At 62.5% G+C, this 48,039-nt stretch carries 44 protein-coding genes; 20 read left to right on the forward strand and 24 right to left on the reverse strand.

Annotation, left to right across the window (positions count from 1 at the left end):
• From CP49_RS02295 to CP49_RS02310, 4 genes are all read left to right on the forward strand, one after another.
• The coding region (locus CP49_RS02295) for an ABC transporter substrate-binding protein (protein ID WP_245310448.1) at positions 1–946 on the forward strand (946 nt) is incomplete at its 5' end.
• A gap of 162 nt (positions 947–1,108) precedes the next feature.
• On the forward strand, positions 1,109–2,335 hold the full coding sequence (locus CP49_RS02300; RefSeq protein WP_057848679.1) for an ABC transporter substrate-binding protein: 1,227 nt from the start codon (positions 1,109–1,111) through the stop codon (positions 2,333–2,335).
• A 123-nt stretch (positions 2,336–2,458) separates the two neighbouring features.
• Positions 2,459–3,748 carry a glycerate kinase type-2 family protein gene (locus CP49_RS02305; RefSeq protein WP_057848680.1) on the forward strand — a complete coding sequence of 430 codons (1,290 nt, stop codon included), beginning with the start codon at positions 2,459–2,461 and terminating at the stop codon, positions 3,746–3,748.
• Positions 3,749–3,927: 179 nt separating this feature from the next.
• A complete protein-coding gene (locus tag CP49_RS02310; RefSeq protein WP_057848681.1) occupies positions 3,928–6,075 on the forward strand; it encodes a sensor domain-containing protein in 2,148 nt (715 codons plus the stop codon).
• A gap of 98 nt (positions 6,076–6,173) precedes the next feature.
• Here the strand turns inward: CP49_RS02310 and CP49_RS02315 are convergent, their stop codons facing one another.
• Positions 6,174–6,704 (reverse strand): MarR family winged helix-turn-helix transcriptional regulator, encoded by a 531-nt coding sequence (locus tag CP49_RS02315; protein ID WP_057848682.1) that lies wholly within the window; start codon positions 6,702–6,704, stop codon positions 6,174–6,176.
• Positions 6,705–6,881: 177 nt separating this feature from the next.
• On the opposite strand from CP49_RS02315, the gene CP49_RS02320 reads away from it, so the two are divergent.
• Genes CP49_RS02320 through CP49_RS02330 form a run of 3 tightly spaced genes read left to right on the forward strand, consistent with a single transcriptional unit; the run spans position 6,882 to position 10,424 of the window.
• The gene (locus CP49_RS02320; RefSeq protein ID WP_057848683.1) at positions 6,882–7,922 is read left to right on the forward strand and encodes a branched-chain amino acid ABC transporter permease; all 1,041 of its coding nucleotides are present in this window, start codon (positions 6,882–6,884) and stop codon (positions 7,920–7,922) included.
• A 4-nt stretch (positions 7,923–7,926) separates the two neighbouring features.
• Positions 7,927–9,696 (forward strand): branched-chain amino acid ABC transporter ATP-binding protein/permease, encoded by a 1,770-nt coding sequence (locus CP49_RS02325; RefSeq protein ID WP_057848684.1) that lies wholly within the window; start codon positions 7,927–7,929, stop codon positions 9,694–9,696.
• Entirely contained in the window at positions 9,693–10,424 is a 732-nt protein-coding gene (locus CP49_RS02330) for an ABC transporter ATP-binding protein (protein WP_057848685.1), read from the forward strand. The genes CP49_RS02325 and CP49_RS02330 overlap by 4 nt, the downstream gene beginning before the upstream one ends.
• 235 nt (positions 10,425–10,659) lie before the next feature.
• Here CP49_RS02330 and CP49_RS02335 read toward each other — a convergent pair whose 3' ends face one another.
• The 9 genes from CP49_RS02335 to CP49_RS02375 form a co-directional block, all read right to left on the reverse strand.
• Positions 10,660–11,811 (reverse strand): ABC transporter substrate-binding protein, encoded by a 1,152-nt coding sequence (locus CP49_RS02335; protein ID WP_057848686.1) that lies wholly within the window; start codon positions 11,809–11,811, stop codon positions 10,660–10,662.
• 167 nt (positions 11,812–11,978) lie between these two features.
• On the reverse strand, positions 11,979–12,398 hold the full coding sequence (locus tag CP49_RS02340; RefSeq protein ID WP_057848687.1) for an acyl-CoA thioesterase: 420 nt from the start codon (positions 12,396–12,398) through the stop codon (positions 11,979–11,981).
• 9 nt (positions 12,399–12,407) lie between these two features.
• Positions 12,408–13,169, reverse strand: coding sequence for an SDR family NAD(P)-dependent oxidoreductase (locus CP49_RS02345; RefSeq protein ID WP_057848688.1), 762 nt, complete (start codon positions 13,167–13,169; stop codon positions 12,408–12,410).
• A gap of 35 nt (positions 13,170–13,204) precedes the next feature.
• Entirely contained in the window at positions 13,205–15,091 is a 1,887-nt protein-coding gene (locus CP49_RS02350) for a feruloyl-CoA synthase (RefSeq protein ID WP_057848689.1), read from the reverse strand.
• 1 nt (position 15,092) lies between these two features.
• Positions 15,093–15,893 carry a crotonase/enoyl-CoA hydratase family protein gene (locus CP49_RS02355; RefSeq protein ID WP_057848690.1) on the reverse strand — a complete coding sequence of 267 codons (801 nt, stop codon included), beginning with the start codon at positions 15,891–15,893 and terminating at the stop codon, positions 15,093–15,095.
• 264 nt (positions 15,894–16,157) lie between these two features.
• The gene (locus CP49_RS02360; protein WP_057848691.1) at positions 16,158–16,619 is read right to left on the reverse strand and encodes a DUF3237 domain-containing protein; all 462 of its coding nucleotides are present in this window, start codon (positions 16,617–16,619) and stop codon (positions 16,158–16,160) included.
• Between the two features lie 110 nt (positions 16,620–16,729).
• Positions 16,730–18,046, reverse strand: a complete 1,317-nt coding sequence (locus CP49_RS02365) for a TRAP transporter large permease (RefSeq protein ID WP_057848692.1) — start codon at positions 18,044–18,046, stop codon at positions 16,730–16,732.
• Between the two features lie 6 nt (positions 18,047–18,052).
• Positions 18,053–18,562, reverse strand: a complete 510-nt coding sequence (locus CP49_RS02370; RefSeq protein WP_057848693.1) for a TRAP transporter small permease — start codon at positions 18,560–18,562, stop codon at positions 18,053–18,055.
• 78 nt (positions 18,563–18,640) lie between these two features.
• Complete coding sequence (locus tag CP49_RS02375; RefSeq protein WP_057848694.1) at positions 18,641–19,657, reverse strand: TRAP transporter substrate-binding protein; 1,017 nt, start codon at positions 19,655–19,657, stop codon at positions 18,641–18,643.
• Between the two features lie 236 nt (positions 19,658–19,893).
• On the opposite strand from CP49_RS02375, the gene pobA reads away from it, so the two are divergent.
• Both pobA and CP49_RS02385 read left to right on the forward strand, forming a co-directional pair.
• A complete protein-coding gene (gene pobA, locus CP49_RS02380) occupies positions 19,894–21,063 on the forward strand; it encodes a 4-hydroxybenzoate 3-monooxygenase (protein ID WP_057848695.1) in 1,170 nt (389 codons plus the stop codon).
• Positions 21,064–21,306: 243 nt separating this feature from the next.
• Positions 21,307–21,747 (forward strand): PaaI family thioesterase, encoded by a 441-nt coding sequence (locus tag CP49_RS02385; protein WP_057848696.1) that lies wholly within the window; start codon positions 21,307–21,309, stop codon positions 21,745–21,747.
• Positions 21,748–21,818: 71 nt separating this feature from the next.
• Here the strand turns inward: CP49_RS02385 and CP49_RS02390 are convergent, their stop codons facing one another.
• Positions 21,819–22,712 carry a LysR family transcriptional regulator gene (locus CP49_RS02390; protein ID WP_057848697.1) on the reverse strand — a complete coding sequence of 298 codons (894 nt, stop codon included), beginning with the start codon at positions 22,710–22,712 and terminating at the stop codon, positions 21,819–21,821.
• Positions 22,713–22,843: 131 nt separating this feature from the next.
• Between CP49_RS02390 and CP49_RS02395 the strand changes: the two genes are divergently transcribed.
• Positions 22,844–23,476: a pyridoxamine 5'-phosphate oxidase family protein gene (locus CP49_RS02395; RefSeq protein WP_057848698.1), complete on the forward strand. Its 633-nt coding sequence runs from the start codon at positions 22,844–22,846 to the stop codon at positions 23,474–23,476.
• On the opposite strand, the gene CP49_RS02400 is transcribed toward CP49_RS02395, so the two are convergent.
• Both CP49_RS02400 and CP49_RS02405 read right to left on the reverse strand, forming a co-directional pair.
• Entirely contained in the window at positions 23,477–24,205 is a 729-nt protein-coding gene (locus CP49_RS02400) for a glutathione S-transferase family protein (RefSeq protein ID WP_057848699.1), read from the reverse strand.
• A 62-nt stretch (positions 24,206–24,267) separates the two neighbouring features.
• The gene (locus CP49_RS02405; protein WP_057848700.1) at positions 24,268–24,516 is read right to left on the reverse strand and encodes a hypothetical protein; all 249 of its coding nucleotides are present in this window, start codon (positions 24,514–24,516) and stop codon (positions 24,268–24,270) included.
• 111 nt (positions 24,517–24,627) lie between these two features.
• Between CP49_RS02405 and CP49_RS02410 the strand changes: the two genes are divergently transcribed.
• Positions 24,628–25,326 carry a helix-turn-helix transcriptional regulator gene (locus CP49_RS02410; protein WP_057848701.1) on the forward strand — a complete coding sequence of 233 codons (699 nt, stop codon included), beginning with the start codon at positions 24,628–24,630 and terminating at the stop codon, positions 25,324–25,326.
• Positions 25,327–25,385: 59 nt separating this feature from the next.
• Entirely contained in the window at positions 25,386–25,733 is a 348-nt protein-coding gene (locus tag CP49_RS02415) for a YkgJ family cysteine cluster protein (protein ID WP_057848702.1), read from the forward strand.
• 96 nt (positions 25,734–25,829) lie between these two features.
• Here CP49_RS02415 and CP49_RS02420 read toward each other — a convergent pair whose 3' ends face one another.
• Positions 25,830–26,234, reverse strand: coding sequence for a hypothetical protein (locus CP49_RS02420; protein ID WP_057848703.1), 405 nt, complete (start codon positions 26,232–26,234; stop codon positions 25,830–25,832).
• 194 nt (positions 26,235–26,428) lie between these two features.
• A complete protein-coding gene (locus CP49_RS02425) occupies positions 26,429–26,782 on the reverse strand; it encodes a DUF3307 domain-containing protein (RefSeq protein WP_082645833.1) in 354 nt (117 codons plus the stop codon).
• 419 nt (positions 26,783–27,201) lie between these two features.
• Here CP49_RS02425 and CP49_RS02430 point away from each other — a divergent pair, with 419 nt between their 5' ends.
• Positions 27,202–28,608 (forward strand): TAXI family TRAP transporter solute-binding subunit, encoded by a 1,407-nt coding sequence (locus CP49_RS02430; RefSeq protein ID WP_057848705.1) that lies wholly within the window; start codon positions 27,202–27,204, stop codon positions 28,606–28,608.
• 120 nt (positions 28,609–28,728) lie between these two features.
• On the opposite strand, the gene CP49_RS02435 is transcribed toward CP49_RS02430, so the two are convergent.
• Together CP49_RS02435 and CP49_RS02440 are read right to left on the reverse strand one after the other, a co-directional pair.
• Positions 28,729–29,616 (reverse strand): DUF6537 domain-containing protein, encoded by an 888-nt coding sequence (locus CP49_RS02435; protein ID WP_057848706.1) that lies wholly within the window; start codon positions 29,614–29,616, stop codon positions 28,729–28,731.
• A 19-nt stretch (positions 29,617–29,635) separates the two neighbouring features.
• Positions 29,636–30,301, reverse strand: coding sequence for a Crp/Fnr family transcriptional regulator (locus CP49_RS02440; protein WP_057848707.1), 666 nt, complete (start codon positions 30,299–30,301; stop codon positions 29,636–29,638).
• 292 nt (positions 30,302–30,593) lie between these two features.
• Between CP49_RS02440 and CP49_RS02445 the strand changes: the two genes are divergently transcribed.
• The 6 genes from CP49_RS02445 (at position 30,594) to CP49_RS44250 (ending at position 38,075) form a co-directional block, all read left to right on the forward strand.
• A complete protein-coding gene (locus tag CP49_RS02445) occupies positions 30,594–31,379 on the forward strand; it encodes an enoyl-CoA hydratase/isomerase family protein (protein ID WP_057848721.1) in 786 nt (261 codons plus the stop codon).
• Between the two features lie 316 nt (positions 31,380–31,695).
• Entirely contained in the window at positions 31,696–33,336 is a 1,641-nt protein-coding gene (locus CP49_RS02450) for an ankyrin repeat domain-containing protein (RefSeq protein WP_057848708.1), read from the forward strand.
• A gap of 206 nt (positions 33,337–33,542) precedes the next feature.
• The gene (locus CP49_RS02455; protein ID WP_057848709.1) at positions 33,543–34,196 is read left to right on the forward strand and encodes a response regulator transcription factor; all 654 of its coding nucleotides are present in this window, start codon (positions 33,543–33,545) and stop codon (positions 34,194–34,196) included.
• A 171-nt stretch (positions 34,197–34,367) separates the two neighbouring features.
• Complete coding sequence (locus CP49_RS02460; protein WP_245310449.1) at positions 34,368–34,652, forward strand: circadian clock KaiB family protein; 285 nt, start codon at positions 34,368–34,370, stop codon at positions 34,650–34,652.
• Positions 34,649–36,118 carry a circadian clock protein KaiC gene (kaiC, locus tag CP49_RS02465; RefSeq protein ID WP_057848711.1) on the forward strand — a complete coding sequence of 490 codons (1,470 nt, stop codon included), beginning with the start codon at positions 34,649–34,651 and terminating at the stop codon, positions 36,116–36,118. The genes CP49_RS02460 and kaiC overlap by 4 nt, the downstream gene beginning before the upstream one ends.
• Entirely contained in the window at positions 36,102–38,075 is a 1,974-nt protein-coding gene (locus CP49_RS44250; protein ID WP_197423000.1) for a response regulator, read from the forward strand. Before kaiC ends, CP49_RS44250 begins: the two co-directional genes overlap by 17 nt.
• Before the next feature lies 1 nt (position 38,076).
• Here the strand turns inward: CP49_RS44250 and CP49_RS02475 are convergent, their stop codons facing one another.
• The 7 genes from CP49_RS02475 to CP49_RS02505 all read right to left on the reverse strand — a co-directional run bounded on the left by CP49_RS02475 (position 38,077) and on the right by CP49_RS02505 (position 46,520).
• A complete protein-coding gene (locus CP49_RS02475; protein WP_057848713.1) occupies positions 38,077–38,787 on the reverse strand; it encodes a nitroreductase in 711 nt (236 codons plus the stop codon).
• 2 nt (positions 38,788–38,789) lie between these two features.
• On the reverse strand, positions 38,790–40,034 hold the full coding sequence (locus CP49_RS02480) for an acyl-CoA dehydrogenase (protein WP_057848714.1): 1,245 nt from the start codon (positions 40,032–40,034) through the stop codon (positions 38,790–38,792).
• A gap of 151 nt (positions 40,035–40,185) precedes the next feature.
• Positions 40,186–41,433, reverse strand: a complete 1,248-nt coding sequence (locus tag CP49_RS02485; RefSeq protein WP_057848722.1) for an acyl-CoA dehydrogenase — start codon at positions 41,431–41,433, stop codon at positions 40,186–40,188.
• Between the two features lie 111 nt (positions 41,434–41,544).
• The gene (locus CP49_RS02490; RefSeq protein WP_057848715.1) at positions 41,545–42,672 is read right to left on the reverse strand and encodes an acyl-CoA dehydrogenase family protein; all 1,128 of its coding nucleotides are present in this window, start codon (positions 42,670–42,672) and stop codon (positions 41,545–41,547) included.
• A gap of 173 nt (positions 42,673–42,845) precedes the next feature.
• Positions 42,846–44,696 (reverse strand): AMP-binding protein, encoded by a 1,851-nt coding sequence (locus tag CP49_RS02495; RefSeq protein ID WP_245310450.1) that lies wholly within the window; start codon positions 44,694–44,696, stop codon positions 42,846–42,848.
• Between the two features lie 325 nt (positions 44,697–45,021).
• On the reverse strand, positions 45,022–45,780 hold the full coding sequence (locus tag CP49_RS02500; protein WP_057848716.1) for an SDR family NAD(P)-dependent oxidoreductase: 759 nt from the start codon (positions 45,778–45,780) through the stop codon (positions 45,022–45,024).
• A 74-nt stretch (positions 45,781–45,854) separates the two neighbouring features.
• Positions 45,855–46,520 carry a TetR family transcriptional regulator gene (locus CP49_RS02505; RefSeq protein WP_057848724.1) on the reverse strand — a complete coding sequence of 222 codons (666 nt, stop codon included), beginning with the start codon at positions 46,518–46,520 and terminating at the stop codon, positions 45,855–45,857.
• Positions 46,521–46,668: 148 nt separating this feature from the next.
• On the opposite strand from CP49_RS02505, the gene CP49_RS02510 reads away from it, so the two are divergent.
• Positions 46,669–47,841 (forward strand): acetyl-CoA C-acetyltransferase, encoded by a 1,173-nt coding sequence (locus CP49_RS02510; RefSeq protein ID WP_057848717.1) that lies wholly within the window; start codon positions 46,669–46,671, stop codon positions 47,839–47,841.
• Positions 47,842–48,039: the final 198 nt, after the last annotated feature.

Below are 48,039 nucleotides of genomic sequence, written 5' to 3' on the forward strand. Positions count from 1 at the left end.
CGAACAAGCGCGCAAGCTGGTGGAGAGCGATGAAGTCCTGCTCATCTTCAATCCGCTCGGTACACCACCGAACACGGCGATCCAGAAATACCTCAACACCAAGAAGGTGCCGCAACTGTTCGTTGCGACCGGCGCCACCAAGTGGAACGACCCGAAGGACTTCCCCTGGACCATGGGCTGGCAGCCCAACTACCAGAGCGAGTCGGCGATCTATGCGAAGTACATTCTGAAGAACAAACCCGATGCCAAGATCGCGGTGCTCTATCAGAACGACGACTACGGCAAGGACTATCTCAAGGGTTTCAAGGACGGCCTGGGCGACAAGGCAGCCTCGATGATTATCGTCGAGGAAAGCTACGAAGTATCGCAGCCGACCATCGATTCGAACATCGTCAAGCTGAAGTCGCTGAATGCCGACGTGTTCTTCAACGTCTCCACGCCGAAGTTCGCCGCGCAGGCGATCAAGAAGATGAACGAGATCGGCTGGAAGCCAATGCACTTCCTCAACGGTGTCTCCTCCTCGATCGGCAGCGTTATCAAGCCAGCAGGCTTCGAGAATTCGCAAGACATCATCTCCTCAAACTATCTCAAGGATCCGACGGATGCGGAGTGGAAGAACGACGCAGGCATGAAGGCATGGAACGAGTTCCTGGACAAATATTACCCGGAAGCCAATCGTACGGACATCTTCGTGATGTATGCCTATACGGTTGCACAGGGCCTCGAGCATGTGTTGAAAGCCAGTGGCGACAATCTCACGCGCGCCAATGTCATGAAGCAGGCCGCGAGCATCAAGGACCTCCAACTCGGCGGCTTGCTGCCGGGCATCAAGGTCAACACGTCAGCCACTGACTTTGCTCCGATCTCGCAGGTGCAACTGATGCGATTGAAAGGTGAGACCTGGGAACGCTTCGGCGAAATTCTCTCGGATGACGTCGGCGGCTAGCGCCGCTCGCGAGCTCTGCTGAAGATGCAGCCCCTGCGGCTTTTACCGCAGGGGCTTTTTGTTTGTGAGGCTTCCGGCAAGATGCTAATCACGCCGCTGTCAAAAGAGCCTCGTTAAGAGGCCTGGCAGTTACATTAAGAAATGAAAACGGGAGAGACAGAAATGTCCGCAATAAAAAAACTGGCTATTCTTTCAGCCGCGTTTGGACTACTCGCCGCGACGTCAGGCGGCGCGCTTGCACAGAAGAAATACGATCCGGGTGCGAGCGACACGGAAATCAAGATCGGCAACATCATGCCCTACAGCGGACCGGCTTCCGCCTATGGCGTGATTGCCAAGACCGAGGAAGCCTATTTCAAGAAGATCAACGCCGAGGGCGGCATCAACGGCCGCAAGATCAACTTCATCAGCTATGACGACGCCTACAGCCCGCCGAAGACGGTGGAGCAGGCCCGCAAGCTGGTCGAGAGCGACGAAGCGCTGATCGTCTTCAATCCGCTGGGCACCCCGCCGAACACGGCGATCCAGAAATACCTCAACAGCAAGAAGGTGCCGCAACTGTTCGTCGCTACCGGCGCCACCAAGTGGAACGATCCCAAAAGCTTCCCGTGGACGATGGGCTGGCAGCCCAACTACCAGAGCGAGACGCAGATCTACGCCAAGTACATCCTGAAGAACAAGCCGGATGCCAAGATCGGGATTCTCTATCAGAACGACGATTACGGTAAGGACTACCTGAAGGGCTTCAAGGACGGGCTCGGCGCCAAGGCGGCGTCGATGATCGTGCTGGAGGAAAGCTACGAAGTCTCCGAACCGACCATCGACTCCCACATCGTCAAGCTGAAGGCGTCAGGCGCCGACGTGTTCATCAACATCACCACGCCGAAGTTCGCGGCGCAGGCGATCAAGAAGAATGCCGAGATCGGCTGGAAGCCGCTGCACTTTCTCAACAACGTTTCGGCCTCGATCGGCAGCGTGATGAAACCGGCCGGCTTCGAGAATGCGCAGGACATCATCTCGTCCAATTACCTTAAGGATACGTCTGATCCGGAGTGGAAGAACGACCCCGGCATGAAAGCTTTCGACGAATTTCTGGCCAAATACTACCCCGAGGCCAACAGGATCGATAGCTTTGTGATGTACGGGTACACAGTCGCGCAGGGCCTCGTGCATGTGCTCAAAGCCAGCGGCGACAATCTCACCCGCGAGAACGTCATGAAGCAGGCGGCCAGCATCAAAGGTCTCGAGATCGGCAGCTTGCTGCCGGGTATCAGGGTCAACACCAGCGCTACCGACTTTGCCCCCATTTCGGCGGTCCAACTTCAGAAGTTCAAAGGCGAGACCTGGGAACGCTTCGGCGAAGTGATCGATGCCGAAGTCGGCGGCTAATCGAAAAATCCTATCGACCGATTGGTAGCCATTAACGCCCCCGCGGTCTGCCCCGCGGGGTTTTCTTTTGCCGCGATTGGATGGATAAACTGACTTCCCGTCCCTCTTCGTCCCCGAGCAGACATGACCGACCGACGTTCCCTCTTGCGTACGATCTTTGACGCGGCCGTTGCGGCCGCGCATCCCGACGTCGTGCTCTCGGCGCATCTGCGCCCGGCGCCAAAGGGTCGGGTGATCTGCCTCGCCGCCGGCAAGGGAGCCGCGGCCATGGCTGCTGCTGCCGAACGGCACTACCTCGATACGCTGGGCCTCGATCCGTCGCGCCTGACCGGCATCGCCACCACGCGCCACGGCCACGGCGTGCCGACGCGGCGGATCAGGGTCGTCGAGGCCGGCCATCCGGTGCCCGACGAAGCCGGGTTGAAAGCCGCAGACGAAACCCTGCGTCTCGCCGCTGAGGCAACCGCGGACGATCTGTTGCTGGTGCTGTTGTCCGGCGGCGGCTCCGCGAACTGGATCGCGCCGGCCGACGGCGTTTCGTTCGCGCAGAAGCAGCAGGTGAACCGCGCGCTACTCCGTTCGGGCGCACCGATCGGCGAGATGAATATCGTCCGCAAGCATCTGTCGCGGATCAAGGGCGGCCGGCTGGCCCGCGCCGGACAGCGCGCCGCCGAAATCGTGACGCTGGCGATCTCCGACGTGCCGCATGACGATCCGTCCGCGATTGCATCGGGACCGACGGTGCCGGATCCAAGTACACTGGCGGACGCCCGCGCGCTGGTGGCGAAATATAATCTCAGGGTTGACGATGCCGTCAGGCGCGCGCTCGAGGATCCCAGGAACGAGAGCTGCAAGCCCGGCGATGGCGCGTTTGCCCGCGCGCAATTCGAGATGATCGCGAAACCGAAGGCGTCGCTCGACGCGGCAATCAAGGTCGCAAAGGACGCGGGATACGAGGTCATCGGCCTAGGCGCGGATCTCCAAGGCGAGGCGCGCGATGTCGCGGCTGACCATGCGCGGCTGGCGCTGCAGGCGCGCAGCGAGGGCAAGCGCACCGCCATCCTGTCGGGCGGCGAACTCACGGTGACCGTGCGCGGCAATGGCCGTGGCGGCCCCAACCAGGAATATGCGCTGGCGCTGGCGGACCTTCTGAAGGACACAACCGGTATCGTGGCGCTGGCCGCAGACACCGACGGCGCCGACGGCGGCGCCGGTAGCGCAACCGATCCGGCCGGCGCCGTGATCGACCAGATGACATTTGCGAAGATGAAGTCGCTCGGCCTCGACCCTGCGGCCTATCTCGCCAACAACGATGCGACCGCATTCTTTTCAGCCACCGGTGATCTCCTGCTGACGGGCCCGACGCTCACCAACGTCAATGACGTCAGGGTGATCTTGGTCGACCCCGCCTAGGTTTCGGGGCAGTCGCCGGCATCCTGTACGTGCGATCACGGCGTTAACGCTTTGTTGAGCAAGCTGCGAGGAACCGGCGCGCATTGCCCGGTCTCGAAGATGCAATTCACCAGCTTGGCCTTCTAATGCCCGTTCTCCTGGAGGAGGAGCGCCGCCGATAGCGGCTGGGGAAACGCTGTATGACGGATCACGGCCAGATAACCGCCCCACGGTCGGCGCATTTGAGTGCGCGGCTCGAAGAGGCGGTCAACCATTTGTCGCTCGGCATCGTCGTCTTCGACGAGAAGCGCGAAGTCGTTTTCTGCAACGGTCGTTACAGGGAAATGTACGGGCTCTCGCCTGAACAGGTGAAGCCGGAGACACCGACCCTTGAGCTGATCCGGCATCGGCTGAAGCTTGGCCTGAAGTTGCAGGCCGAGCCTGATGATTACATCCGCGAGCGCATAGGCCGCGACATCGCACTCGACACCACGGTGCAGGAGTTCACCGACGGCCGGATCATCGCCTACACCGTCTACCCGATGCCCGACGGCGGCGGGATGGCAACCCACGAGGACATCACCGAGCGTGAAGAGCTCAATGCCCGGCTGAAGAAGCAATACGAACTCGGCAAGGAGCAGAAAGAGGCCCTGCGCGTCAGGAATTTCCAGTTCGATACCGCGATCAACAACATGTCGCAGGGGCTTTGCTTCTTCGATTCCGACCATCGCCTGATCGTGTGCAACGATCGCTTTGTCGAGATGTACGATATCGCACCCGAGCGCGTCAGCCCCGGCATGTCGCTGGTCGAGATCGTCGACCTGCGCTTCGAAGCCGGCAGTTTCCCCGCCATGACGCGGGACGAATATCTGCGCTGGCGCACCAACGTCGCGGTTTCCAACGAAGCCAAAGACAGCATCGTCGAACTGAAGAACGGGCGCACCTTCAAGATCCGGCACCGGCCGATGCCCGGCGGCGGCTGGGTCGCCACGCATGAGGACATCACCGAGCAGCGCCAGTCCGAAGTCAAGATCGAGTACATGGCGCACCACGATGCGCTGACTGATCTGGCCAATCGGGTGCTGCTGAACGACCGGCTCCAGCACGCGCTCGGCCGGGTTCAGCACGGCGAAATGGTGGCCGTCCATCATCTCGACCTCGATCAGTTCAAGGCCGTGAACGATACGTTCGGCCATCCCTGCGGCGACAAGCTGCTCAGGATCGTCGCTGAACGGTTGCGCTCCCTCGTCGGCGAGGCCGATACGATCGCGCGGATGGGAGGCGATGAATTCGTGATCGTGCAGGCCATGATCGCGGACCCCGCCGACGCCACTTCGCTGGCACAGCGCGTCATCGATGCGCTGAGCGAGCCCTATGACATCGATGGCCAACAGGCCGTGATCGGTGTCAGCATCGGTATTTCGGTCGGCCCCGGTGACGGATCGAACCCCGACAAGCTGCTGCGCAACGCCGATCTCGCGCTCTACCGCGCCAAGAGCGACGGCCGCGGCACGTTCCGCTTCTTCGAACCCGCCATGGACCTGCAGATGCAGACCCGTCGCATCATGGAGCAGGAGCTGCGCAGGGCGCTGCCGAGAGGCGAGTTCGAGCTGCACTACCAGCCGGTCGTCAACCTCGCGAGCAAGGAAATCAGCGGCTTTGAAGCCTTGATACGCTGGAATCATCCGACCAAGGGGATGATCTCGCCGGCCACCTTCATTCCGCTGGCCGAAGAGATTGGCTTCATCGTTCCGCTGGGCGAGTGGGTCATCCGGCAGGCCTGCGCCACCGCGGCGCAATGGCCCGGCGACCTTCACGTCGCCGTCAATATTTCAGCGATGCAGTTTCGCAGCCCCGGCCTGATGCAGGTGATCATCAGCGCGCTCGCGGCTTCCGGCCTCGCGCCGACGCGGCTGGAGATCGAAATCACCGAAACCGTTCTGCTGCACAACAAGGAAGCGACGCTCGCGCTGCTGCATCAGTTGCGCGCGCTCGGGATCCGGATCGCCATGGACGATTTCGGCACCGGATATTCGTCGTTGACCTATCTGCAGAGCTTTCCGTTCGACAAGATCAAGATCGACCGTTCGTTCGTCAAGAACATTACCGAGAATTCGAGCTCGCTCAACATCGTGCGGGCGGTTGCCGCGCTCGCCAACGGCATGGGCATGACGGCTACCGCCGAGGGCGTGGAAACCGCGGAGCAGCTCCACAGCATCGCTTCCGAAGGATGCACCGAGATGCAGGGCTTCCTGTTCAGCCGGCCGCTTCCCGCCGCCGAGATCGAGCGGCAATTTTTGTCGGGACGCGGGTCGCGCGAGGTTAAGGGCCGTATCGTCGCGGCGTGATTGCTCACTATCACCGTCATTCCGGGGCGCGAAGCGAACCCGGAATCTCGAGATTCCGGGTCTGGTCCTTCGGACCATCCCGGAATGACAGGCGCATCTCAAAACTCCGCCGCGATCTTCGACAGCATTGCGAGCAGTGCCACGCGGTTGGCGGGGCCCAGCAATTCGTTGAGGCGCGCCTCGTGCTTGGTGGCAACGAGCTTCTTGGCGCGCGCCAGCACCGCCCTTCCCTTGTCGGTCAGAACCAGAATGTGCGAGCGGCGGTCGTTGGTCGAGCGCATCCGGGCGCAGAGGCCGCGGCTCTCCAGCGCATCCAGCATCGATACGAAATTCGGCCTGAGGATGCCGAGCGTGTTGGCGATTTCGGTCTGGTTGCGCCCGGGATTGCGGTCGAGCAGCAGCAGCACGGAGAATTGCGCCGGCGTCAGTTGCAGCGGCGCGACGCAGCGCAGGAAATCCTCGAACACCTTGAGCTGTGCACGCTTGAGCGAATAGCCGAGCAGGTCAGCCAGCTCGCCCAGTTGCAGCCCGGCATTATCAGCGGCGCCGTCCACAGCGCCGCCCGCAATTTCCTTGCCGTTGCTGCGCGACGGCTTGACGGCATCGGTAGCTGCCTTGGAAACTGTCATGGCGTGAGACTCGCACCCGAAAAAAGGCTAGGCCGGTGGCCGGGGCCTTGATGTTATATTTGATAATTGTTATTGAATATATCAAATATCGGCAACTTTCAACTGCCGAGAGATATGGGACGGCCGGCCGACCGCGCGAGGTCAGGACCGGCGACGCTTTTAGGGGGAGCGCCAGTCTTGAACACGACGATCATGCTGTTCCTGCTGCAGGACGGCATCACCAATGGCGCGATCTATGCGCTGCTCGGGCTTGCGCTGGTGCTGGTGTTTGCCGTCACCCGCGTCATCCTGATCCCGCAGGGCGAATTCGTCACGTTCGGCGCGCTGAGCTACGCCATGCTGGCAACCGGTCAGGTGCCGGGCACCGCAAAGCTGGCGCTCGCCATGGGGATCGTCGCCTTCGGCCTCGACCTGTTTGATATCAGGCGGTCGCTACGGCCAACGCGGATTTTACGTGCCTTTGCCTTCAACATCGTCCTGCCCGCAATCATCCTCGCTCTGACCTACGGCCTTGCCGGCCCCAAGACGCCAATTGCGGTCAACATCGCGCTGTCGCTCCTGATCGTCGCCGCAATCGGGCTGTTCCTCTACCGCATCGCGTTCCAGCCGCTCGCCCATACTTCGGTGCTGGTGCTGCTGATCGCGTCCGTCGGCTGCCATCTCGCTTTGCAGGGCCTGGGCCTGGTGTTCTTCGGCGCCGAAGGCCTGCGCGGCCCGGCGCTGTCCAGCGCGGCGCTCACGATCGGGCCCTTGCGCTTCACGGGCCAGAGCCTTGCGGTCTACGGGCTGACCATCGCCTTCATCGTCGCGCTGTGGCTGTTCTTCGGCTTCACGCTGATGGGCAAGGCGCTGCGCGCCACTGCCGTCAACCGGCTCGGCGCCCGCCTCGTCGGCATCCGCACCACGCTGTCGGGACAGATCGCCTTCCTTCTGGCGTCCCTGATCGGCGCGATTTCCGGCATCCTGATCGTTCCGATCACTACGCTCTATTACGACACCGGCTTCCTGATCGGCCTGAAAGGCTTTATTGCCGCGATCATCGGCGGGCTCGTCAGCTATCCGCTGACTGCGGTGGCTGCCTTGATCGTCGGCAGCGTCGAGGCGTTCTCCTCGTTCTACGCCAGCAATTACAAGGAGGTCATCGTCTTTACGCTGATCCTTCCCGTGCTGGTGCTGCGCTCGCTCGCAGCGCCCGCGGTCGAGGAAGAGAAGGACTGACGCGATGAATCAGCGAACCCCTCTCATCATCTTCGCAGCTATCATGGCAGCGATCCCGTTCATTCCGGGCGTGCCGCCGTTCTGGATCGTGCTGCTCAACAATATCGGCCTCGCAGCCCTGGTAGCGATGGGGCTCGTGCTCCTGACCGGCGTCGGCGGCCTCACTTCATTCGGCCAGGCCGCCTTTTGCGGCTTCGGTGCCTACACCACGGCAGTGCTGACCACGGCCTATGGCGTTTCGCCATGGGTAACGCTGCCGCTCTCGCTTCTGGTCAGCGGCATCGCCGCGGTCCTGCTCGGCATCGTTACGGTGCGATTGTCCGGGCATTATCTGCCGCTCGGCACCATCGCCTGGGGCATCGCCTTGTTCTATCTGTTCAGCAAGCTGGAATTCCTCGGCCGCAATGACGGCATCTCAGGTATTCCGCCGCTCTCGATCGGCGGCTTTCGGATGCTCGATCCCGGCACGATCTATTTCGCGATCTGGATCGCGGTGCTGGTTTCGGCATTGCTGACCATGAACCTTCTGGACTCCCGCACCGGCCGCGCGATCCGCGCGCTGCGGCGCGGGCATATCGCCGGCGAAGCGTTCGGCGTGCAGACGCCGCGCGCCAAGCTGCTGGTGTTCGTTTATGCGGCTGTTCTCGCGGGCCTCTCCGGCTGGCTCTATGCGCATTTCCAGCGCGCGGCCAACCCGACCCCGTTCGGCGCACATGCCGGCATCGAGTATCTCTTCATCGCCGTGGTCGGCGGCGCTGGCTACGTCTGGGGCGCGGTGCTCGGCGCAGGGATCGTCGTGATCCTCAAGGAGATCCTGCAGAGCTACCTGCCCTATATTTTTGGCGGCCAGAGCCAGCTCGAGACCATCGTGTTCGGCATCCTGCTGGTCGTTTTGCTGCAACTGGCGCCGACCGGCGTCTGGCCCTGGCTGATGGCGCGATTGCCGATCAAGCTGGCCCGCAAGACACCCGACACCTCGCTTCCCCTTGCCGCGCGCGTGCGCGCGCCGGCTTCGTCCGCCGCGCTGCTGCAGATCGAGAAAGCGCGCAAGCAGTTCGGCGGCGTGATCGCCGTCAACGACGTCTCCTTCGACGTCCGCTCCCGCGAGATCGTCGCCCTGATCGGGCCCAACGGCGCCGGCAAGAGCACGACCTTCAACCTGATCACGGGCGTGCTGACGACGACCGGCGGCACCATCTCGGTGCTCGGCAACAAGGTCGACAACGCTCCGCCGCAGGAAGTCGTCAAGCTCGGCGTCAGCAGAACCTTCCAGCACGTCAAGCTGGTGCCTGACATGACCGTGCTGGAGAACGTCGCGATCGGCGCGCATCTGCGAGGCTCTTCGGGCGCGATATCAAGCATGTTTCGGCTCGACCGGGCCGATGAGGCGAAATTGCTGGCGGAAGCCGCGCGCCAGATCGAGCGCGTCGGCCTTGGCGACCAGATCGACCAGTTGGCGGGCAGCCTGTCGCTCGGTCAGCAGCGTATCGTCGAGATTGCGCGGGCGCTGTGCGTCGATCCGTTGCTGCTGCTGCTCGACGAACCGGCCGCCGGACTGCGCCATATGGAAAAACAGCGGCTCGCTGCGCTACTCCGTCAATTGCGCGACGGCGGCATGTCGGTGCTGCTGGTCGAGCACGACATGGGTTTTGTGATGGATCTCGCCGACCGCATCGTGGTGCTCGATTTCGGCACCAAGATCGCCGAGGGCACGCCGGCTGAAATCAAGACCAACCCCGACGTGATCAAGGCCTATCTCGGAGCTGCCGCATGAGCGCGCTGTTATCGGTCTCCGACGCCCACGTCTCCTACGGCAAGGTCGAAGCCGTGCGCTCGGTTTCGCTTCAAGTTGCCGACAACGAGATCGTCACCATCATCGGCGCCAACGGCGCCGGCAAGTCCACGCTGTTGAACGCCATCATGGGCGTCCTGCCGCTCAAGGGCGCCACTGCGTTTGCCGGCATCGACATGGCGCCGCTCGACATCGAGGATCGCGTTGCGGCGGGCCTCAGTCTCGTGCCCGAGCATCGCGAACTGTTCGGCACCATGAATGTCGAGGACAATCTGCAACTCGGCGCCTTCCGGATTCCGAAGGCCACGGCAGCAACATCGTTCGAGCGCGTCTACACGCTGTTTCCGCGGCTGAAGGAGCGGCGCAAGCAACTGGCCGGCACGCTCTCCGGCGGCGAGCAGCAGATGCTGGCGATGGGCCGCGCCCTGATGGGCGCGCCAAAACTGTTGATGCTGGACGAACCGAGCCTCGGCCTCGCCCCGATCATCGTTGCCGACATCTTCCGCACCATCGGCGAACTGCGCGCCGCCGGCGTCTCGGTGCTGCTGGTCGAGCAGAACGCGCAGGCCGCCCTGCAAATCGCCGACCGCGCCTATGTGATGGAGCTCGGCGAGTTCATCTTGAGCGGATCGGCAAAGGATATCGCGAGCAACCAGCGCGTCGCCGCGAGCTATCTCGGCTTTCAGCACGAAGGCGCGAGCGGGATTTAGGGAGACGTCGCTTTTACTAACGAGATCTTAAGGCTGTTAGGAAGCTGCTTCTGACTTCCGCACAAATTAGGGCGGGCAAAGGCGCTCATCGCGCTTTGCCCACCCTGTCAGACCTCATCCTGAGGAGCGGCGTCTTCGCCGCGTCTCGAAGGATGAATGGCACCGGCGGGGCCTCATGGTTCGAGACGGCGCTTTCGCGCCTCCTCACCATGAGGGTTTGATAGTTGCCCCAGCCTTACTTCGCCGGGACGTACTTTCCGTCCTTCACGGTCAGGATGATGCGTGAGCGGTCGTCGAGGCCGTAGCGATCCTTTTCGGTGAAGTTGTAGACGCCCTGGCTGGCCGCGATTTCCTTCTCGGACATCAGCGCCAGGCGGATCGCCTCGCGGAATTCCGGCGTTCCCGGCTTCGCCTTCTTCAACGCCACAGGCACCACGCGCTTGAGCACTTCGAAGGCGTCGTAGGAATGGCCGGCGAACTGGCTGCGGCTGTTGGCGCCATACTTGGCCTCATAGGCGGTGTTGAGCGCGAGGCCCGGCTTCTTGGTCAGCGCGCTGTCGGGCTGGGTTTCCGGTGACATCACCGGACCGGACGCCATGATCACGCCCTCGGCCGCTGCACCTGCGATGCGGATGAAGTCCATGCTGGCGGCGCCGTGGGTCTGGTAGATCAGGCCCTTGTAGCCGCGCTCGCGCAGCGCGCTCTGCGGCAACGCTGCGGCGGTGCCGGAGGCACCGACCAGAATGGCGTCGGGATTGGCGGCGACCAGTTTTAGCACTTGGCCCGCGACCGACGTATCGGGACGAGCGTAGCGCTCTTCGGTCACCATGGTCAGGCCCATCGGAACGGCCTGGGTCTTGAAGTCGTTGACCCAGAGATCACCGTAGGAATCGGAGTAGCCGATATAGCCGACGGTCTTGATGCCGTGCGCCTTCATGTGCTCGTACAGCACCTTGCCCATGATCGGGATCGGCTGCGGCATGGCGACTGACCATTTCATGCGCGCTTCGTTGATCGGGAGCGGCGCGAGGCCGAAATGCGGAATCCCCGCCTCGTTCGCGACGGTGGAGACGGCAACCGTCGGCGGCGTCGTCGAGGAGCCCATGATGATGTCGGCCTTGGATTCCGTTACGAACCGTCGCGCATTGGTGGTGGCCGTCGTCGGGTCACCGCCATCGTCAAGCACGATGATTTTGATCGGCACGCCGCCAATTTCCTTCGGCACGAAATCGAGCGAGTTGCGTTCGGGAATGCCCAAGGCAGCCGCGGGCCCGGTCGTGGTGACGGTGATGCCGATCGTGATTTCGTTGGTCTGCGCAACCGCCGGCGAGCCCGGCAAGGCGAGAGTCGCTACAATTGCTGCAGCGGACAGAAAGGCCTTCTTCATTCATTCCTCCCTTGATTATCTATTTATCGTCTCGTTCTTAGTACGCGCTTTCTTTACGCGAACCGGTACCCACTTCGCTCGAAAACGCTATGAAGCAAAAACCGGCTACGAATTCAGCCCCTTCTTTAGGTCATGCGGAGGACTGAGTCAGCCCCGAGGAGGCCGAGTCAGCCCCGCATGAATCGTTCGATGATCTCCGGCGGCATCGGCGCCGATTTCAGCTTCGCGGGATCGTCCGGATGACGGCCGACCAGCACACGGGTCTCGAATGCCTCGATCGCCAGCGCCTCCCCCTTGAACACGTTATGGATCACCTCGAAGCTGGATCGCTTGAAACTCTCGATCCGGCTTTCGATTCTGATCCAGTCGCCGTGGGTCGAGGGGATGTGGAATTTCGCCCGCGTGTCCACCATGGGGATGCCGACCAGGCCATATTTGTGGATGAGGTCCTGCTTCGAATAACCGGCCGCTTCGAACATGATCGACGTCGAATCGTCGAACATCGCGAAATAGCGCGGGTAGTAGACGATGTTGGCGGGGTCGCAGTCGCCCCATTGGATCTGTACGTCGCGCCGGTTGACGAACATGGGATATCCCTAGCGCGGCGCCATGCGAAGCGCGGCATCGAGCCGCACCACTTCGCCGTTCAGGTAAGGATTGTCGATCATGTGCAGCGCCAGCGAGGCGAACTCATCGGCCTGACCGAGGCGGCGCGGGAACGGGATCGAAGCGGCAAGCGAGTCCTGCGCTTCCTGCGGCAGGTTGGCGAGCAGGGGCGTGAGGAAGAGGCCCGGCGCGATCGTCAGCACGCGAATGCCGAACTGCGCCAATTCGCGCGCGATCGGCAGCGTCATGGCGACGATGCCGCCCTTGGAGGCTGAATAGGCGGATTGCCCGATCTGGCCGTCATAGGCCGCGACCGAGGCGGTTGAAATCACCACGCCGCGTTCGCCGGTCGCAAGCGGCTCCAGCTTCGACATCGGCGCCGTCGCCAGCCGCAGCATGTTGAAGGACCCGATCAAATTGACCTTGATCACCTTGTCGAAATCGCCGAGCGCCATCGGCCCGTCCTTGCCGATCACCCGCTTGGCGACGCCGATGCCGGCGCAGTTGACCAGCACGCGCGCCGGCCCATGGGCCGCCGCAGCCTTGGCGATTGCGGCTTCCGCCGAGGCTGCATCGGAAACGTCGCAGGTCACGGCGACGCCGCCGATCTCGGCGGCAACGGTTTCGGCAAGCTGGGCATTGAGATCGCAGATCGCAACCTTGGCGCCCTGCGCCGCGAGCCGGCGCGCGGTCGCTGCGCCCAATCCCGATGCGCCACCGGTGACGATGGCGGCCTGGTCCTTCAACTGCATGGTGCTCTCCCTGACAAGCTCTTGTACTGATACGGCTACAGCGTAATCACGTGCGCCAATGGCGCGGGCGAATAAATCTCCTCGATCAGCGCGCTGCGATTTTCCAGCACCGCGCGCTGGTTGATCGAGCCCTTGTCGGTGACCTCGCCGCGATCGATCGACAGCGGCGTATCGAGCAGCACCGCACGCGTGATCCGGGTCGACGAACCGGTCGCGCTTGCGACAAGCTTCTGGAAGCGTTCGCGGAACGCCGCAACGATCAGCGGATCGGACGCAGCAGTGGCGAGGTCGTCGGACGGAAGCGTTGGATTGATCAGTCGGCAGCCGTCGAGGTCGAGCACCACCAGCGCCGATATTTCGTCGCGGTTGATACCGGCAATCACGACATCGCGCACCAGCGGCGCGCAGGCCGCAACGAAGCGCGCGCGCAAGGGGCCGACGCTGACCCAGGTCCCGCTGGCGAGCTTGAAATCCTCGCCGATGCGTCCGTCGAAATCGAAGCCGGCGTCAAAATCATCTGCAACGGCCGGCTTGAGCGCATCGCCCATTTTGTAGAAGCCTTCCTCATCGAACGACTTCGCCGTCATGTCCGGCTGACGCCAATAGCCCGGCATGACGTTCGGCCCCTTGGCGCGAACCTCGAGCTTGCCGTTGTTGGGCACGAGTTTCGCATCATTGCCCAGCACCGGCAGCCCGACATGGCCGGAGCGGCTGGTGTGCGGATTGACCGACATGAAGAACGGCGCGGTTTCGGTGGCGCCGAGGCCGGTCAGCATCGGCACGCGATAGCCGGTTTCCTGAACCGAAAGTTCGTCGAGGCTGTTCCAGACGAAGGCCGACAGCGCGGCGCCTGAGAAGAACATCGCATGGAGGCGAGCAAAGAACTTTTTGCGCAAGCCCGCATCGTTGCGCAGATAGGGCAATAGCGATTCATAGCCCTTGGGCACGTTGAAATAGACGGTCGGCGAAATCTCCTGGAGATTGCGCACGGTCTCCTCGATGCCGCCGGGCATCGGCTTGCCCTCGTCTAGATACATCGAGCCGCCATTGTACAGCGTCAGCCCGATATTGTGATTGCCGCCGAACGTATGATTCCACGGCAGCCAGTCGACGATGACCGGCGGCTCGTCCTTCAGGAACGCCAGCGTCTCGCGCAGCATCACCTGGTTGGCGCAGATCATGCGCTGGGTGTTGATGACCGCCTTCGGGTTGCCGGTGGAGCCCGACGTCAGCAGGAATTTGGCGATCGTATCCGGGCCGATGGCCTCGTGCAGCGCGTCAAGGCGCGGATGCAATGGCGTCGCCATCAGGTCCGCCAGGCTTGTAACGTCGCGGCCGGGCATGACGCCGCGCGAAGCCGCGATCTCAGTGCCAAAGGACACATTGGCCGCGAGCGCGTCGGCGAATTTCGTAGCATCGTCGGCGAAGACGAGGCCGGGTGTCAGCAGCTTCATCAGATAGCTGAGCTTGCCGTAATCCCGCGACACCAGCGAATAGGCCGGCGACACCGGACAGAAGGGAATGCCGGCATAGAGCGCGCCGAACGCAACCAGCGCATGATCGACCGAGTTGCCGGACAGGATGACGACCGGCTTCTCAGCCGAAAGGCCGCGCGCCAGCAGCGCGGACGCGACATGCCGCGATGACGCCAGAAGCTCCGCATAGGTAATCTGCCGCCAACCCCGCGCGGCGTTCCGCTCCGCCATGAAGACGCGATCGGGCGCGGCAGCGGCCCAATGGTGCAGGCGGTCGGTGATGCGCACCGGATAGTCGCGCAACTGGGCTTTTGGGCGCAGGTAGATGGTGCCGTCGTCGCGGCGCTCGACATGCACCGCGGGCGTGCCGAACGAGATCGGACGCAGCGGATGATCCCCGCGCGCGGCGGCATCGGTCGAGACGGACATGTCGGGCTTGGCGCTCATGTCAGGTCGGCTTCACCTTTGCGGTCTTGTGATCGAGAAACGCGCGAATGCGGCGTTTTGCCTCTTTGTCGCTCTGCGCCACCGTCGCCATCAGGGATTCCATCAACAGGCCGGTCTGCGGATTGGCCTCCGCGATCATCGGCAAGGCCTGCAGCACGGCAAAATTGGTCAGCGGCGCATTCGCGGCTACCCGCTCGGCGAGTTCCAGCGCCTTCGGCAGCGCGCCGCCGGCTTCGGTGAGGTATTGCGAGAAACCGTAGGCCGAGCCTTCAGTGGCCGAATAGACCCGGCCGGTGAGCATCATGTCGATCATCCGCGCCACGCCGATCAGCCGCGGCAGCCGCACCGATCCGCCGCCGCCGACGAAGATACCACGCTGGCCCTCCGGCAGCGCGAAATAGGCTGATGGTTCGGCGACACGGATATGCGCCGCGCAGGCCAGTTCCAGGCCCCCGCCGATCACCGCGCCCTTCAGCGCTGCGATCACGGGAACGCGGCTATACTGGATGCGGTCGAATACCCGGTGCCACATCTGGGAGTGCCGCAGGCCCTCGGTGGCGTCGTGCTCGGTCAGTTCGGACAGATCGAGGCCGGAGGAGAAATGGTCGCCGACGCCATGGATGACCACGGCGCCGATGCCTTCAGGAAGATGGGAGAAGCAGTCCTGGATCGCCAGGATGATGCCGTCGTTCAGCGCATTGCGCTTGGCCGGGCGATTGAGGCCCACGGTCAGCACCGCGCCGACCTGCTCGATCTTGAGCAGGTCTGATGGACCCGCTGAGGCGGTGGAGGCGTTTCCCATGGGTCTGTATTACTTCCTGTGCAGAATAGTTATATTTTATAACGATCTTTGGTGGAGTCAATTGGGCGACGACAATAAGTGGCGGCCTTACCCCCGGGGGGAGGGTCGCTACGCATGCAGCAAAGCGGAATGCGTAGCGGGGTGGGGTGACGGTCTTTCCTCTCGAACAGTACTCGTGGTGAGAGATCACCCCACCCCGCCATACATTTCGCTGCGCTCAATGTATAGCGACCCTCCCCCTCCAGGGGAGGGTAAGAAACCCGCCTACAGCACCTGATGCACGTCGATCACCACGCGATCGGCGTGGCGGGCGGCGGAGCCGATGAACAGGTTTTCCATCAGCCAGCGGTATTTCTCGGCCCCGGTCTCGAACCGCGGCACGGTGCGGCAATAGATCAGCTTGGGATCGACCGGTTCGCCGCGTTTGAGTTTTTGCAGCAGGTCGACCGGGCCGAAGCGCAGGCCCTTGTTCTCGACATATACCACCGCGCCGTCATCGGTCTCGAAGGCGTATTTGGCTTCCAGTTCGATCAGTTCGTTGGGCCGAATGATCTGGAAGTCGGCGCCGAAGGCGCAGACCTTGCCGTTGATCCCCTCGCCCTTCACCTCGCCGCCGATGATCGGAATAATCCGGCGCACGCCGGTGCCGATGTCGCCGGCCGAGGTCACCTCACCGATCCGGGCGGTGATGGTGAAGACGTATCTGGTCGAAAGCTGCGGGGTCATCGGGCTAATCTAGATCATGATGCGATTAAGCAGAATCGCATCATGATCTCATCTCGTTGTTTGAGCATGATCTTTTCGGAAAACCGGTTCCCACTTTTCCGGATCATGCTCTAACCGGCCATACGTTGCGGCAGCCACAGCGCAAGTATCGGAAATGCGATCAGGATCACCAGCCGGATCAGGTCGGTCACCACGAACGGCATCACGCCGCGGAAGATCGTGGAAAACGACACGTCCTTGACGACGCTTTTGATGACAAAGACGTTCATGCCGATCGGCGGAGAGATGAGGCCAAGTTCTACCGTCATCACGATGATGACGCCGAACCAGATCGGGTCGAAGCCGAGATGGACGATCACCGGAAAGATGATCGGCACCGTCAGGATGATCATGGCCATGGCGTCCATCAGACAGCCCAGCACCAGATACATCACCATGATGAGGGCGAGGATGCCGTAGGGGCCGAGCCCGAGGCCGGTGAGAAGTTCCGTCACCTTCTGCGGGGTCTGCGTCACCGTCAGGAAATAGCCGAAGATCAGCGCGCCGATCAGCACCGTGAACACCGCGGCCGCGGTGCGGGTCGCCTGCAGCAGCGAGTTCAGGATTTTTTCCTTGTCCAGCCGCCCGGTGAGCACGCCGATCAGGAACGCGCCGGTGGCGCCGACGCCGCCCGCCTCGGTGGGCGTGAAGCGCGGCAGGAACGGCAGGCCGTAGAGTCCGCCGATGACGAAAACAAACAGCAGCACCGGTGCCCAGATGTTCTTCAGGCCGGCAAAGCGCTCGCGCCATTTGGTCTGCGGACCCGTCGGCAGGAAGTCGGGCCGGAACCAGCCGATCACTGCGATCGTAAGCATGTACATCGCAATAGCGAGCAGGCCGGGAATGATGCCGGCGATGAACAGTTTACCGATGTCCTGCTCGGTAATGATGCCGTAGACCGCGAGCACGGTCGACGGCGGCAGCATGGCGCCCAGCGTGCCGCCGGCCGCGATCACGCCGGTGGCGAACGATTGCGGATAGCCGAAGCGGCGCATTTCCGGATAGGCCACCGCGGAGAAGGTCGCGGCGGTCGCCACCGACGAGCCGCAGATCGCGGCAAAGCCGCCGCAAGCCCCCACCGTTGCAATACCAAGCCCGCCGCGGAGATGACCGACAAAGCCGTTGGCGGCGCGGAACAGTTCGCGGCTCATGCCGGAGTTGCTGACGAACGCCCCCATCAACAGAAACATCGGAATCACGCCGAACGTGTAGTCGGTGACCGTGCGCATCGAGGTCTGGCCGACCATTTTCAGCGCCGGCGCGAAGCCGACCAGATAACCGAAGCCGCAGACGCCGACGAGGCCCATCGCCATGCCGACGGGCACGCGCAGCAGCATCAGCGCAAACAGCGCGACAAACCCAAGGACGGCGACGGCGTCGGTGCTCATATTCGCCTACTCCACCGTCTTCACTTTGGCATCATGGATATCTTCCGGATGGAAGATCAGCCGGTAGGTACGGATCGCGATCAACAGCACCGCGGCGCCGTCACCGGCCCAGGCGATGGCGAAGAACGGCCAGGTCGGCATGTGCATGTCGAAGGTGAGCACGTTGTCGTTGTAGGTGCCGCGCACCTTGTCGAACAACGTGTAGGTCTGCGCCGTCACGACGAACAGCAGCACCAGCGTCGCGAACACGTCGATCATGCGCTGGTATTTCGGACCGACATTGGCCCAGACCAGATCGACGGTGATATGGCCGCCGCGATAGCTGGTGGCGGCGATGCCCCAGAAGATCAGGATGCCGAGCAGCATGCGCCCGATGTCGAAGGAATCCGGGATCGCATAGTTAAGCGTGTTGCGCAGCAGGACGCCGATGAAGATGTTGAGCGCCACGATGCCGACAAAGCCGGCGGCGATCCATTCGATCGTGTCGATGAAACGATCCATCCACGCGCGATTCATGTCCGCTCCGAACGGCTGGCAATGGCAGGAGGAACGGCGGCAGGAGAATTCCTGCCGCCGGCCAAGGCGTTTACGTTTCTACTGCGCGAGCGCGTTGTACTTGGTGAGCGAGGCCTTGAGCTCGGCCAGCGCCGCGTCCGGGTCGCCGCCGTTCTTCTTGACGCCCTCGCCCCAGGTCTTGACCAGCGGTTCGGATGCCTTTTTCCACTGCGCGGTCTGCTCGGGCGTCAGCTTGTAGACCTCGTGACCCGACATCGCCTTGATCTTTTCGACGCCGCCGTCCTCGTACTTGCCCCATGGTTCGCCAACGCGACCGGCCGCTTCCGTGTTGCAGTTGTTGTCGATCGCCTTCTTCTGCTTGTCGGACATCTGATTGTATTTGTCCTTGTTCATCACGAAGGCAAAGGTCGTGACGTAGATCGGCGCTTCGATGTGATACTTCGTCACCTTGTCGATGCCGAACAGCACCACTGATCCCCACGGGAAGGTGACGGCGTCAGCCACACCACGTTCGATGATGTCGCGAACCTCAGGCGCCGACGATTGCACGTTGGTACCGCCGAGCTGAGTTACGAAATTGGCCATGGTGGCGTGGGCAGGACGGATCTTCATGCCCTTGATGTCGTCGGGCGTGACGATTTTCTTCGTGCGGGAGTGGAACGTCGAGGGGGAATGGATGAAGGCGAGGCAGAACTTGACGTCCTTCATCTCCTTCTCGGCATATTTGCGGTACCAGGCGTCGAGCGCCATCGAGCCGCCCTTGGCGTCCGACATCAGGAACGGCAGTTCGCCGGCGCCGATGATCGGGAAACGTCCCGGCTGATAGCCGGGATTGACGTAGGTGATGTCGGCGATGCCGTCGCGCGCCATGTCGTAGTGGTCGAACGCCTTGCCGAGCTGCTGGGCGGGGAACACCTTGTATTTGACGGTGCCGCCGGTCTCCTTCTCGACCGCCGCACCCCAGTCTTCCAGCGCCTTCTGCAGCGGGTGCGAGGCCGGCACCCAGTGCGACAGTTTCAGCTCGAAGGTTTTTTCCTGCGCCAACGCAGGCGTCACACCGGCTGCAAGCAGCAGCGCCAACAACGCTTTTCTCATGGACATTCTCTCCCCTGGCATGACAGGCCTTCTGCGCGGCCCCGTTATTTAACATGTTATCTAGCTCGCCCGCTTTTTCAAGGCGGACATCCGGCCGCATCGTTTTTGCGGTGCGGCGAACTGCGCTTTACCGGTTTTTGCGGCAACGCGCTTTGCCAAGACTGTTATATGATATAATCATCACGGCAAGTCCGCGGGCTACCGACCTGCAGACTACAGCAATCGGGGAGCCAGGATTGAGGACAAAAGTAGCAATCATAGGTGCAGGTCCGGCAGGATTGTTGCTTGGGCAACTATTACACCTTTACGGGATCGAAAACATCATTCTCGAGCGCCAGACGGGCGAATATGTGCTCGGCCGTATCCGCGCCGGCCTGCTCGAGGAAGGCACGGTGGCGCTGCTCGACGAGGTCGGCGCCGGCGAACGCGCCCATCGCGAGGGGCTGGTCCATCATGGCGTCGAGCTGGCGTTCGGCGGCGCACGCCACCGCATCGACATGTACGGCGCCACCGGCAAGACCGTAATGATCTACGGCCAGACCGAGGTCACGCTCGACCTGATGAATGCCCGCAAGGCGGCCGGTCTCACCACGGTCTATCAGGCCGCCGATGTCAAACCGCTCGATTTCGATACCGACCGCCCGCGCGTCAGCTACGTCAAGGACGGCGTCACCCACGAGATCGAATGCGACTTCATCGCCGGCTGCGACGGCTTTCATGGCGTCAGCCGCACCAGCGTCAAGCCGTCCGCGATCCAGACCTTTGAACGGATTTATCCTTTCGGCTGGCTCGGCATCCTCTCGGAGACGCCGCCGGTCAGCCCCGAGCTGATCTACTCGAACCATGCGTGCGGGTTCGCACTCTGCACCATGCGATCGACCCGGCGCAGCCGTTACTATGTGCAATGTCCGCTCGACGACGATATCGCGCAGTGGCCTGACGAACGCTTCTGGGACGAACTGAAGCGCCGGATCGACCAGAAGGCGGCCGACGAACTCGTCACCGGCCCCTCGATTGAAAAGAGCATTGCACCGCTGCGCAGCTTCGTCGCCGAGCCGATGCGGTTCGGCCGTATGTTTTTGGCCGGCGACGCCTCCCACATCGTGCCGCCGACCGGCGCCAAGGGCCTGAACCTCGCCGCCAGCGACGTGTACTATCTGTCGCAGGCCTTCCGCGAGTACTACGACGAGAAATCCTCCGCCGGCATCGACGGCTATTCGGGACGCGCGCTGGCACGGGTCTGGAAGGCGGTACGCTTCTCCTGGTGGATGACCTCGATGCTGCACAAATTCCCCGACCAGGGCGAATTCGGCGCGCGCATTCAGCTCGCCGAACTGGAATATCTGGTGAGTTCGAAGGCGGCGTCAGCTTCGCTGTCGGAGAACTATGTGGGGTTGCCGTTTTAGGTATCCCACGACGCCAAAGCGCTACCGTCGTCATACCCCGCGCAGGCGGGGTATCCAGTACGCCGCGGCTTCTCGGTTCATCGCTGACGTCTCTGGAATACTGGGTCACCCGCCTTCGCGGGTGACGACAACTTCGCGTATTTCAAACGCCTGTCGAAATCCCGTTTAAAACTTTGTAGGCGGTGACTTCGTATGGCGCGTTGCGTTCAATGACGGGAGAGATCGCCACGATGCGAGTTGCACATGACTATCACCGCCATCCCCGAAGGCTTTGAACGCCGTACCCGCAAGAGCCCGCTCACCGACCCCTGGGAGCCGCTTTACTCCAAGCAGACCGACAAGGCTGTGATCATTGGGCTGCGTCTTGCAAAGCCGCACACCAACGGCCGCGGCCTGATCCATGGCGGCCTGATTGCAGCGCTCGCCGACGCCGCCATGGGCCATAGCTGCGCCCATTGCATGGGCGGGGTGTCCTCGCTGGTGACGATCGGGCTCGCAGTCGATTTCGTCGGCACCGCCGAAGTCGGGCAATGGCTTGCGGTCGAGAGCGACGTCGTCAAAACCGGCAGAACGATCTGCTTCGCGCAGAGCCTGATCAAGGCCGATGACGTCGTGATCGCGCGGGCCAGCGCAACGTTTCGCATGGTGCCGAAGAGAGAGCATGTCGTTCCGGGGCGCGAGTGAAACGAGCGAACCCGGAACCTCGAGATTCCGGGTCTGGTGCTCGCGCACCATCCCGGAATGACGGGTCCAAACTAGCCGAAATGCCAGTCGGCCATTTCGGTGACGAGATCGATGAAGGTGCGCACCTTGGCCGATAGCAGCCGCGACGTCGGATAGACGATGTGGATCGGCATCGCCGGCTGTTCGAACGGGGCCAATACGATCTTGAGCCGCCGTGCCTTGAGCGATTCGGCGGCCTGGTAGGCCATCACCCGCGTCAGCCCGCCGTCCGCTTCCGCATATTGGATGGCGGCATCCGAGCTGTTGGTGGCGAAGCGCGGCGTGCTCGCGACGCGAATCTCGCGGCCATCCTCGACGAAGCGCCAGTCGAGTGCCGCCGTCATGGCGCCGAACTGGATCGTGTCATGCGCGGGAATCTCCCGTGGCCGCTTCGGCTCGCCGCGTGCTTTGAGATATCCGGGCGAGGCCACCACGATCCGCCGCATCTCGCCGACATGGCGCGCCACCAGGGTCGAGTCGGGCAGATGGCCGATTCTAACTGCGAGATCGACACCATCTTCGACCAGGTTGACCATGCGGTCCGACAGGCGGAGGTCGACGCCGACGTCGGAATAGCGCTTCAGGTAAGCGGTCACGATTCCGCTGACGTGCAGCCGGCCGAACCCGACCGGCGCCGAGATGACGAGCTGTCCCTCCGGTCGCGTGCGCTCGCCCTCGATGGCGTCCTCCGCCTCCTCGACATCGGCCAAGATCCGCCGCGCGCGCTCCAGGTAACGTGAGCCTGCGTCCGTCAGCGTCACCTGCCGCGTGGTCCGTTGCAGCAGCCGCGCGCCGAGCCGCTCCTCCAGCGCCGCAACCAGCCGCGTAACGCCCGAAGGCGACAGGCCGAGCTTGCGCGCCGCGGGCGCAAAGCCCCGCAGGTCGGCCACTGCGACGAAGGCCTGCATGGCGTCAATCCGGTCCATCCGACTATTGCATATGCTGCAATAGTGAAGTGTCAATCCCAGAGATTGTTTGAGCTTTGGAAACGCCCCACCTTGGAGCCGAAGGACGACCGTTTTGGCGGCCTTTACGGGAAGGCTCACGTGAGGCTCAAATGTCAGACGTTCATACCTATTCCAGCGACGTTGCCTTCACCACGGCGGTGAAAGCGATCCAGACCCGCAAGGGCTCGCGCGAGGCCTATGCCAATGTCGAGCAGCGCGGCGGCTGGCGCGTCGAGATCGACGAAAACCTCGCCGGCTTCCTCGCCGAGACCACCAGCTTCTATCTCGCGACCGCCTCCGCGGACGGCCAGCCCTATATCCAGCACCGCGGCGGGCCGAAGGGCTTTGTCAAGATCGTCGACAAAAACACCATCGCGTTTGCCGATTACAGCGGCAACCGGCAGTACATCACGCAAGGCAACCTGTCGGAGAATCCGAGAGCGCATATTTTCGTGATGGACTATACGCATCGCCGGCGCGTGAAGATCTGGGGCGAGGCGCGCGTGGTGGAAGATGATCCGGCCTTGACCAGTGCGCTGATGCCAAAGGGCTACAAGGCGCGGCCCGAACAGGTCATCCTGTTTCGGATATCAGCCTGGGACACCAACTGCCCGCAGCACATCCCGCAGAAGTTCGATGCCGCTGACGTGGCGCAGGCGCTCGCAGTGCGCGACGCCCGTATCGCCGAACTCGAAGCCGAGCTGGCCGCCTTGCAGGGCCGGCCCGCACCGGCTGCCCCATGATCAGGCGGCTTGCTGCACCGGCGCCCAGGCGAACTCCGGATAATACAGCAGCATCATCCGGTCGACATAGGCGGTGAGGTTGGCGAACTGCTCGGTCCGTTGCCGCAGCGCCGATTCGAAGAACGGCGTCAGGATTCCGGCGAGCGCGCCGAAGGCAGTGGCGTCCATGCCGCACGGCGTTTCGCCCATCAGAAACGGCTTGTCGCCAAGCTGGACCGACAACGCAAACAGCGAGCGAACGGCAAGATCGACATCCTCCTCGGGGGCGTGGCGGCCAAGGCCGCTGAGCAGGTAATTCTCGGCGACGCGGAACTGCGCATCCTCGCGGAGCTTTTCGCGCAGATGCAGCGGCGCGCTGTCGAAGAAATGCGAAGGGCCCTTGGCAAAATTGTCGCCATCGACCCAGCGCGCGCCGACCAGCGCCCAATAGACATGGTGCTCGATCATCCGCTCGAACGCCCAGGCCTGGGCACGCGCCTGCAGGCTGAGCGGCGCGTCGAAATCGAAGCCGTATTTGGCCTCCAGATGCGCGCGAATGAACGTCGAATCGGCGACGGTCTCGGCCTCATCGACGATGTAGGGCAATTGCCCCTTCGGCGAGGACGGCGGCTTGGCCTTCTCCTTGCGATAGGCGAGACCGGCCATCTTCAGCTGGACCTCGGTTTTGGTCACAAAGGGGCTGATCTCCGGCAGGCCGAAACCGGCGCCGAAGCCGTAGAGGGTAATCATGCTGGTCTCCCGATCTCCTAAAACGTGCCTGAGGCTAGCGCCCCCCTGCTGCCACCATGGTGTCAGCAGCAACAATGCCGGCCCTGGCCTTCCTCCGGCCGCGGCGTACGGGCTTTGCGCACCCACGAGACAAGCTGCCCTTGCGCAAAGGCGAACATTGCGGTGAATGAACGCCACGCCAGCTCAACCATCGCCCAGCGCAGGTCGGTGGTGACGCAATGGATGGAAACGAGCTGTTCCAATGCAAATCCCTGGGCATTGGCGAGCGGTCCGCGGCTTCCCCGGAGGCCGAATTCTCTGAAAATCGTCATGGACAAATTCCCTTCACTTGAGGTGTTGTCCCGATATACCCGCCCCCTGCTGCCAACATGCTGTCAGCATCGAGCAGGTGCCTTTTAGACTTTTAGAAAAGAGAACGAGCCATGCGACGGGCCGACCGGCTGTTCCAGATCATTCAGGTGCTTCGGCGCACCCGAAAGCCGATGACGGCGGACGCGATTGCGGCCGAGCTGGAAACCTCGAAGCGGACCATCTACCGCGACATCACGACCCTGATCGAACAGCGCGTGCCGATCCGCGGCGAAGCCGGCGTGGGCTACATCCTGGAAAAGGGTTTTGACCTGCCGCCCTTGATGCTGACCCCCGATGAGATCGAGGCCTGCGTGCTTGGCGCGCAATGGGTGGTCGGCCATGCCGATCCCGCGCTGGCGCGCGCCGCGCAGGACCTGATGGCCAAGGTCGCCGAAACCGTCCCTGAGCGCCTGCGGCCATTCGTGCTGGAGCCAGCCAGTCGCGCCCGGCGGGCATGGAACCGGGAGCCGGACCGTATCGACATGGTGCGGACACGGACGCAGATCCACGAAGGCAAGAAGATCACGCTGAACTATCGCGACGAGCATGGCCGCGACAGCCAGCGCACGATCTGGCCGATCGCGGTCGGCTATCACGAGGCGGTGCGGATACTCGCGGCGTGGTGCGAGCTGCGCAAGGATTTCCGCAGTTTCCGCACCGACCGCGTGGTCGAAGCGGTCTATCACGACGAAAAATATCCGGAACGTCGCGACATCCTGCGCGCAAAATGGCGACGCAGCCTGGTCTGGGAAGCGCCCAAGGACACCTAGATTTGCTACGTGACGCCAGTTAGCTGGCCGCGGCCGTCATTTGGGGCTAAACGCGGGGCATGCATCGAATCGCCGCCCATCACGAAAGCCCCTGCCAGGCCTGCGGCGCCTGCTGCAGCTACTCGCAGAACTGGCCGCGTTTCACCACCGAGGACGATGCGGCGCTCGACCTGATCCCGGAAGGATTCGTCAACGAACGACTGTCGGGAATGCGCTGCGACGGCGACCGCTGCTCGGCGCTGTCAGGCAAGGTCGGCGAGGCGACGTCGTGCCTGATCTATGCGGTGCGGCCCGAAGTCTGCCGCACCTGCATGCCCGGCGATGTCGAATGTGCGATGGCGCGAAAGCGGCACGGATTACCGGTGCTTCCCGTCGTCCCTGCGGACGCAGGGACCCATACCGCGTGATCTATCGATAAGTTAGTTTGGCCGACGCCTTCTGTAACAACCAAGGCCGGTGGCGATGGGTCCCTGCGTTCGCAGGGACGACAGCATTGGACGCCGTCAGACCGTCACCGCTTCAGCAAAATCTTCGTCGTCGATCTCGTCGTCGATCGGCTTGAAGGTCGAGAGCGGCTTGGTCGAAAGGGTGATCGGCTTGCGGCCGCCGTGGGATGACGACGAGGCGGCACGCGCGGCCGGTTCGCGCGACAACGCATAGAGCGTAGAACCGACCCGGCCGCCGAAATGGATCAGCTCGCGCTCGGTGCAGCTCGCCGCGATGGCAATAGCCAGTGCGTGGAGGTGGCTGCGGCGATAGCAAAACAGCGCCAGCATGGCGCGGACCTCGGACGAAACGCTGTCGACCAAGAGCGGCAGGCCGTGCGCGTTGGCGCGATACATCTCGCCGAGCAGCTCGTCCCGGACCGGACAAAAATCGTTCTCGAAGGCGTCGCGGCTTGAAAACATTGCGGGTTCTCCCTTTCCGGAAGATGCAGCGCAATTCTCTAATGAAGAGTTAACCACGCGCACCAGTAGTGTTCCGGTGGACTTGCCAGCCACGACTGAATTGGAATCGGAATATGATTCGCGCCAGAGCGGATGCGCGCCTTCCGATCCGGGAGAATGATTGAAACAGGGAGATCAATGCCGCCGGCGCGGCATCAGTTCGCCGCCATGAAGACAGCCAGGCCGAAACCGGTGAGATGGTGCAGCGCCTGATCGACGCCGATCAGCGTCCAGAACCAGGGATGTTCATTCTCCAGCGTCACGCCGTACCGGGAAGCGATGATCCCCTTGACGCGGTCGACGGTAATGTGAATGGCGAAATCGACAAAGGCGACGAACCAGAATCGCGGCGCGACGATCAGGATCAGCGCCAGCGACACCGCGAGGTGCACGAGGCAATGCGCGAGTAGCGGCAGCGCCCAGCCGGTCTTTTGATCCTTGCCGATCGCCATCCAGGAAGTTTGCAGCATGAAGTCGGCAATGACGTGCTTCACGGTCAGAAGCAGCATCCATCCTACCAGCGCACCTACCGGGACCGAGGACGACATCGAAGGAAACAACAAAGCTGACGCCCTTTGCTGGGACTGACGGGGTGGCGAAATACCGGGGCCTAGGCTGTCAGCGCAATGTTCTTCTCAACCCGGAGTAATCGAACGTTGCCTTTATTTATGACATCTCTCTCGCCGGAATGCACCTGTGAGTGGTCTGAAAATCGCACGGTGTGGCGGAACTGCGATACTGCGGCAAGGCCGCGCAGCGTGGTCCCGCGGGGTAAGGTTACCGGAGGCGCAGTTTGCAATCCCATAGGAGCGGGCTATCATTGGCCGGTGGACAAAATTATCGTTCTTTTCTAGGTATTTACGATTTCATTCGGACGGCCTGCGGCCTGCTCGGCGGCGATACGTCCCTGACCTTCCGGGTACGACCCATGAGTGAAGCCCCAACGCCGCATCCTGGAATGCCGCGTCGCCGCGCACGGGTCGTCAAGAGCAACCGGACCCAGATCCTGCTGTTTTCCATCCTGACCCTGGTCCTGACCGCCGCCGTGGTGTGGGGTGGCCGCACCTGGCTGCGCAATTCCGAGACGCTGGTGTTTGCCGTCGGCGAGGCCAATGGCCCCGAGGCGCGGTTCGCCGCCCGGCTGGCGACGGTGCTGAAGAACAATTCCTCGCGGCTGCGGCTCAAGATCGTGCCCAACAGCGACAATGCAAAGGCGTTGTCGCAGTTCGACCGCAAGGAAGCCAACCTTGCGATATTACGCACCGATGCCAGGATTCCGCCCCGCGCACGCGCAGTCGCGATCCTCGAACACGATCTGCTTCTGCTGATCAGCCCGAACGGCAAGAAAATCAAATCCATCGCGGAGCTGAAGAAAAAGAAGATCGCGGTCATAGCCGACAGCGAGAGCGGCGGCGCGCTGGTGCGCAACATTCTCGAGCTCTCGGACACCCCGGATGCCGCGGCGCGGGTCCAGATGGCGCCGCCGGGCGCGACCTTCGACCAGTTGTTCGCCGCAGGCTTCGGCGCCGTAGTCAAGATCGCGCACGCCTCGCAGATCGTGAAGGACAAGAGCTACGAGCAATATACCAGGCGCGGCGGCTTCACCCTGAACGCGATCGATTCGGCGAAAGCGATCGCCAGGAAGTACCCGGCAATATCGGAGGAAACGGTGGCGACCGGAATGCTGTCCGCCTCACCGGCTGTGCCCGCGGAAGACGTCGATACCATCGGTCTCGAATGGCTGTTGGTCGCCCAATCCAAGCTCTCGACCACGACCGTGAGCGACCTTGCGCGGATCATCTACGAGAACAAGGCCGAGCTCTCGCTCACCGACGGCTTCGCCTCCAAGATCGAGCCGCCAGCGACCGACAAGGATGCCTTCATCGTGGCGCATCCCGGCGCTGCCGAATACATCAACGACGAAATCAAGTCGTTTATCGAGCGCTACAGCGACCTGATGTATGTTGCCCTGGCCGCGCTCAGCATCATCGGCTCGATCTTTGCCGCCATCTACACCAAGGTCACCCGGATCGCGCCGGAGAAGGCCAGCCAGCTCGCGACCGCCATTCTCGATATCGGCGAGCGCATGGAATACGCCAACTCGCTGGACGCCCTCGACGAACTGCAGGACGAGCTGGAAGCAACCCTGCGCGGCGTGGTGATCGGGTTGCGCGACGGAACCATCTCCAGCGACGGGCTGGACACCTTCAAGCTCGGCTATGAATTCGTGCGCGACGAAATCGGCTTGCGCCGCGAACATCTCAAGCGCCACGCCGTTCAGGATCATGCGCAAGACGATAAGGTCGTGGTCGTGAAGACTGCGCAGAGCGCGTAGTTCCAACGATCCGCATCAGCCATTGTGATCCGTCACCCTGAGGCGGCCGTGCGCAGCGCGGCCCTCGAAGGGCGACGGCCACGGGCCGCTCATCCTTCGAGGCTCGCTGACGCTCGCACCTCAGGATGACGGTACTACCGTCGGCGAACCGGCGGGCACCCGCGCGCGGATTTCGGCGATCTTGCGCTTGAGCACCATCTGCCGCGGGTCGGGCATTGCGGCGGCGCGTGCTTCGGCCACCGCGCCAGCGAGATCGGGCAAGGCCAGCACGCCGTCGAAGGTCGGCTTGGCAAGGCCGTCGATGATCGCGTTCCAGTCTGCCATGCCCTGCCGATAGACCTCGCCATATCCCACGATCATGGTCGCGGTATGGATCATCGCCGACGCTGCCTGGGGCTGTTTGGTCAGGCTGCGATCGATCATATGCAGCCAGCGTTCGACCCAGACCCGCTCCTTGGCATAACGCACCGAAAGCAGCCGCCATCGCCGCAGCCCCGCCTCGATCTTGAGGCGGCGAATGCCGAAGCGGCTTGCCGTGCTGAACCGGATGGGGACGCTCTTGTGCGCCCACCCCATCCATTCGAGCGCATCGAGGACGTACTCGGCGACAACTGCGGGAAGCGCGCCGATCAATTCATCGAGCCGGAGTTTCCTGACATCGACGGAGCCGGTCGATCCAGCCGGCCGGCCATCGAGTTCGGCAAGCTTGAGCTGCGCGATCCGGATCGGGTCCTCATAACTCATGCGCACAGCCATCAGCCGTGCAATTTCGGTAAGCATCGCGTCGTCGACGCCTTGTTTGCCGATGAACCGCCGCAGCCGGTGGACATAGAGCCTGGCGTAGCTCGGGCCCTGATAGTCGATGAGGAGATGGATGGCGTCGCTCGCCACCGCCGTCACCGGCTCCGGCAACCCCTCGGGCAGGAACGGCGCCGTGTCGTCATCATCCTCGCCGATGAAATCCGCGAACAGGTAACGCAACGACGACAGGATACCGCGGTCTGTCACTCCCTTGGGCTCCCGGCCTCTATGCGGGCTTCGGCGCCGCAGCGGACGCCATTTGCTGGTTCAACTGCTGCTGCAGCGTCTCGAGGTTCTGAAACAGCCGGGCGCTGGAAAGGCGAAGGAAATAGAAGCCGAAAGCCGGATTCTGCACATAGAGCTCCTCGACTTTGGTGTAGCTGACGCTGAGGACGAGGCCGGCTTCCACGCATTCCAGCGTCTGGGTTCGCATGTTCGACGGCGACAGCATGCCGAGTTCGCCGACGATGGCGCCGACCGGCAGCACGATGCCTGATTCGACCAGCTTGAACTTTCCGCTGACGATATAGAGCATGTCCTCGGCTTTCTCGTCCTTGTAGAACAGGATCTCGCCGGCCGCGCATTGGCGCTCGGTCATGAACGGCTTCAGCCATTCCATCGAGAGGTCGCTGTTGACGGACTTCTTCACGTCGCGCACCAGTTGCAGCATCTGGTGCAGGCGATAGGAGTTGACGAGCAGCATGAGCACCTGCACCACCATGACCAGATAGTTGCGGGCCGGGATCGCGGTCAGGATCAGGATGACGTTGGCGAGAATGCCGAAGACCCGCAACGGGATCATGGTCTTCATAGTGGTGGTGGCGACCACGAAAATCGTCGCGAACAGCGCGCCCGCCGTTCCTGCGTGTTGTGCCAGATGAGACGTATCCATCGGAAACCAACCAATATCTAAACGAGTGCGTTTTCACGATTCTGTTGCAGTGCCCGCTATCGTAATGTCCGCGGGGCCATTTTGATATACGAGGAAAGAACGACGATTTGTCGGGATTCTCACGATTCCCGGGTAAAATTCGCCCCTCGAACCCGCTCCCGGCCGCGGCCCGGCGCGCGGGGGCCCGGGGGGCGCGTAACGCTATGTAGAGGCCGTCGTTGACGGCCTCCCCGCTGGCGGGCAGCGCCGAGAAAGCAGATAGTTCAAGTAAGCAAGAAGAATGGAGAACAGCATGCCCGATGCGGCCAAGGCGGCGAGCGCGCCCCTACTCGAGATCAGCGGCGCGCGCGCCACCATCCGCCTCAACCGGCCGAGACATCTGAACCGGCTGCAGAGCGAGGATCTCGGCGACCTCACACAACTGTTCGACCGCATCGAGGCCGATCCCGCGATCCGGGTGCTGGTGCTGACCGGCACCGGCCGCGCCTTCAGCGCCGGCTATGATCTCAATTCGGTGGCGAATCGGGCAACCAGCGAGAAGGAACAGCAGAGCGCAGGTTCGGCGTTCGAGCTCGTCGTCAACCGGCTGGAGGACCTTGGCGTGCCGACGATCTGCCGGCTCAATGGCGGCGTCTATGGCGGCGCCACCGACCTGGCGCTGGCCTGCGATTTCCGCATCGGCGTCGACACCGCTGAAATGTTCATGCCTGCGGCGCGGCTCGGCCTGCATTACTACCCGAGCGGAATTAAGCGCTACGTCTCGCGGCTCGGCGTCGACAACGCCAAAATGCTGTTCCTCACCGCGCAGAAGATCATCGCGCCGGAAATGCTGCGGATCGGCTACCTCACCGCCATGGTGCCATCGGAATCGCTCGACGAGGAAGTCGACCGTCTCGCCACCATCCTGGCCGGCAACGCGCCGCTGGCGATGCGCGGCATGAAGCGCGCCATCAACGAATTCGCCCGCGGCAAATTCGATGAGGAAGCCGCCGATCTCCGCCACCGCGAAAGCATGCGCGGCAACGAGATCAAGGAAGGCATCAAGGCATTTGCGGAAAAGCGCCCGCCGAAATTCTAGAGTCGTGGCCTCGTGGTTCGATCGGCGATGCATAGCATCGTCCGAGGACGCGCGGCTTTGCCGCGCTCCTCACCATGAGGGTCTATGACCTCATCCTGAGGGCCGCGAAGCGGCGTCTCGAAGGATGAAGGCCCCTGACTTCACCGCGCGACACATTGACCATCGCCCGGCCCGCCCATATTGTGGCACATGCGGTGCAAGCCGCTCCCGGGCCCGCGGGAAGGGTTGAACCCACTTGCAGCTTTCGAGCGACATCTAGAGCCTTTGTGCAGCCGGTATTGCGGGCCTTCGGCGATGTCATGCACGGAGGTGTCTGATGAACCGGTCTCCCGATCGATTGAATCTCGATCATCTGAAGAAACAAGCCAAGGAATTGATCCGCCTCTATCGAAGCCGCGATCCGGCTGCGATGGCGCGGTTTCGCCGCGCGCTGCCGGCTGCGTCCGGCCGCGGCGATGAGGACATTGCAGCGCTGCAACTGCGCCTGCACGACGCGCAATCATGCATCGCGCGCGAGCACGGCCTGGCTTCCTGGCCCGACCTGAAGCGCTACGTCGAGGTGCGGATGGCTGCGCGCAACGAGCGCACGGCCCGCGTCCTGCACTGGGCTCAGCTCACCTATTCCGGAGATGTCAGCGGCGTCGCCAACCGCGCGAACCCGCGCGTTGCCTTGCGGATTCTGGCTGACGACACTGAACTCGTCGCCGGAGACCCTTATCTTGCCTGCGCGATCGGCGACGAAAACGCGCTGCGGCAAGCGACGCAGGCCGATCCGGGATGGGTCAACCGGGCTGGCGGTCCACTGCGACTGCCGCCGCTATTCGCCGTCACGCATTCGAGCCTGCTGCGCGTGGAGGAGTTTCGCGAGCGCCTGCATCGCAGCGCGCAACTGCTGATCGCTGCCGGCGCCGACGTCAATCAGCACATCCATAGCCGCTGGCCGCCGGGATCGCTGAACGAGCCGGACCAGCGCTATCCGCTCTCGGCGCTCTATGGCGCGGCCGGTAGCAACCACGCCCCGGCACTGACCAGACTGTTGCTCGACGCCGGCGCGGACCCTAATGACGGAGAATCGCTCTATCATTCCCTGGAGGATCCGGCCTGCACCCGCCTGCTTCTGGAGCATGGCGCCCGCATTGCCGAGAGCAATGCGATCTATCGCGCGATCGATCTCGAGGACGACACCGCGATAAAGCTGCTGCTGCAACATGGCGGCGACCCGAACGAACCCGCGCGAAATGCGCCTTTGACCGATTGGGGCTCGCCGCTTGCATGGGCCATCTACCGCCGCCGGCCCCGTCATGTGAAGGCCCTGCTGGATGCGGGCGCCGACCTGTCGCGCTCTACTCCGGAAGGCCTCACCCCGTACCGGCTGGCGCTGCAATTCGGGCTCACCGACGTTGCCGCCCTGCTGCGGGCGCAAATCGACGCGCCTGACATTTCCGACGAGGAACGCTTCGTCGCCGCATGCGCGCGTGGCGACGAGAAAGAAGCGCGTGCGGTGGCGTTGCGGCGGCCCGATCTGCCAGCCTCGCTGTCGCCGCCACAATTGCGACTGTTGCCCGATATGGCCGCCGCAGGCGCCGATGACATCGTCAGGCTGATGGTCAGGCTCGGCTGGCCGATCGCGGTGCGCGGCGGCGACTGGGATGCATCGGCCCTCAACCTCGCCGTGTTCAACGGCAACGCGGCCTTGACGCGCTTCCTGCTCGAACACGGCGCGAAGTGGACGGAACAGCACGGCCACGGCGACAATGCCTGCGGCACTCTCGGCTGGGCATCCTGCAACGAGCCGGTGGAAGGCGGCGACTGGGTCGGCTGCGCCCGTGCACTGCTCGACCATGGCATGCCGCACGCGACGGCTATTGCTGATGATCCCGAATGGGTGCTGATCGCCGGCAAGCGAAAGCAGTTTTCCGACGAGGTCACCGAGGAGCTTCTGGCGGAGCGTGCCTGACGGCGCACCGCCGCCCCCGGCGGTCATTTCTCCAAAAGAAGACGTCATCGGAACAAAGGCGCCGGCAATGACCGATCGCTGTGGCGTTGTAGAGCCGAAATAGTACCTGTCTACTAGTCACTTAGAAGAAAGGAACCAGATTTCCCTGCCAACGTTGATATGGCAACCCAGCAATTCCGCCAGATCAACCAGTACAGGGGACCACCATGGACCAAGTGGCGAGCGACGACGCGCGCGCTAATGACCAATGGGAACCTATAACTTCCGCGCTTCGTGGCGGACTTATCATTGTCGACGCCAAGGGTCAGATCGTTTGGATAGACGACAATACGCGTCGTCGCGTGAACGGCGGCCTGCAGGACCTTGAGCTGCCGATTGACAAGTCCAATGCGACCGTCATTGACTGCTTCGTAACGTCCGTTGATCTGACGATTAACGGCGAGAAATCGACCGTTTGCGTCGTTCAGGAACCCAAGGAGTCCAGCCGCGACCTCGTCGCCGCTATCGAGTCGGTCCTGGCCGATACTTCCTCCTTTACGCGCACCATAATCGACAGGCTCAAAGGTCTGCGCCCGGTTTCGCACCCGCGCATCCTTTCCACCGACGTAGAGCTATTGACCGATCGCGAGCGGGAAGTTCTCGGACTGATCTGCGAGGGCAAGAGCGACATCGACATGAGCAAAGAGCTGAGGCTCTCGCAGAACACGGTACGAAATCACGTCGCATCATTGTATCGCAAGATTGGCGTCAACCGCCGCAGTGCCGCGATCATCTGGGCGCGCGAACGAGGTATTACGGGCGAGGTTGGCTTGGGAGGCAACCGGCGCAGGCGCGGCCTGCCGGAACTACGGCGACGATGATCGCCTACTAGTAGGCTTGGTATTTCTCTCTCTCTTGCGCTGACGTGCAACCTATTGTTCCCTAAGCTTACTCATCACGTTACCCGATGAGGCTTCCGTATCCCGAACTGCCGCGGAGTAATGTTGCCCTCCGTGGCATCGCGCGACGGTCTAATGCAAGGCGAAGCCTCCGTGGCCGAACTCGTGCTCCGACTCTACATCGCCGGAAATTCGGCCGGCTCTCGTCGCGCAGAGCAAAATCTTCATGACCTGAGAGCTCTGCTCGACAACCAAGCGTGGCGCATCGAAATCATCGACGTGATGCGCAGACCCGAACTGGCCGAGCAGGCCGGCATCATTGCCACGCCTACTCTCTCCTGCGAGCATTCCGGCCGCCCCCGGCGCATTGTCGGCGATCTCAGCGACAAAAAGCGGGTTCTTGAATTTCTTGGAATCGAGACAGGAGATGATCCATGACTGCGCAGGATGATGTCGATCTGACCGGTGTTCTGGAGCGCGTCAAGACCGGTGTCGCAGCATTCGACGAACTGGTCATGGGCGGGCTGCCACGTGCTCGAACCACCGTTGTCGGTGGCACGCCCGGAAGCGGAAAGACAGTGTTCGCAACTCAGTTTCTCGCCCACGGAATCACAACATTCGGCGAGAATGGCGTGCTGGTGACATTTGAGGAACCGCCGGCTGATATCGAAGCCAATATGCGCGGATTCGGCTGGGACCTTGCGAAGTGGCGCAAGGAGGGCCGGCTGGCCTTCGTCGATGCAAGCCCGCCGGCCACCGATGAACTGGTGATCGGCGATTTCGATCTCGCCGGCTTGCTTTCGCGGATCGAACACGCGGTAAAGAATGCCAACGCCAAGCGCGTCGTTCTGGATTCGTTGACGCAACTTTTTGACCATTTCATCGGGGATCCTAAGATCCTGCGCCGCGAGCTGTTTCACATCAGCACCGCCCTGAAAAAGTCGGGCCTTACGGTGCTGATGACCGCGGAGCGCAACAGCGAGTATGGTGAGATTACCCGTCACAGGCTGGAAGAGTTCGTTGCCGACAACGTCGTGATATTGCGCAACGTCCTGCACTATGAGAAGCGCCGCCGTACGATCGAAGTTCTCAAAATGCGGGGCAGCCATCACGCCGAAGGCGAAGCGCCATTCACCCTGCTCGCAAGTCAAGGCGTGGTAGCCGTCCCGCTGTCCTCGCTTCGGCTGGAGCAGCAGTCGAGCACCGTTCGGGTGACCAGCGGAAATCCGGCAATTGACGAGATGTGCGGCGGTGGATTTTTCCGCGACAGCGTGACCCTCGTCAGCGGCGCCACCGGCACAGGTAAAACCCTGCTGGTGACAAACTTTCTCGCCGGCGGAGTTGCCGCAGGAGAAAAGGCTATCCTGTTCGGGTACGAAGAGAGCAAAGGCCAACTGTTCCGCAACGCCAGCGGCTGGGGCACCGACTTCACTCGGATGGAAGCCGAAGGAAAGCTTAAGGTCATCTGTCTTTATCCGGAGGCGCAGGGGCTACCCGATCATCTGCTGACGATCCAGAGTCTGGTTGACGAGTTCAAGCCAAACCGCATTGCCGTAGATAGCCTGTCGGCACTTGAGCGCATCGCGCCGGACACCGGCTTCCGCGAGTTCCTCATAAGCCTGACGTCGTTCATCAAGAAGCGGGAGATTGCCGGGCTTTGCACCGCAACCAGCAAATCCCTGATTGGCGGCGAGAGCGTCAGCGAGCAGCACATTTCGACGCTGACGGATTCGATCATTTTGCTGCGCTACATTCAGGAGCAGGAAACCATGAACCGCGGACTCATGGTCCTGAAGATGCGCGGCAGCGAGCACGCCAAGGAAATTCGACGGTTTACGATCGATGGTAGTGGCATGCACCTCGGCGAATCATTCAAGAGGGCGCCGAATGTATTCAAGACATAGCGGCCTGCAAGAAGGGACGGGAAACTCCGCCACGCGAATTGAGATCGGCACGAGCATGACGGGTACGGCAAACAGACCGAACATCGATCACGCGGAGATCAGATTTCTCATCGAGAAGAACGCTGATGGAATTATCGTGGTTGACGAGATGGGAATCGTCCTGTTCGCCAATCCTGCCGCCGAGCAGATATTCGGCAGATCATCGGACTCACTGATCGGCTCTCCAATCGGCATTCCGTTTGTTGCCGGTGAGATGACAGAAATTGCGATTCACAAGCCGGGCGGCGATCAAATCGACGCGGAAATCCGGGTCGTCGAGACGGTCTGGGATCACAGGCCTGCACGCCTCGCGAGTCTTCGCGACATTTCGGGGCGCAGGGCAATGGAGGAGCGGCTGCGGCATTCAGCCAAGATGGAGGCAGTAGGCCGACTAACCGCAGGTATCGCGCATGATTTCAATAATCACCTCACAGTGGTGCTCGGCAATCTGGAAAGCGCCATGCGACGCTCGACGAGCGCTGATCCCTCGCTGAGGCGGGCGCTCGAAAACGCCAGCCGCGGCGCACAACAGGCCGCAGTGCTGACTGAACGGCTGCTTGCGTTTGCCCGACGGAAGCCGCTTGAACCTCGGCTGATTAGCCCTGAAGACCTCCTTTCCCGGATGTCGGATTTGCTTCAACGTACACTCGGAGAAAAGATCAACGTTCAAGCGAACATCGCCGTGGACCTGTGGAGGATAGAAGTCGATCCAACCGAGCTGGAAGCCGCCATTTTGAATCTCGCGGTCAACGCGCGAGATGCAATGCCCCTCGGCGGCAAGCTGATTTTGGAAGCGGCCAATGTTGAAGTGGCAGACGCAGATCGTTCTATCGCCGATGGTGAGATCGCAGATGGCCCTCATGTGGTTATTTCAGTCATCGATTCCGGGATGGGCATGACCCCCGAGGTACTCAACCATGTATTCGAGCCGTTCTTCACGACCAAGAACGACGGGCGCGGGACGGGCCTTGGCCTCAGTCAAGTTTACGGCTTCGTAAGACAGAGTGGCGGCCACGTCAGCCTTGCCAGCCAGCCGAACGCTGGCACTACGGTCAAGATCTTTCTGCCGGCGGCTACCCCATCCCGCTTACCGTCCTCTCAAATGGAGCAAACCAAGCAGGAGGCGCCACGGCAGCTTCCGGTTGCTCGACCAGGCGAGACCATCCTTGTTGTCGAAGACGAGGACGATGTACGCAATTACACCGTCAGTAGCTTGCGTGAACTTGGCTATCTCGTGCACGAAGCTGCTGATGCAGTCACAGCGCTCAGCATCCTTCAACGAGAACCCGGCATTGCCCTGTTGTTCACCGATCTCGGACTGCCAGGCGAAATGGACGGAAAGAGCCTTGGCGACCAAGCCCAGTCGATTCATCCATCCTTGAGAGTTCTCATCACAACGGCGTACGCCGCAGGTGCTCTCGTCCATGAGGGTCGGCTTGACCGGGGTGTCGAATTGCTCAATAAGCCTTTTTCGTTTTCTGCGCTGGCGGGGCGGGTACGCGAGCTTCTTGACAGTAATCTCGCTAATGAGCATGCGGGCGCCCGTGTTCTCGTCGTCGAGGACGAACCCCTGCTGCATGCATTCGTCACGGATATGCTCGCAGAGTGGGGACTTTCGGCGGACGTCGCCGGCAATTTCAGGGAAGCCGTCGCAAAGATTCGAGCCGATGGCGACGGTCTGGTTGGAGCGATCGTCGACCTCGGGCTTCCGGACAGACCCGGCGACGAGTTGGTCGCGGAGATCCGGACCTTGCATCCGGATATGCCGATCATCTTGGCAACCGGCTATGCCGACGCGGGCGTCCGAGGTCGTTTCGCAGATGTGGGCCGTCTGCAGATTCTCACAAAGCCGTTCAACGCAATGGACCTATTGACCGCATTGCAAGGCGTAGGAGTTCACGCGAGCCCTGTCCAATGATCTATTCTTCCACAAAGGTCACGGTCTCCGCCACGCTCGCCCGCGAGGTGCGGTAGCTGTTGACCTTGTGGGCGTGGTCGGCATAGCCGAAGGAAATGCCGCAGACCACGCAGCGATCGTCGGCGAGATTGAAGTGCCGCCGGATCAGCCCGGAATGCCGGGCGAGAGCGGCCTGCGGAATCGTGCCGAGACCGAGCGCCTGCGCCGCGAGCATGAAATTGGAGACATAGGCGCCGCAATCGACCGCGCCGTAGATGCCGAGCGGCTCGTCGGTGTGGATAACAGCGACATGCGGGGCACCGAAGAAATTGTAGTTCTCCAGCGCCTGCTTCGCATAGGCCATCTTGTCGCCTCTGATGATGCCGAGCGTGTTGTAGAGCTGGAAGCCGCTCTCGCGCCGGCGTTCGAGATAGACGCCGAGATATTCGCGCGGCGGCGTGAAATCATGATCGTCCTTCGCGCCGGACGCGGCCTCGGCATAAATCGCCTTGCGAAACTTCTCCTTGGCTTCGCCGCTTGCGATCAGCACCTGCCATGGCTGGCTGTTGCACCATGACGCCGTGCGCTGCGCCACCTTGAGGATGTGCTCGATGGTCTCGCGCGGCACTTCCTGCGGCAGGAACGCGCGCACGGAATAGCGCTCGTTCAGGAGCTCTTCGAGCACGCCGATGCGATCTTCCGTCGTGCAACTCGCCTTCGCCACAGCATCCATGGTCACCGCCCCTTGGTCGGGATCTTGTTGAACGGCACGTCCTTGTCGACGCGGATATCGCCGGGCAGGCCCAGCACGCGCTCGGCTATGATGTTGCGCAGGATCTCGTCGGTACCGCCGGCGATGCGCATCGAGGGCGAGGACAGCAGCATCTGCTGGAACTGGCCACGCGCCGCTTCCTCGTCCGCGCCGGTGAGCGCGCCGGCCGCGCCCTGCAGATCCATCGCATAAGTCGCGATGTCCTGCAGCATCGAGCCCGAGACCAGCTTGCCGATGGAGTTTTCCGGACCCGGCCGCTCGCCCTTCGAGAGCGAGGAGATCGCGCGGTAGCTGGTGTATTTCAGCCCGCTCGCCTTCACCGCCCAGCTCGCAAGCTTCGAGCGCGTCGCGGGATCGTCGATCGCGAGCCCGTCATCCGTCATCAGGTTCGAGCAGAACTCGAACATCTCGGGAAAGCCGGTCGCGAGCCGCGAGCCGATCGACATGCGCTCGTTCATCAGCGTGGTCAGCGATACGTTCCAGCCGTCGCCGACCGCGCCGAGGCGCTGATGATCGGGAATCACGACGTCGGTGAAATAGACCTCATTGAACTCCTGCATGCCGTTGGCCTGCCTGATCGGCCGCACCTCGACGCCCTTGCTCTTCATGTCGAGAAAGAACATCGTCAGGCCCTTGTGCTTTGGCACATTAGGATCGGTGCGGGTGATCAGCAGACCGTAGTCGGAATAATGCGCGCCCGAGGTCCAGGTCTTCTGGCCGTTGACGATCCAGTTGTCGCCCTTCTTCTCCGCGCGCGTGCGCAGGCCCGCAACGTCGGAGCCGCCAGCCGGCTCGGAGAAGAGCTGGCACCAGATGTGTTCGCCGGAAGCGAGCTTCGGCAGATAATGGCGCTTGTGCTCCTCGCTGCCGAACGCCATCACGGTCGGGCCGCACATGCCCTCGCCGATCTGGAACGGCTGCGTCAGCTTGCCGTAGACGCCCTCTTCCTGCTGCCAGATCACCTTCTCGATCGGGGTCGCGCCGCGGCCGCCATATTCCTTCGGCCAATGCAGGCAGGCCCAGCCGCCCTCGGCCTTCTTCTTCTGCCAGGCCTTGCCGACATCGACGATCTCTTCCTTCTCCAGGCGGATGCGGCCGAGCGAGGATTTTGACAGCTCCGCCTCATATTGCTTCGGCGCATTGGCGTCGATCCATTTTCGGGCAAGGCTACGGAACTCCGCTTCCTGCGGGGTATCGTCGAAGTTCATGGCGGACCTCTTACGTTTCTAATCTTGCATTCATCTCAATCCTCATGGTGAGGAGCGCGGAACGCGCGTCTCGAACCATGAGGCCACCAGCCGGGCCTTCATCCTTCGAGACGCGGCGAAGGTGCCGCTCCTCAGGATGAGGGTCTTCATTCTACGCTCTTCCCTTGGTCGGGATCTTGTTGAACGGCACGTCCTTGTCGACCCTGATGTCGCCGGGCAGACCGAGCACGCGCTCGGCGATGATGTTGCGCATGATTTCGTCAGTGCCGCCTTCGACGCGGGTGCCGGGCGCACGCAGCAGCATCGCCTGGAATTTGCCGGCGACCTCGGCGTCTTCGGGCCCGCTCAGCACGCCGGCGGCACCCTGCAGGTCGAGCGCGTACATCGCGACTTCCTGGACCATCGATCCCGCCACCAATTTGCCGATGGAGTTTTCCGGACCCGGGCGCTCGCCCTTCGACAGCGCCGAGATCGCGCGCATGCTGGTGTATCTGAGGCCGCTGGCCTTCACCGCATAGTTCGCAAGCTTCGAGCGAACGTTGCGATCCTCGATCGCGGGTCCATCTTCCAGCATCAGACTGTTGCAGAAGTCGAACAGTTCCGGGAAGCCGGTCGAAACGCCCGCGCCGATCGACATGCGCTCGTTCATCAGCGTGGTCAGCGAGACGTTCCAGCCGTCATTGACCGCGCCGAGGCGCTGCGAATCCGGAATCTTTACATCGGTAAAGTAGACCTCGTTGAAGTCGGACTGGCCGCTGGCCTGCTTGATCGGCCGCACCTCGACGCCCGGGCTCTTCATGTCCAGGAAGAACATGGTGAGGCCCTTGTGCTTCGGCACGGTCGGATCGGTGCGCGTCAGCAGGATGCCGTAATCGGAATAGTGCGCGCCCGAGGTCCAGATCTTCTGGCCGTTGATGATCCAGTCGTCGCCCTTCTTCTCGGCGCGGGTGCGCAAGCCCGCCACGTCGGAGCCGCCGGCGGGTTCAGAGAACAACTGGCACCAGACCTTCTCGCCGGAGGCCAGCGGCGGGAGGTACTTCCGCTTCTGCTCCTCCCCGGCGAACGCCATCATGGTCGGCCCGCACATGCCGTGACCGATGATGAACATGCCGGAGAGCTTGCCGAACGGCCCCTCCTCCTGCTGCCAGATCACGCGCTCGATCGGCGATGATCCCCGGCCGCCGTATTCCTTTGGCCAATGCAGGCAAGCCCAGCCGGCATCGGCTTTCTTCTTCTGCCAGGCCTTTGCGACCTCGAGAATGTTGGCGTCCTTGAGGACGGTTCGGCCGAGCGAGGACTTTCGAAGTTCTTCCTCATATTGCTTCGGCGCGTTGGCTTGTATCCATGCACGGGCCTCGGCGCGGAACGCGGCTTCCTGCGGAGTGTCGTCGAAGTTCATCTGTTCCATCCTCTCGTCCGTCATTCCGGACGAGCCGCGAAGCGGGTCGATCCGGAATCTCGAGATTCCGGGTTCGATGCTTCGCATCGCCCCGGAATGACGTTCACAAGCTCACGCCGCGTTCTTCTTGCGCATGCGGTCGATCAATTGATCTTCCCAGTACGACAGGCTGCCGAGCGTCAGCGCGGTGGCATTGGCGCGGCGGTAGTACATGTGGCAGTCGAACTCCCAGGTGAAGCCCATGCCGCCATGAACCTGGATATTGTTCTTGGAGCAGTGCTGGAACGCCTGCGTCGCGCTGATGCGCGCAGCGGCGGCGGCTTCCGGCAGTTCCGACGCGTTGGTCGAGAGCGCCCAGGCGCCGTAGTAACAGTTGGAGCGCGCCAGCGTTGCCGAGACATACATGTCGGCGAGAATGTGCTTCACGGCCTGGAACGAGCCGATCGGGCGGCCGAAGGCGATACGGTCGAGCGCATAATCGCGGCCCATTTCGAGTGCGCGGTCGGAGCCGCCCACCTGCTCGAACGCGAGCAGCACGGCGGCGCGGTCGAGCACCTGGGTCAGGATGCTCCAGCCGTCGCCGGCTGCTCCCAGCGGCTCGGCCTTGGCGTTCTTGAACGTGAGTTCGGCCTGGCCCCGGGTCGGATCGATATTGGTCAGCGACTTCGCTTCGACGCCGCCGGCCTTCAGATCGACCAGGAACAGCGAGATGTCTGAATCGCGCCCGGTCGAACCGGTGCGCGCGGCGACGACGGCGAAATCGGCGATCGCACCATCCGGCACCGGCTTCTTCACGCCACTGAGCGTGCCGCCGGACGCCTGCAGCTTGATCGCCTTCGGCGACGGATTGCCCTTGCCCTCGAACAGCGCCAGCGTGCCGATCGCCTCGCCGCTCGCGATCTTCGGCAGCCATTTCTGCTTCTGCGCGTCGGAGCCTGCCAGCAGCAGCGCTTCGGCGGCGAGGTAGACGGTTGACGAGAACGGCACCGGCGCGTTCGCGCGGCCCATTTCCTCCGCGATCACGCAGAGTTCGAGATGGCCCGCGCCCGCACCGCCGAATTGTTCCGGGATCGCGACGCCGAGGAAGCCCATCTCAGCGAGCCCCTTCCACAACTGCTTGTCATACGCCGCCTTGCCGTCGAGCACCTCGCGCACGGCCTTCGGCGGGCACTTCTCGGCGAGAAACTTCCTCGCCGCGTCGCGCATCTGTTTTTGTTCGTCGGAGAAATCGAAGTTCATGGCGTGTTACTCGCGTTGTGTGTGGTGTATTTCTTTATCTCGTCGTCCCCGCGAACGCGGGGACCCATAACCACCGGCCTTTGTGTTTTATCCGGTATTGGCTCCAACCTGACATCGATAGGCCTCGGCGTATGGGTCCCCGCGTTCGCGGGGACGACGATGGAGCGTCGTTCTCATTGCAGCACAATCACATCCTCTCCCGGCTGATCGGCGTAGAGCTTCTCCACCAGCGCGGCGCGGCGTTCGAGGCCGGCGCGCTGATTGATGTAGCCCTTGTCGGTGAGTTCGTTGCCGTCGATCGATGGCGGCTCGGCCATCAGCATGGCGCGCGCGATCCGCATGCTGCTGCCGGTGGCGGACGCGTTGTGCGCCTCCAGCCCGCGCTTCAGGCAGTCGATCACTTGGGGATGCCGGACCACATCCTCAAACGTCGCATCGGGATTGCCTGTTATCTGCCGGCAGGCGTGCAAATTGGGCCAGGCGAGCAGCCCGATGAACGGACGATCCTGCCCCGTGACCAGCGCGTCGTGCACCACCGGCGTGGCGGCCGCGATCGCATCGGTGCGCAGCGAGCCGACATGGACGAAGGTGCCGGTCGTAAGCTTGAAGTCCTCGACTACGCGGCCGGCGAAGATAATGCCCTGGAGCGGATCATTGTCATCGACGAAGACGCCGGCATCGCCGATGCAATAAAAGCCTTCCTCGTCGAACATCTTCTTGGTCAATTCCGGCTGGCCGAAATAGCCCGGCGTGACGTTGATGCCGCGCAATCGCAGCTCGTACTTCGAGCCGCACGGCACCATCTTCAACTCAACACCGGGGAATGGCAGGCCGATCAGGCCGACGCGCTCGGTGTCCCAGTAGGTGCCGGTCGAGGTCGGCGCGGTCTCGGTCGAGCCCCAGCCGGTGTAGAAGACGATGCGCTCGCCGGTGGTTTTCACCGCCAGCGCCTGCATGCGGTCATAGAGATCATCCGGCAGCCGCGCGCCGCCATAGGCCATGACGGAAAGATTCTTGAAGAAGCTGCGGCACAGCGCGTCGTCCTTCTCCATCGCGGCCGCCAGCGCTGCATAGCCGGCCGGCACGTTGGCATAATAGGTCGGAGACACTTCGCGCAGGTTACGGATGGTCTCTTCGAACTGGCCGGGCATCGGCCGGCCATCGTCGATGTAGAGCGTACCGCCATCGACCAGGATCGGATGGAACGCAGCATTGCCGCCCATGGTGTGATTCCACGGCATCCAGTCCAGCACGGTCGCGAGCGGCCCGTTGGGATCGCGCGGCCGCACCTGCATCATCATCGCCGCATTGGCGCACATCATCTCCTGCGTGTTGATGACGGCCTTCGGCATGCCGGTCGAGCCTGAGGTGAACAGCAGCTTGCCGATGGTGTCAGGCGTAATTTTCGCAATCGACTCCTCGACCGCGTTCGTCACCGGCGTTGCGGCGAGATCGGCAAAGGACACGCTCTTGACGCCCTCACAGGGACGCGCGACGTGAACGACGGTGACGCCGGTCAGGTCGATCGCTTTCAGCGCCTTCTCGAAGGTCGGCCCGTCCTGCACCATCACGACCGCAGGCTTGATCAGGTTGAAGAGGTATTTGAGCTTGAGATGATCCTGGCTCATCAGCGAATAGGCCGGCGACACCGGCGCCGCCGGTAGCCGCGCCTGCATCGCGGCCTGCGTCATCAGCGCGTGCTCGATCGAATTGCCCGACAGGATCGCAACGGGCCTGCCTTCGGCAAGGCCGAGATTGAGCAGACCCTGCGTCAGGGCGTCGACGATGCGCTTGGCTTCGCCGTAGGAGACTTTCCGCCATTGCCGGTCCGGGCCGCCGCGTTGCGCCAGCCAGATGCGCTCGGGCGCTTGCTTGGCCCATTTCGAAAGCGATGCCGGAATATGCTTCTCGTAAGCCTTTAGTGGGATGCGCGACTTCAGGATGATGACGCCATCAGGACGACGCTCGACCGCGATGTCACGCGCCAGCCATTCGATCTTGCGAAAGGCCGGCTTGGTCAACACTGCGCAGCACTCCCACTCATATTGCGTCTCCCGGAATTTTTGTCCTTTGCGGATCTTGTCGTCAGCGCCTGATATAGACAGGCTTTCGCTTTTCGAGAAAGGCAGGCCGGTCGAGCGTGACCCGGTCGACGCCGTCATGGTGTTCGATCAAGAGCGGTTGAGTCACGCGGATCTCCCATCCATCGTCGTCCCGGCCAAGCGAAGCGCGAGCCGGGACCCATACGCCGTGTCGTATCGAAGAGGCATGGTGGCAGAGACCTTCTGCAACAAGAGCCGCCGCGGAGTATGGGTCCCCGCTTTCGCGGGGACGACGGTAGTGCGTGCCCTACCGCGGCGCCATGCGGATCGCGCCGTCGAGACGGATGGTCTCGCCGTTGAGCATCGGGTTCTCGACGATGTGAACCGCCAGCGCGCCGTACTCCGAAGCATCGCCGAGGCGGGCCGGATGCGGCACCTGGGCCCCTAAGCTCTTGCGGGCCTCTTCGTTCAGGCCCATCAAGAGCGGCGTCAGGAACAGGCCGGGCGCGATGGTGTTGACGCGGATCTTGAGGCTGGCGAGATCGCGCGCTGCCGGCAGGGTGAGGCCGACGACGCCACCCTTCGAGGCCGAATAGGCGATCTGGCCGATCTGGCCTTCATAGGCCGCGACGGAAGCGGTGTTGATGGCAACGCCGCGCTCCTCGCCGATCGGCGGCGCGGTGGCGAGGCGCTCGGCGAACAGGCGCAGCACGTTGAAGGTGCCTATCAGATTGACATTGATGATGCGGACGAATTTTGCCAGCGGATAGACGCCGTCCTTGCCGACGGTGCGCTGCGATCCGCCGATGCCGGCGCAGTTCATCAGCACCCGGGCGATGCCGTGCGCGGCTTCGGCTTTCGCAATCGCCGCCTTGATGGCTTCCTCGTCGGTGACGTCGGCGTGCAGCGCGACGCCCTTTACTTCGGCGGCGACCTTTTCGGCGTTTTCCTTGTTCTGGTCTATCACGCCGATTTTCGCGCCCTTGGCGGCCATGGCGCGGGCGGTCGCGGCACCGAGGCCCGAACCACCGCCGGTGATGAGAACGGCAACGTCTTGCAACTGCATTTTAGAGGACCTTTCCTTGGATGTTTTCTTCTCTAGATCTGGCGAACAGGGAATAGCGAATGGTCGTCCATTCGCTATTCGCTACTCGCCAGTCGCCCATTCAGCATTCCACCGCAGATCAGTGCTTCCATGTGCTTGATATATTCGCGGCAGACGTCGTCGGTGACGGGACCGACGCCGGTCGCGCGCGACATCGCGTGGCGGCCGAAGAACAGGTGATCGCAGGCGCCGATCAGGCTGGTGTAGAACAGCACCGGATCGATATCGCGGAATTCACCGGCCTTGACGCCTTCGGCGAGCAGGCGGCGGTGAAAGTCCAATAGCGGCGCGACGAAGAATTTCGAGACTTCGTCGGCGGCTTCAGCGCTGCTCTCATGCAGGAGATAGTGGATCAGCCGGTTCATATAGGGGAACTGGTGATAGGCACGGATGATGCCGCCAATATGCAGGCGCAGCTTGGCGGTCGGCGAGATCGGCTGGTTGATCAGGTATTCGAGCCCCGACATCTCGGTCGCGGCATCCCGCGCCAACAGCGACAGCAACAGCCCGTCCTTGTTGCCGAAATGATATTTCACCAGTGCGGCGTTGACGCCGGATTTCTGCGCAATGTCCGAAAGCGACACTTCGATCGACGCGCGCTCGATCATCAGTTCGCTCGCCGCGACAAGCAACTTCTCGGCGGTGGTATTTTTGCCGCCCGGAAGCCTCGTCGGTACGCTGGTATTCAATTGCGATGCCATCACTGCCTGCCGGAAATCCGGGTCGCACATAAGCGCATGCCGCGGCTGCACTCAAGAGTTAATTGATTGATTGACTAAATCCCGCAGTGCCCCTTAAATCCGGCCAATCCATCAAACGCCATCCATAACAATCCAAGGGAGAACAGACATGGCCGAGGCCTATATCGTCGCCGCCGCACGCACCGCGGGTGGCCGCAAGGGGGGACGTCTGGCGAGCTGGCACCCGGCCGACCTTGCCGCTTCTGTGCTGGATTCGCTGGTCGACCGCACCAAGGTTGATCCCGCCCAGATCGAGGACGTGATCATGGGCTGCGTGATGCAGGCCGGCGAGCAGTCCAACAACATCGCCCGCAACGCGGTGATGGCCTCAAAGCTTCCCGAGAGCGTGCCCGCCACCTCAGTCGACCGCCAGTGCGGCTCGTCGCAGCAGGCGCTGCATTTCGCGGCGCAGGCGGTGATGGCCGGCTCGATGGACATCGTGATCGCCGCCGGCGTGGAATCGATGACGCGCGTGCCGATGGGCCTTGCCTCGCAGCTCCCCGCCAAGAACGGTTTTGGCCACTACAAGAGTCCGGGCATCGAGAAGAAATACCCGAACATCATGTTCAGCCAGTTCACCGGCGCGGAAATGATGGCGGAGAAGTACGGGCTCTCCAAGGACCAGCTCGACGAGTATTCCTACAATAGCCACCAGCGCGCCATCGCCGCGACCCAAGCCGGCAAGTTCAGGGACGAGATCGTTCCGCTGCAGATCACCCGCGCCGACAATACGACCGATACCCACCATATCGACGAAGGCATCCGCTTTGACGCCAGCCTCGACGGCATCAAGGGCGTCAAGCTGATCGCCGAGAACGGCAAGCATACCGCCGCCAGCGCCAGCCAGATCTGCGATGGAGCCTCCGGCGTCCTGGTCGTCAACGAACGCGGCCTGAAGTCGCTCGGCGTAAAGCCGCTGGCGCGCATCCATCATATGACCATGATGGGCGGCGATCCCGTCATCATGCTGGATGCGCCGCTGCACGCTACCAGGCGGGCGCTGGAGAAGGCCGGCATGTCGATCGACGACATCGACCTGTTCGAGGTCAACGAGGCCTTCGCCGCTGTGCCGGTGGCGTGGCTGCAGACGACAGGCGCCGATCCGGAACGGCTCAACGTCAATGGCGGCGCGATCGCGCTCGGCCATCCGCTCGGCGGCTCCGGCACCAAGCTGATGACCACGCTGGTCAACGCGCTCAAGCAGCGGGGTAAGCGCTACGGCCTGCAGACCATGTGCGAAGGCGGCGGCATGGCCAACGTGACGATCGTGGAAAGGCTTTAAGAAAGCGGCCACACGCGTCACAATAACAAAGGTGTCGTCCCTGCGAACGCAGGGACCCATAACCACAAATGTTTGTGGTTATACGTAACTGGGGCTCCAGCTCGCTTCAACATTCAGAGCGGTGGTTATGGGCCCCTGCGTGCGTGTTTGGTCCCGGGAGATTGGGTTGATGGAATCGGTGTAGATAGAGGCATCTGT

This window comes from Bradyrhizobium valentinum (genome assembly GCF_001440405.1).
GTDB classification, from domain to species: domain Bacteria; phylum Pseudomonadota; class Alphaproteobacteria; order Rhizobiales; family Xanthobacteraceae; genus Bradyrhizobium; species Bradyrhizobium valentinum.

What these genes read in the sequence shown, in the direction of transcription:
- CP49_RS02480 (WP_057848714.1), bottom strand. Translation starts at nt 40,034, where the DNA reads ATGAACTTCGACGATACCCCGCAGGAAGCGGAGTTCCGTAGCCTTGCC.
- CP49_RS02300 (WP_057848679.1), top strand. Translation starts at nt 1,109, where the DNA reads ATGTCCGCAATAAAAAAACTGGCTATTCTTTCAGCCGCGTTTGGACTA.
- CP49_RS02395 (WP_057848698.1), top strand. Translation starts at nt 22,844, where the DNA reads ATGTCAGACGTTCATACCTATTCCAGCGACGTTGCCTTCACCACGGCG.
- CP49_RS02440 (WP_057848707.1), bottom strand. Translation starts at nt 30,301, where the DNA reads ATGGATACGTCTCATCTGGCACAACACGCAGGAACGGCGGGCGCGCTG.
- CP49_RS02490 (WP_057848715.1), bottom strand. Translation starts at nt 42,672, where the DNA reads ATGAACTTCGATTTCTCCGACGAACAAAAACAGATGCGCGACGCGGCG.
- CP49_RS02310 (WP_057848681.1), top strand. Translation starts at nt 3,928, where the DNA reads ATGACGGATCACGGCCAGATAACCGCCCCACGGTCGGCGCATTTGAGT.
- CP49_RS02405 (WP_057848700.1), bottom strand. Translation starts at nt 24,516, where the DNA reads ATGACGATTTTCAGAGAATTCGGCCTCCGGGGAAGCCGCGGACCGCTC.
- CP49_RS02425 (WP_082645833.1), bottom strand. Translation starts at nt 26,782, where the DNA reads ATGCTGCTTCTGACCGTGAAGCACGTCATTGCCGACTTCATGCTGCAA.
- CP49_RS02340 (WP_057848687.1), bottom strand. Translation starts at nt 12,398, where the DNA reads ATGTTCGTCAACCGGCGCGACGTACAGATCCAATGGGGCGACTGCGAC.
- kaiC (WP_057848711.1), top strand. Translation starts at nt 34,649, where the DNA reads ATGACTGCGCAGGATGATGTCGATCTGACCGGTGTTCTGGAGCGCGTC.
- CP49_RS02455 (WP_057848709.1), top strand. Translation starts at nt 33,543, where the DNA reads ATGGACCAAGTGGCGAGCGACGACGCGCGCGCTAATGACCAATGGGAA.
- CP49_RS02370 (WP_057848693.1), bottom strand. Translation starts at nt 18,562, where the DNA reads ATGAATCGCGCGTGGATGGATCGTTTCATCGACACGATCGAATGGATC.
- CP49_RS02390 (WP_057848697.1), bottom strand. Translation starts at nt 22,712, where the DNA reads ATGGACCGGATTGACGCCATGCAGGCCTTCGTCGCAGTGGCCGACCTG.
- CP49_RS02420 (WP_057848703.1), bottom strand. Translation starts at nt 26,234, where the DNA reads ATGTTTTCAAGCCGCGACGCCTTCGAGAACGATTTTTGTCCGGTCCGG.
- CP49_RS44250 (WP_197423000.1), top strand. Translation starts at nt 36,102, where the DNA reads ATGTATTCAAGACATAGCGGCCTGCAAGAAGGGACGGGAAACTCCGCC.
- CP49_RS02410 (WP_057848701.1), top strand. Translation starts at nt 24,628, where the DNA reads ATGCGACGGGCCGACCGGCTGTTCCAGATCATTCAGGTGCTTCGGCGC.
- CP49_RS02450 (WP_057848708.1), top strand. Translation starts at nt 31,696, where the DNA reads ATGAACCGGTCTCCCGATCGATTGAATCTCGATCATCTGAAGAAACAA.
- CP49_RS02350 (WP_057848689.1), bottom strand. Translation starts at nt 15,091, where the DNA reads ATGAGCGCCAAGCCCGACATGTCCGTCTCGACCGATGCCGCCGCGCGC.
- CP49_RS02385 (WP_057848696.1), top strand. Translation starts at nt 21,307, where the DNA reads ATGACTATCACCGCCATCCCCGAAGGCTTTGAACGCCGTACCCGCAAG.
- CP49_RS02415 (WP_057848702.1), top strand. Translation starts at nt 25,386, where the DNA reads ATGCATCGAATCGCCGCCCATCACGAAAGCCCCTGCCAGGCCTGCGGC.
- CP49_RS02375 (WP_057848694.1), bottom strand. Translation starts at nt 19,657, where the DNA reads ATGAGAAAAGCGTTGTTGGCGCTGCTGCTTGCAGCCGGTGTGACGCCT.
- CP49_RS02475 (WP_057848713.1), bottom strand. Translation starts at nt 38,787, where the DNA reads ATGGATGCTGTGGCGAAGGCGAGTTGCACGACGGAAGATCGCATCGGC.
- CP49_RS02510 (WP_057848717.1), top strand. Translation starts at nt 46,669, where the DNA reads ATGGCCGAGGCCTATATCGTCGCCGCCGCACGCACCGCGGGTGGCCGC.
- CP49_RS02330 (WP_057848685.1), top strand. Translation starts at nt 9,693, where the DNA reads ATGAGCGCGCTGTTATCGGTCTCCGACGCCCACGTCTCCTACGGCAAG.
- CP49_RS02335 (WP_057848686.1), bottom strand. Translation starts at nt 11,811, where the DNA reads ATGAAGAAGGCCTTTCTGTCCGCTGCAGCAATTGTAGCGACTCTCGCC.
- CP49_RS02430 (WP_057848705.1), top strand. Translation starts at nt 27,202, where the DNA reads ATGAGTGAAGCCCCAACGCCGCATCCTGGAATGCCGCGTCGCCGCGCA.
- CP49_RS02365 (WP_057848692.1), bottom strand. Translation starts at nt 18,046, where the DNA reads ATGAGCACCGACGCCGTCGCCGTCCTTGGGTTTGTCGCGCTGTTTGCG.
- CP49_RS02345 (WP_057848688.1), bottom strand. Translation starts at nt 13,169, where the DNA reads ATGCAGTTGAAGGACCAGGCCGCCATCGTCACCGGTGGCGCATCGGGA.
- CP49_RS02485 (WP_057848722.1), bottom strand. Translation starts at nt 41,433, where the DNA reads ATGAACTTCGACGACACTCCGCAGGAAGCCGCGTTCCGCGCCGAGGCC.
- CP49_RS02305 (WP_057848680.1), top strand. Translation starts at nt 2,459, where the DNA reads ATGACCGACCGACGTTCCCTCTTGCGTACGATCTTTGACGCGGCCGTT.
- CP49_RS02315 (WP_057848682.1), bottom strand. Translation starts at nt 6,704, where the DNA reads ATGACAGTTTCCAAGGCAGCTACCGATGCCGTCAAGCCGTCGCGCAGC.
- CP49_RS02445 (WP_057848721.1), top strand. Translation starts at nt 30,594, where the DNA reads ATGCCCGATGCGGCCAAGGCGGCGAGCGCGCCCCTACTCGAGATCAGC.
- CP49_RS02355 (WP_057848690.1), bottom strand. Translation starts at nt 15,893, where the DNA reads ATGGGAAACGCCTCCACCGCCTCAGCGGGTCCATCAGACCTGCTCAAG.
- CP49_RS02500 (WP_057848716.1), bottom strand. Translation starts at nt 45,780, where the DNA reads ATGCAGTTGCAAGACGTTGCCGTTCTCATCACCGGCGGTGGTTCGGGC.
- CP49_RS02325 (WP_057848684.1), top strand. Translation starts at nt 7,927, where the DNA reads ATGAATCAGCGAACCCCTCTCATCATCTTCGCAGCTATCATGGCAGCG.
- CP49_RS02400 (WP_057848699.1), bottom strand. Translation starts at nt 24,205, where the DNA reads ATGATTACCCTCTACGGCTTCGGCGCCGGTTTCGGCCTGCCGGAGATC.
- CP49_RS02505 (WP_057848724.1), bottom strand. Translation starts at nt 46,520, where the DNA reads ATGGCATCGCAATTGAATACCAGCGTACCGACGAGGCTTCCGGGCGGC.
- CP49_RS02360 (WP_057848691.1), bottom strand. Translation starts at nt 16,619, where the DNA reads ATGACCCCGCAGCTTTCGACCAGATACGTCTTCACCATCACCGCCCGG.